This window comes from Pseudomonas sp. OTU5201 (assembly GCF_038440135.1).
Lineage (GTDB): Bacteria > Pseudomonadota > Gammaproteobacteria > Pseudomonadales > Pseudomonadaceae > Metapseudomonas > Metapseudomonas resinovorans.
The window spans coordinates 57369-101293 of sequence record NZ_JASATC010000020.1 but is presented as its reverse complement, the minus strand read 5'-3'; the positions used below and the strand labels follow the sequence as shown (position 1 = coordinate 101293).

Below are 43925 nucleotides of genomic sequence, written 5' to 3'. Positions count from 1 at the left end.
CAATGCAGCTGCCTACAACACGTCATGCAGACATAGCCAATGAATTCGCCAAGCGGGCCGAAGGTCCGCCCGAGGTGGTTCACTTCAGCTCGGTAAAGGCCAGCTTGATCCCCAGCCCCACAAGCACCGCACCCATCAACCGATCGAACCAGTGCCCCATGCGCGCGAACCCGGCGCGCACCCGGCGCTGGCTGAACAGCATCGCCACCAGGCTGAACCAGGCGGCGGTGGCAAAGGCCAGGTAGACGCCGTAGCCGGCCTGGATGGCCAGCGGCGTATGCGGATTGATGACCACGGTGAACAGCGACAGGAAGAACAGGGTCGCCTTGGGGTTCAGGCCATTGGTGACGAAGCCGGTGACGAAGGCGCCGCGCGGGCTGCGCTCGCCGGCCATGAGGGAGGCTTCCGCTGCCACCGGGTCTGCGGGTTTGGCGCGCAGGGCCTTGATGCCGATGTACAGCAGATAGGCGGCAGCCGCCCATTTCAACGCGTTGAAGAGCATGATCGACTGCGACACGATCAGGCCGATGCCCAGCAGCGAATAGGCCACATGCACAAAGATGCCCATGCCCACGCCCAAAGCCGTCCAGGTACCCGCGCGGCGACCGTGGGCCACGCTCTCGCGCACCACGATGGCGAAGTCCGGACCGGGGCTGGCCACAGCCAGCAGGTGAATCAGGGCGACGGTGAGGAATTCCGTCCAGTACATGCGACCTCCGAGGGATGTAACAAGCTTTGGTAGGCTGGCAACCTTACGCCTTCCAACGGACTCGCAAAAGGTACAACCCCGCATGAACAGCAGCCGCGCCGTATTCCTCGACCATGCTTCTCTCGATCTTGGCGACCTCGACCTGGCCCCGCTGCGGCTGGCCTTCGGCGAACTGCAACTGCACGCGCAATCCGCTGACGATGAGGTGGCCAAGCGCCTGCGCGGCGCCCAGGTGGCTATCAGCAACAAGGTGCGTATCGACGCCGCCAGCATGGCCGCCAACCCGGATCTCAAGCTGATCCTGGTAGCCGCCACCGGCACCAACAACATCGATCTGGAAGCCGCTCGCAACCATGGCATCACCGTCTGCAACTGCCAGGCCTACGGCACGCCGTCGGTGGCCCAGCACACCCTGGCGCTGCTGCTCGCACTCGCCACCAGCTTGCCGGACTACCAGGCCGCCGTGCGCGCCGGCCGCTGGCAGCAAGCCAGCCAGTTCTGCCTGCTGGACTTCCCCATCATGGAACTGGAGGGCAAGACCCTGGGCCTGCTCGGCCACGGTGAGCTGGGGGGTGCAGTGGCGCGCCTGGCCGAAGCCTTCGGCATGCGCGTGCTGCTCGGCCAACTCCCCGGGCGCCCTCAGCGCGCCGACCGCCTGCCGCTGCATGAGCTGTTGCCCCAGGTCGATGCCCTGACCCTGCACTGCCCGCTCAATGAACAGACCCGCGACATGATCGGTGCCGCCGAACTGGCCCTGATGAAGCCCGGCGCCTTGCTGGTGAACACCGCCCGTGGCGGCCTGGTGAACGAAGCGGCCCTGGCCAGCGCCCTGCGCAGCGGCCATCTGGGCGGTGCCGCCACCGACGTACTGACTCAGGAGCCGCCGCGCGACGGCAACCCGTTGCTGGCCGCCGACATCCCGCGCCTGATCGTCACGCCGCACAACGCGTGGGGCAGCCGCGAGGCCCGCCAGCGCATCGTGCAGCAACTCGCCGACAACGGCGTCGCCTGGCTGAAGGATTCGCCCGTCAGAGTCGTAAGCTAGTTCCTACAAGTTCCTGATAAAATTCGCTGCTTTTATCAGGATCTTTCTTCAGATGGACCCTCGCAGCGAAGTCCTGCTCAGGCAGGCGGAACTGTTCCAACGCCCGGTGCTGCTGGCCGGGCTGCCGGCGGACGACCTGCTCGGCACCTTGCCGCAGGCCAGCGGCTGGAGCTGGCACGCCGGTGAACAGGCAGCCTTGGAAGCCCGCTTCGCCGGGCGTAGCCAGTTCGGCACCACGCCGCCGGACGTGCCCTTTGCCGCGGCCGTGCTATTCCTGCCCAAATCCCGCGAGCTCACCGACTACCTGCTGGCTGCGCTCGCCGCGCGCCTGCCCGGTGGCGAACTGTTCCTCGTCGGCGAGAAGCGCGGCGGCATCGAACGCGCTGCCAAGCAATTGGCCGCCCTCGGCAAGCCGCGCAAGCTGGACAGCGCGCGCCACTGCCAGCTCTGGCAGATAAACATCGACCAGGCTCCCGCCGCCCCCGACCTGGAAGCCCTGGCCCAGCGCTATCGCCTGGACCTGACTGACGGCCCGCTGGAAGTAGTGAGCCTGCCTGGCGTGTTCAGCCATGGCCGGCTGGACCGCGGCAGCGCCCTGCTCCTGCAGCAACTGGAGGGATTGCCTGGCGGCCATCTGCTGGACTTCGGCTGCGGTGCCGGGGTGCTCGGCGCAGTACTCAAGCGCCGTTATCCACAGAGCCAGCTGACCCTGCTGGACGTGGATGCCTTTGCGGTCGCCAGCAGCCGCCTGACCCTGGCCGCCAATCGCCTGGAAGGCGACGTGATCGCTGCAGACGGTATCCATGGCGCGCCCGAAGGCCTGGCGGCGATCGTCAGCAATCCGCCCTTCCACCAGGGTGTGCATACCGATTACCAGGCCAGCGAAGACTTGCTGCGCGAGGCCAGGGATCACCTGCTGCCAGGGGGCGAATTGCGCATCGTGGCCAACAGCTTCCTCAAATACCCGCCGCTTATCGAGTACCATCTCGGCCCCTGCCAGACCCTCGCCGAAGGGGATGGCTTCCGCATTTACCGTTCCCGCCGGGTCTGACCTGGCGGGTACCACCTCAATACCCATGCTCAAGCGGCATAAAATAGCCGCCCTCTCCCCCGGTCCCGGCCGGGGGATCTGGAGATCTTTGTGACCGATTTGAACATTGCCAGCGCCACTCCACCCAAGGATGGGCTGCATCGCTCCCTCAAACCCCGCCACCTGAACATGATCGCCATCGGCGGCTCCATCGGTACCGGCCTGTTCGTCGCCTCCGGCGCCACGGTCGCAACTGCCGGACCAGGCGGCGCGCTGCTGGCCTACGCACTGATTGGCCTGATGGTCTACTTCCTGATGACCAGCCTGGGCGAGATGGCCGCGCACATCCCGGTTTCCGGATCGTTCAGCACTTATGGCAGCCGCTTCGTCGACGATGGCTTCGGTTTCGCCCTGGGCTGGAACTATTGGTACAACTGGGCGGTGACCATTGCCGCTGAACTGGTAGCGGCGCAGCTGATCATGAGTTTCTGGCTGCCGGACGTGCCCGGCATCTACTGGAGCGCCCTGTTCCTCGGCCTGATGTTCCTGCTCAACGTGATCTCGGTGAAGGGCTTCGGCGAAAGCGAGTTCTGGTTCGCCCTGATCAAGGTCGTGACAGTGGTGGTGTTCATCGGCATTGGCCTGGCCACCATCTTCGGCATCATGGGCGGCATCGAGTCTCCTGGCTTCAGCAACTTCACCCTGGGTGATGCCCCCTTCGTCGGCGGCCTGCAGGCCATGGTCGGCGTCGCGATGATCGCCGGCTTCTCATTCCAGGGCACCGAGTTGATCGGCATTGCCGCAGGCGAGTCGGAGAACCCGAAGAAGAATATCCCCATCGCCATCCGCCAGGTGTTCTGGCGAATCCTGATGTTCTACATCCTGGCCATCTTCGTGATCGGCATGCTGATCCCCTACACCGAGCCGAACCTGCTGAAGAACGACGCCAGCGATATCAGCGTTTCACCCTTCACCCTGCTGTTCGAGCGCGCCGGTTTCGCTGCTGCGGCGAGCGTGATGAACGCGGTGATCCTTACCGCCATCCTCTCGGCCGGCAACTCGGGCATGTACGCGTCCAGCCGCATGCTTTACAACCTGGCGCTGCAGGGCAAGGCACCGAGGCTCTTCTCTCGCCTGTCCGCCAGCGGCGTGCCGCGCAACGCCCTCTACGCCACCACCCTGGTCGGCGCGCTGTGCTTTTTCACCTCGATCGTCGGCGACAGCACCCTCTACACCTGGCTGCTGAACACCTCGGGCATGTGTGGCTTCATCGCCTGGCTGGGCATCGCCATCTCCCACTACCGCTTTCGCAAGGGCTACCTGTCCCAAGGCGGTCGCCTGGAAGACCTGCCCTACCGCGCCAAGCTGTTCCCCTTCGGCCCGCTGTTCGCCTTCATCCTGTGCCTGGCAATCACCCTCGGGCAGAACTACCAGGCGTTCTTCGGTGATCGCATCGACTGGGCGGGCCTTGCGGCCACCTACATCAGCCTGCCGCTGTTCCTCGCCATCTGGCTGGGTTACCGCCTGAAGAAGGGCAGCCGTCTGGTGAGCTACGCGAAGATGGACGTGCGCGGCGGCGACAACTGACCGACCGGAAATTCGCACTTGCCGGGGTGACCCGGCTTGTGCAAAATGCGCTCCGTCCTAGGGGAGTAGTCTCCCGCGAGCGCCCTGCTCGCATGGCATGCGTCAACACACTTGGTCCACAGACCATGGCGCATGCGACCGACCCTTTGTGGGTTCCGTAGGAAAAAGTCGCCGAGCGAAGTTCAGGCAAGGCGAAGGCTGGCGAGGAAGCGGAGTTTACGACTGTAAATGAGCATTCCGAGCCTGCCTTCAACGCAGCATGAGCGAGTGCAGGCCACTTTTTACACGGAACGCGGTTTGACAAGACCTATGACACGTGCAACCTGACCCGGGGTGGGCAGATTGCGTGTGTCATGGTGATTAGTCGACCCGCCCCCGTAGGAACCCTGATGCTGGAATCCCTCTTCGTCCCGACTCTGATCGTTGCCCTCGCCGAAATCGGTGACAAGACTCAGTTGCTCGCGCTTCTGCTCGCCGCCCGCTTCCGCAAGCCCTGGCCAATCATCTGGGGCATAGTCGCCGCCACCCTCGCCAACCATTTCGCTGCCGGTGCCGTTGGCTCCTGGGTTGCCAGCTTCTTCTCCGCCGCCACCCTGAGCTGGATTCTTGCCGCCTCTTTCGCCGCCGTCGCCCTCTGGACCCTGGTACCGGACAAGCTGGATGACGACGAAGAGTCCGGGCTGAAGAAGTACGGCCCGTTCGTCACCACCCTGATCGCCTTCTTCCTCGCCGAAATGGGCGACAAGACCCAGGTTGCCACTGTGATGCTGGCAGCGCAGTACCCGCATTTCGTGATGGTGGTCCTGGGCACTACCCTCGGCATGCTGATTGCCAACGTCCCGGTGGTGCTCGCCGGCAACTTCGCTGCTGATCGCCTGCCGCTGGCGCTGATCCGCCGCCTGGCCGCCGTCGCCTTCGCCGCCCTCGCCGTCTACGCCGTATACGAAGCGCTGAAACTCAGCGGAATAATCTGACGGGCCCCTGCACAGCCTTTCGTAATTGGATGGACTCGCCCTCGCCGAGGCGTCGAGCGCGCCACGGCGGCACCCTACGAGGTTGCCTTGAACCGACGGCGTTTCGGCCAATGGCTGGAACGAGCGTACTGGTAAAGTAGCGCGCTGGATCAAGGCGCAGGGGAGCACATCGTGTCACTGGACGATATGAAAAGGCTGGTTCGCCAACACATCGAGCTGTCGTGGAACAAGGGCCGGCTGGCGCTGGCCGAGCAGTTGCAGAGCAAGGACTTCCTCTACAAGAGCTCCTTCATTGGCCGGCCCCTCAACAGCAGTGCCTACAGCCAGATGGTGGCGAACATCCGCGATGCCATGCCCGACCTGGAAGTGGTGGTGGAGGAATGCATAGCCGAAGGCAACAAGGTGGTGACCTGGTGCACACTAATCGGCAGCATCCAGAAGCCCGCCCTCGGCTATCCACCCAGCGACAGGATTCTCAGCATCTCGGCCATGGCCTTCTGGACCCTCAACAGTCTGGGTGAAGTACAGGAGATCTGCACCATGTTCGACATGGAAAGCTTCCGCGCCCAGCTTGGCCTTTCGACCCAGCCCCTGGCTGAGAAAGCCCTGCCCTGATCAGAGATAGCCGTTGGCCCGGAACCAGCCGATGGTGCGTTCCAGGGTGACCTCCAGCGGCGTCTCGGCAACGAAGCCCAGTTCGTGGCGCGCCTTGCTGCCATCCAGGAACTGCCCGCCGGCCATCACCGCGATGGCCGTGTCATCCAGCTTCGGCAACTCGCCTGAGAGCCGGTAACGCATCCTGCCGAGCGCTGCCATGCCCTTGGCTAACGCCAGCGGCATCGGTTGCGGCGGCTGCACGCCAAGCAGGTTGGCGATGCGCTCAGTCAGTTCGGCCATCTCGATGTTCTGCCCAGCCAGCAGGTAGCGCTCGCCCACCCGCCCCTTCTCCAGCGCCAGCAGCAGGCCGCGCCCGGCGTCGGCGGCATCCACCACGTTGCGTCGCCCTGGTACGTAATGGGTCATCCAGCCTTGGGCCAGGGCGGTAACGATGCGTCCGGTACTGGGGCCCGCATCGAACTCACCGAGGCACATGCCAGGAATTCCGATGATCACCGGCAGGCCGCTACGGGCCTGTTCACGGGCCTGTTCATCCAGCGCCCACTTGCTCAGCAGATAAGCGTTCTTCCAGCGCGGCATGCCTTCATAGAACAACCCCTCGTGACCGGGCAGGCCTTCGGGATGGCGCGGCAGGGCAATGGCAGCGCCGGTATAGAGAATGCGCGGCACGTGGGCAGCGAGGCAGGCGGCGTAGAAGTGGTTGGTCTCGTCGAGGGCGCTGGCAACCTCTTCCTGCCAGCGGCGCGGCCGCTTCGGGTAGCCTGCGGCGCAGAAGATCACACCGTCCAGGCCACTGAGCGTGCGAGTGAGACCGGCATGATCGAGCAGTTCGGCGGCCCGGCACTCGGGCTCCAGGTAGGCCAGCCGTTCGATCCGTGACGACGGCCGGTGTATCAGCACCAGCTGGTGCCCCGCGGCCTTCACCGCCCGAGCCGTGTGATGGCCGAGCAGGCCGGTTGCTCCAAGTACGGCGATTTTCACTGCAGCTCCTCATCCGTTGGAGGTTCGCCACCCCGGAGAGTCCGAAGTGGCGGCAAGCAGTCTAGAACGCGGGTTGCCGGGATGCCAGCCGCTGGGCCAGCATCTTGCTCTCCTCAGCGTTGTCCCTTGGCCTGCTGGTACAGCGGCATCACTTTCGGAATGGACGCCTTCAGCGACGACATCCGCGAGCTGGAGGACGGGTGCGTGCTCATGAACTCCGGCGGCGCACCGCCACCGGCCTGCTCCATCTTCTGCCAGAGGGTGATCGCGGCGTTCGGGTCGTAGCCGGCACGGGCGGCCAGCTCGAGGCCGATCAGGTCCGCCTCGTTCTCGTTGGAACGGCTATTGGGCAGGGTCATCAGGTAGTCGACACCCGCATTGGCCATGCCCAGGCCGGCCTGACCGACGCCCAGCACCGAGCCGATCTGGTTGGCCATTTGCACGCCATAGGCCTTGGACATGGCTTCACGGCTGTGTTCGCGCAGGGCGTGGGCGATCTCGTGGCCCATCACCGCCGCCAGTTCGTCATCGGTGAGTTTGAGCTTATCGATCAAGCCGCTGTAAACAATGATCTTGCCACCCGGACCACAGTTGGCGTTGAGCTCGTTGCTGTCGATCACGTTGGCTTCCCACGCCCATTGCGCGGCGTCCGGGCGGAACGCGGGCGTCTGGGCGATCAGGCGCTTGGCAATCGCGTCGACACGACGGGCGTCGCTGCTGTTCTTGTCCAGCACACCCTTTTGCGAGGCTTCGCTCAGGGTCTGCTGGTACGACTGGGCGTACATCTGATTGAGTTCGGCACTCGACAGCATGCTGAACATGTACTGCTTGCGCTCGACGCCCACTGCTCCGCCGCTGGTGGTGTTGACGGCCTGGCATCCTGCCAGGAGCAGGGCCGCGGTCAGCCCGGACAGGTAAAACAGCTTGGCCATGATGGCTCTCCATCTCTTTTCGAGGTCGGTAATGCTACGGCCGGCCAGATAACCCGGCAACCGCGTCGCATGTAGACAAGCCGGCGACGCTTTTTTCTGCATGGGTGATTTAGGAAATTTCACAGTGCTGCCGATATACAGATGCAAGGTGAAGTCCTTTTTCCCGGAGCCCACATGAAGTTCAGGTCCATTCAATTCTCCATCGCAGCCTTGGCAGGAGCCAGTGTGCTGGCGGTGGTTGCCGCCCTGGTGCTCTACGCACTGCTTTCCGGTGCAAAAACCCAGGAACTGGTGCAGCAACGAACCCAGGCGCTGCTCGAACAGGTCATCAACGAGCGGCTGGTGGCCCTTGCCAGTTCCCAGGTCAGCCAGATCCAGCGCGAGATGGAATTGCCGCTGGGCATCGCCAAGAACATGGCCAACCTCAACAGCATGCTGGGGGAAACCGATGAGGCCGGCCATCCAAAGCTGAGCATCAGCCGCGAGCAGCTCAACAATCTGGTGCGCCAGACCACCGAGCGCAATCCCAAGCTGAACGGTAGCTACATCGGCTGGGAGCCCAATGCCATCGACGGCGCCGATGCCAACTACGCCGGACAGAAAGGCAACGGTTACGACGGTACAGGCCGCTTCCTGCCCTGGTGGTTCCGCAACGCAGACGGCAGCCTGGGCCAGGACGCCATTGGTTTCATGGAAAGCGAGAAGATGCTCAACACGGGCGTCCGCGAAGGCGAGTACTACCTCTGCCCGAAAGAACGCAAGAAAACCTGCGCGATCGATCCCGCGCCCTACAACGTGGGCGGAAAGATCATGATCCTTTCGTCATTTACCGCGCCGATCATGATCAAGGGCGAATTCCGCGGCATTAGTGGCGCCGACTTCTCCCTGAATTTCATCCAGGACCTGCTGACCAAGGCCGACCAGCAGCTTTATGACGGTGCCGGCGACATGGCCCTGATCGCCAACAACCACCGCCTGGTGGCCTACTCCAGGGACAGCGCCAAACTGGGTGAAGAAGCTGCCAAGGTGTTCGACACCAGCACCATGGACAGCCTGCGTGGGTTCTCCGGCAACCAGCCGTCCTACCGCATCGACCAGGCCAGCCAGCGCATCGAACTGATGGTGCCGTTCGGTATCGGCGACACCGACGCCCGCTGGGTGCTGCTCATCCAACTGCCCGTGCAGGCAGTGATGAAGGAACTGTCCCAGTTGCAGGGCGACCTCGCCGCCCAGCGCGACGCCGATATCTTCGGCATGACCCTGGTAGGCCTGCTGATCGCCGGTCTCGGTCTGCTGGTGATCTGGTTCGTCGGCTACGGCATCGCCCGTCCGCTCCGCCAGATGGTCGGCATGCTCGACGATATCGCCAAGGGCGACGGCGACCTGACCCAACGCCTGCACAACAATCGTGCCGACGAAATGGGTGCCATCGCCGGCGGCTTCAATACCTTCCTCGGCAAGCTGCAATCGATGATCAGCCAGGTGGTGACCTCGGTGCAGAAGGTCAGCGATTCGTCCGAGCACACCGCCGATATCGCCATCCGCACCAACCAGGGCGTGCAGAAGCAACTGGCGGAGATCGAGCTGGTGGCCACCGCCGTCCATGAGATGACCGCCACCGCCCAGGACGTGGCGCGCAACGCCACCCACGCGGCGGAAGCGGCCAGCCACGCCGACCAGGCAGCCAACCACGGCAAGCGCATCGTCCACAGCACCGCCGAAGCCATCTCCGCCCTGGCCACCGAAATCGGCCGCGCCGTGGGCGTGGTGCAGAACCTGGCCAAGGACAGCGAGAACATCAACGCCATCCTGGTCGCCATCCGCGGCATCGCCGAGCAGACCAACCTGCTGGCGCTGAACGCGGCCATCGAGGCAGCGCGCGCGGGTGAGCAGGGCCGCGGCTTCGCAGTGGTCGCCGATGAAGTGCGTAACCTGGCGCAAAAGACCCAGCAGGCCACCGAAGAAATCCAGACGATGATCCAGCAACTGCAGCACGGCACCCGCGAAGTGGTGAAGGTGATGCAGGACAGCCAGGAGAAGACCGACACCAGCGTGCAGCACGCCAACGAGGCCGCCCATGCGCTGGAATCGATCACCCAGGCGGTATCGGTGATCAACGACATGAACACCCAGATCGCCAGCGCGGCCGAGGAACAGAGCGCGGTCGCCGAAGACATCAACCGCAACGTGATCAACATCGGCCAAGTGGCCAACGAGGTCGCCGGCGGCGCCGACGAAGCCTCCCAGGCCAGCGCCGAACTGACCAAGCTAGCCGAGCAGCAAAGGCGGCTGATCAATCAGTTCAGGGTGTAAAACCAAAAGCCCCTCACGACGAGGGGCTTTTTCGTAGGGGAAAGGGCACCTCAGGCCGGCGTCAGGCACTCCGGCCCGTCCAGTTTCGGATCATTCACCAGGTTCGCCAGTGGGCGTTCGCGCAACTGCGGCCCCGGCCTGGCCAGCAGTTCGAGCAACTGCATTGGCGTCGAATCAGCGGCCAGCCAGAGCCGCTGGCCGTCCTCGTCCAGCACCAGCGGGCGACGCAGGTCGGCCACGGGCTGGGTGACCATCGCCAGGCTGAGGTATTCCATGCCATCGACCGGATAGGCCTCCCACAGCGCGGCGAAGTACATGATTCCGCCTTCGGCGCTGACCCAGTAGGGCCGCTTGCGCACACCGCGCCACTCGTAGAAACCATTGGCCAGGATCAGGCAGCGCCGCGAACGGAAGGCTTCGCGGAACATCGGCTGATCGGCCAGGGTTTCGACACGGGCATGGGCGGGGGTCTTCGACAGGTCAGTGAGCCAGGCCGGAGTCAGGCCCCAGCGGGCCATGTCGGCGCGGCGCTGGTCACCCAGTTCACGCAGCATCAATACCCGGCCACCGGGGGCCAGATTCCAGTGCGGTTGATGGTTGGCGGGAAATCCAGGAAGGGCCGCCAGTGCAGGCGTCCAGCGAAACAGGGCGAAACGTCCAGACATGGGGCAACCTGTTCAGGTCGGGGGTCAGCAGAGCAGTGTGCCGGGATAGCTGTCAGGCTCTTCGCCCGGCAGGGGTTGCGCGGCATTGTACGCGGCGATCAACCCGCTGGCGCGTTCGGCGTCGTCATCCTCGACCAGCAGGCCGAGCAAGCCGAACATCGGCAGTTCCCCGATGCCCCCGAGCAGATGGCTACCGGCCAGGTGGGCCTCCACGCCCTCACTGGAGAGCATGCCCAACAGCAGTTCGGCTTCGATCAGGTCCCGGGGCTCATAGATGCGCCGCATCAGTCATCCTCCCGGCGAACCTCCAGGCTCCAGTCCTGGCCGTCGGTCCAGAGCCGGAACAGGATGGGCCGGCAGCACACCGGACAATCTTCAATGTATTGCTGGTCGCCACCCGAGAGATCGAGCACAGTTTCGGCCGGCTCGCCGCAGTAAGGGCATTGGTAATCCTCTGTTTCCAGCATCCCGCCTCCCGTGTGACTTGCCTGTATAATCGCCGGTCTATTTGACGCCCCGTATTCAGACTGAATGAAAACTGCTGCGCTCGCGACGTTTTCACGCAGCCTGACATGTCGGGGCCTCCTCCCCTTTTACCCAGCCGATTCCAGAACAAGAGTGACCAATGGGCGAATTTGAAGCCATCCGACCCTATGACGATGCCGAGGTACCGGCAGTGCTCTCGCGCCTGTTCGCCGATGACGCCTTCCTCGGCACCCTCACCCGCTATCGTTTCCCGAAACTGGCGGGGCCGCTGGGCTGGCTCCTCAAGCCTGTTATAGCTCATCGGCTACGTCGGGAGTTCGCCAGCATCGATTCAGTGGCCGCGTTGCAGGACCGCATCGAGCCCTATGTGGACAACACCATCGAGCGCGCCACTGACGGCGTGACCTACTCGGGCGTGGAACGCCTCAAGCCAGGCACCGCCTACCTGTTCCTGGCCAACCACCGCGACATCGTCATGGACCCGGCCTTCGTCAACTACGCCGTGTACCACGCAGGCCTTCCGACGCCCCGCATCGCCATCGGCGACAACCTGCTGCAGAAGCCCTACGTCAGCGACCTGATGCGCCTGAACAAGAGCTTCATCGTGCACCGCAACCTGGCTGGACGCCGCGAGAAGCTGGCCGCCTTCCAACTGCTGTCGGCCTACATCAATCACTCGATCCGCCAGGATGGACAGTCGATCTGGATCGCCCAGGCCGAGGGCCGCGCCAAGGACGGTGATGACCGCACCGATTCGGCGATCCTCAAGATGTTCCACATGAGTCGCAAGGACGAGCCCTTCTCGAATGTGATTCGTGACCTGCACCTGATTCCGGTATCCATCAGCTACGAGTACGACCCCTGCGACCAGGCCAAGGCTCGTGAACTGCAAATCCGCGCCAGCACGGGCAGCTACGCCAAGGCCGCGGGTGAAGACGACACCAGCATTGCCCTGGGCATCACCGGCTACAAGGGCCGGGTGCACATTGCCTTCGGCAGCGAGATCGGCAGTGCCAGCGAAGACGCCAAGCAACTGGCCCAGGAAATCGACAAACAGATCCTCGGCGGATATCGCCTGTTCCCGGTGCACTACCTGGCTTACGCCCTGTGGGGCGACCGCGACCCGGAACTGCAGGTCCCGACGGCAGCGGAAGTGTTCAGTGGCGACGAACTGGCCCGCGCCGAGGCAGAGTGGCAGAAGCGCCTGGGCGCCTGCCCCGAGGAGCAACGCCCCTACCTGATCCAGCAGTACGCCACCCCGGTGCGCAATCAGTACCGGATCAAGGCAGGTCTACCGCTTTAACCAGGCTCCAGAACGCAAAACGGCGACCCTTGGGTCGCCGTTTTTGTTTTGCACTGCTGCACTCAGAGTTGCGTACTGGCCCAGGACACGCCCAGAGCTACTGCCAAGCTGAAATAGCCGAAACTGTAGAAGAAGCGATTGAGGCGCCGAGCAAACTCATCCTGCACGTCGGTGGCTTCCATCTCTTCCAGATCGCTCTCGGCGGCCAGACGGGCAATGGAACGCTGCTCGCGCAGACGGGTAGCCAGCAACACCCAGGCGCCGGCACATGCAAAGAACAAAGCCAGGCCATTTACAACCTGTGCGGGGTGAGCCAGGAACATGGCCCAAAGCGCCTGCAGCGACATCTTCAACTCCGCTTCAGGCGGTGCGACCGTGCACGCAACCTGCAAGACAAGGAAATGTCCGCCCTAGACCAGGCGGCTTCTCGGAAGGCTCGGATTTTACCGAAACCAGGCCCGGTGACGTGGTCGTTCCGACGAATGCCGCTGCAACCGCTCCCACAAATAACCCACGGAACTGCAGTTGCACGTAGAAAAAAGCCCGGCGCTTGGCCGGGCTCCATCGTGCAGGGTTTGCCTTACTGCGAAAGCACCTGACCGATAGTCGGGTCCTTGAAGGCACGGGTCAGGGCGTCGCTCAGCACATCGCTCACCAGCTTGGTGTTGGTCTGCTGGTTCGGTGCGGTACCGAAGCGCTGGTTCAGCGAAGCGCCGTATTTGCCGCTGTAGCGACGGGTGCTGTTCTGCACATCGACGCGGAAACTGGCACTGATGTTGGCCTCGGTGACATAGGTTTCCTTGGGCGACTGGTACTTCAGGTCGGCCAGGGTCAGGGTCAACTGCGGGGCGTTGTAAGCGTTCGGGGACGGGGTGAAGCCCAGAAGACGCACAGCGGCCTCGGCCTCAGCCTGCAGGCGCGGCAGGATGTCCTGGCTCTGCACGCTGATCGCGCTGGTGTCGGAATAGATGCCGCCACGGGTGCCAAGCACCGGGGACGGACGACCATCGGCGACGCGCACCACCACCGGCTGACCCTGGCCCATCGGGGTCAGCGGGCCGGTGAGTTTTGGTTGCGGGCTGAGTTGCTGCGGGCTGAGGGCACAGCCGACCAGGGTCAGGCTGAGGGCGGCCAGCAGGCCAAGCAACGGGCGTTTCAGCATGCTTTATCTCTCCAGGAGTGAAGGCAAAACGGCCGGCAGTATAACCAGCCAGCCAGGGTACTGACAGAGCGCCATTCCCGTGCAATGTCAGACCGCCATCCGTGCTTACGGTTCCTGTCATGCCCTTGTCACGCCCGCGTGGGATAAAGGTGCTGCCCTGATTGGAGTAGTCCCGATGATCCTCTTCTGGTCCCTGTTCGCCCGTCGCCCGCAACGCCGATGCTTCGCCCTGGTGGATACCGCCGGGATCTGCCGTGGCCTGCACCAGGGAATCGACTGCCCGGCCACCGGCAACTGGGTGGAAGTCCGCGAATCCAGCCTCGCCTGGCTCGACCAGCCCCTCCCCGCCAGCGCCTGCGTCGCACCGGTCGTCGGACAGCCTGCACGCCGCCGCGCGTTGGCAGCCTGACCGGCGGATGAAGAAAAGTCACAGCAAGCGCCCTATTCCCCCGATTTCATCGTTATAATCGCCCCCCGATTATAAGGTCGTCTCCTGATCGGGCCTCGCAACACCGCACCTCGCGCCAGCTTGGGCATCCGCACAGCCCCACAGAGAGCCGTCCACTTTTCGTGCTGCCACTCGTTGGTTCGCCGCATCCTTTCGCCCGAATTGCAAACGCTTTTTGCAGGGACGCATGCGTAGTATCGCGCGCGCAGACGGAAGCGGCCTGCCCGGGGGTAGGCGATCCTTTTGAGGTTCACGTCTCCAAAAGAGCGTGAGAAGACGGTTTTTCACTACTTCACGAGAGAGTGGCGAGCAAATGGCGCAAAACGATTACGAAGCAGTGGACGTGTTGCTGGTCGGGGCCGGCATCATGAGCGCTACGCTGGCAGTACTGCTTAAAGAGCTCGATCCCGGCATCAAGCTGGAGATTGCAGAACTCCGGGAGTCGGGGGCCATCGAGAGCTCCAACCCCTGGAACAACGCAGGTACCGGCCATGCAGGCCTCTGCGAGTTGAACTACACGCCCCAGGCGGCCGATGGCTCCATCGACATCAAGAAGGCCGTCAGCATCAACGCCCAGTTCGAGGTCTCCAAGCAGTTTTGGGCCTACATGAGCGGCAAGAGCGCATTCGGCTCGCCCAAAACCTTCATCAACGCCGTCCCGCACCTTTCTTTCGTGCGCGGCGACAAGGACACTGCCTTCCTCAAGAAGCGCTTCGAGCTGCTCCGCCAACATCACGCCTTCAGCGAGATGGAGTACACCGAAGACCGCGCCACCATGGCCAAATGGACGCCGCTGATGATGAAAGGCCGCGACGCGTCCGAGAAGATCGCCGCGACCCGCGCCATGAACGGCACCGACGTCAACTTCGGCGCGGTCACCAATCAGCTGCTGCAATACCTCACCAGCCTGTCGAATACCCGTGTCAGCTACTTCCAGAAGGTCACCGACCTCAACCGTACCGACAAGGGCTGGAAAGCCAGCATCAAGAACACCCAGACCGGCACCAGCCGCGAAGTGTCCGCACGCTTCGTGTTCCTTGGTGCCGGCGGCGGCGCACTGCCGCTGCTGCAGCTCTCCGGCATCCCCGAAGGCAAGGGCTTCGGCGGCTTCCCGGTAAGCGGCCAGTGGCTGCGCTGCGACAACCCGGAAGTGGTCAAGCAGCACCAGGCCAAGGTTTACAGCCAGGCCGAAGTCGGCGCCCCGCCGATGTCCGTGCCGCATTTGGACACCCGTGTGGTCGATGGCAAGAAGTCCTTGCTGTTCGGCCCTTACGCCGGCTTCACCACCAAGTTCCTCAAGCACGGTTCCTTCATGGACCTGCCGCTCTCGGTACGCCCGAGCAATCTCGGCCCGATGCTGGCCGTCGCTCGCGACAACTTCGACCTGACCCGCTACCTGGTCAAGGAAGTGATGCAATCCCAGGAACAGCGCCTGGATGCCCTGCGCAAGTTCTATCCGGACCTGAACCCGGCCGACTGGCGCCTGGAAGTGGCCGGCCAGCGCGTGCAGATCATCAAGAAGGACGCGAAGAACGGCGGCATCCTGCAATTCGGCACCGAGCTGGTCTCGGCCGAAGACGGCAGCATCGCAGCCCTGCTGGGTGCCTCTCCGGGTGCGTCCGTGACCGTGTCCATCATGCTCAACCTGATCGAGCGCTGCTTCGCCGAGCAGGCCCGTTCCGAGCAGTGGGTTGCCAAGCTGAAGGAAATCTTCCCGGCCCGCGAGAAGGCCCTGGAAAGCGACGCGGCCCTGTACCGCGAAGTCAGCACCCGCTCCGACGAGCGCTTGGGCCTGACCAGCGTCGACACCGCGACCCAGAGCATCGCCTGAGCCACGGCATCACGCTGATCGAAAAAAAACCGCCCTTCGGGGCGGTTTTTTTGTCTGCTGAAAGCCGTCTCGACGCGCCTGTCTTGTGCAAGCCGAGCATCAGCGCCAAAGAAAAAGCCCCCACTCGATGGCGGGGCTCATTCGCTAGCGCAAGGTATCAGCCACGCGCAGCCTTGATCACTTCAATATAGGGCTCAGCCTGGCGCTGGTCCTGAATCAGGGCGATGAAGTCGTTGCCCTGCTCATCCTTGGCATTGAGGTCGTAACCGGCTTCGACGAAGAAGCCGACGAAGCGCTCGAAGTCATCGATGCGCAGGCCACGGTAGGCCTTGATCAGCTTGTGCAGCGACGGCGGCGTGGAGTCAGCCGGCTCGACCGCGAGGAACAGCTTGATCGAGTCTTCGGAGATTTCTTCGCCAATCACCTGCTTCTTGTCTTTACGCATCGCTCACTTCTCTCGGGCCAGGTATCACGGGGCGGGCAGTTTACCTCCGCCCGGCCCCCACGCTCAACGCAGGCGTACCGCGCCGCTGTGCAGGTCGGCCCAGACATGGCCGTTGGGGTAGCTGAGGAACTGGCAATACACCGGCCCGTTGCGCAACAGATCAAGCACGGCCGTGTACTGCACCATCGGGTAATTCAGGCTGAGGATGCGGCTCTGGGGGTCATAGCTCGGCTTCTTCAAGCTCTTGCCCTCGACGTCGAACTGGATCACCACCTGGCGCAATTCGGCGCCCTTGCTCAGCGGCTTGCCCTTGAGGTGCACCACGGCGGGCGAGGTGATCGGAATCGGCTGCTGGTTGGACTGGCGCTGGCTACCCAACACGACCGAGTACTCGGTGATCTGGATCAACTGCTGCTGATCAGGCTGTTCCTGGCGCAGCGAAAGATCATCCGGCGGCAGGAACTGAGCGTGCATGGGCGGGGTTTCAGCCGCACCAGCAGGCAGGCTGAGGATCAGCGCGAGAGCAGCACCGAGGCGCAGGGGCGAGGACATCGAAAGCTCCAACAGCAAGGGAGCGCAGCACTCTAGCACGGGCCCGGGGCGCCCTGGCATACGACTCAGGTCAAACCTCAACTGGCATTCCAGACCCTATACTCGGCGAGTTCCAGCGAAGGAGCCACCATGTCCACATACCTCCCCCCACTATTTGCTGCCCTGCGCCAGTCCCTGTGCGAGGGGTACTCGCTGGCTAGCCTGCGTGGCGACCTGGCCGCTGGCGTGACCGTCGGCATCATCGCCATTCCCTTGGCCATGGCGCTGGCCATTGCAGTCGGCGTAGCCCCGCAGCACGGCCTCTACACGGTGCTGATGGCCGCGCCGTTGATCGCCCTCACTGGCGGCTCGCGCTTCAATATCTCAGGCCCCACCGCAGCCTTCGTGGTGATCCTGCTGCCCATCACCCAGCAGTTCGGGCTGGGCGGTCTGCTGCTCTGTACCCTGATGGCCGGGCTGATCCTCATCGCCATGGGCCTGGCGCGCCTGGGCCGGCTGATCCAGTTCATCCCCTATCCGGTGACCCTGGGCTTCACTGCCGGCATCGGCATCGTCATCGCTACCCTGCAGATCAAGGACCTTCTGGGCCTGCAGCTGGCGCAGACGCCGCAGAACTATGTGGACCAGTTACGCCTGCTGGGCGAAGCGCTGCCGACCACTCACCTCGGCGACACCCTGGTGGCCATCGCCTGCTTCGCAGTACTGGTGTTCTGGCCGCGCCTGGTGCCCAAAGTGCCGGGTCATCTCGTGGCCCTGGCCATGGGAGCCCTGCTCGGCCTGCTGCTGGAGGCCATGAACCTGCCTGTCGCCACCCTCGGCGAGCGCTTCAGCTACGTGGTGGACGGCGTCAGCCACCCCGGCATTCCGCCCTTCCTCCCGACGTTAGCCTGGCCCTGGCAACTGCCCGGACCGGATGGCCAGCCCCTTGGCCTGTCCTTCGAGCTGATTCGCCAGTTGCTGGCGCCGGCCTTCGCCATCGCCATGCTCGGCGCCATCGAATCGCTGCTCTGTGCCGTCGTGGCCGACGGCATGGCCGGCACGCGCCACGATCCCAATGCCGAACTGGTCGGCCAGGGCCTGGGCAATCTGGTCGCACCACTGTTCGGCGGTATCACTGCCACCGCTGCCATCGCCCGCAGCGCCGCGAACGTCCGTGCCGGAGCGCGTTCGCCCATCGCCGCCATCATTCACGCCGGCGTGGTCCTGCTGGCGATGCTGCTGCTCGCGCCGCTGTTCAGCTACCTGCCCATGGCCGCGCTGGCCGCACTGCTGCTAATGGTGGCCTGGAACATGAGCGAGGCACGGCATGTGGCGCATACCCTGCGCATCGCACCGCGCAATGACGTGTTGGTGCTGCTGACCTGCCTGATACTGACGGTATTGTTCGATATGGTGCTGGCGGTAGGTGTTGGCCTGTTGCTGGCCGCGGGCCTGTTCATCAAGCGCATGAGTGACCTCACCGACACGGCCCCGCTACCACGTCACTTCCACGAAGCTCTGCACGAGTTGCCCGAACAGGTGCTGGCCTACGCTATTCGCGGGCCGCTGTTCTTCGGTGCAGCCGAGAAAGCCCTGAGCGTGCTTCGCCGTTTCAACCCCGAGGTGAAGGTGGTGATCGTCGAAATGGGGGCGGTTCCCATGCTGGACATGACGGCGCTGGCCGCCCTGGAGAACCTGCTGCACGACTACAGCCGCCAAGGCGTAGGACTGGTGCTGGTGGGCACCTCACCTCGAGTGCGACTGAAACTCCGCCGCGCTGGCGTCCACCGGGAGAGCGGACGCCTGGCCTATGTGCAGTCGCTGGAACAAGCGCGGGCCAAGGCGCTGCAATGGCTGGACAGCGATGCGCCTCAAACGAACAGCGAGCGCATCCAGGCCAGGTAATCGGCCGCACCTGGCTCACCCTCGCGAGGTGCCCAGGCCGGGTGCTCGCCTTCGCCAACCGGACGGTAAGGACCGGCCTTGCACTCGAACAGCAGGCTGTCCGGCTCCAGCACCACCAGGGCATGGAACACGCCTGGCGGCAGGTCGACGCCAATGCAATCACCGCCGGCGACCAGCTCGCGCTTGTCGGTCACCTTGCCGCCTTCATCGAAAATCAGCAGGCCCAGACGGCCCTTGAGCACCAGCAAACTTTCCGCCTTGTCGGCGGACAGGTGCCGGTGCGGCGGGATATAGGTTTCGGGTTGCAGCCCCACCGCCATGCGATGGCAGGACTCTTCCATGGCATGGAAGTTATGGTGCTGGCGCTTGCGCGGGCTCGCCGCAGCTTTCTCGGCCAATTCGGCGAACAGGCCCTGATCGAGGAAACGTGGCGCGCCCATGGCTCAGAGTCCCTTGACCGCGAAGATACCCGCGGCGTTGCGCCAGTAGCCCTTGTAGTCCATGCCGTAGCCGAAGATGTAGCGGTCTTCGCAGGGCAGGCCCACGTAATCGGCCTTCAAGTCCGGGCGGGCCTTGCGGTCGTGGGTCTTGTCGATCAGCACGGCGGTATGCACGTTGGCGGCACCGGCGTGTTTGCAGAAGTCGATGATGGCGGCCAGGGTGTGCCCCTCGTCGAGGATGTCGTCAATGATCAGCACATCGCGGTCGATGAAGGAGATTTCCGGCTTGGCCTTCCAGAACAGCTCGCCGCCGCTGGTTTCGTTGCGGTAGCGGGTGGCGTGCAGGTAGGACAGCTCCAGCGGGAAGTTCAGCTTGGGCAGCAGCTTGCCGGCGAAGATCAGACCGCCGTTCATCACGCAGAAGACCACCGGATTGCGCTCGGCCAGCTCACCGTTGATGGCTTCGCCGACCTGGGCGATGGCCGCCTCGACCTGGGTTTCGGTGTACAGGCAGTCGGCTTCGGCCATTACCTGGCGGATGTGTGCGAGATCGGCGGACATGGCAATTCCTCTGGGTTCGGCGGGGAACATGCACGGTTCCCGGTGAAAACTTGAACGGGGCGTCAAGATAAAAGTCGGCAAAGGTACCCATCCGCCTGCCCCGGAGCAAGCCCCGACGGACGAGTGTCGACCATACTGCAGCAGGCTGCTGCCGCGTGTGACAGTTCCTTGCCTGACCGCGACATCAGCGGCCGGGACCCACCAGTCAGTGCAGCACAGCCCGTGATCAATGGATTAAGCTAACGCAATTTTTTTGCCAGCCCGCCGGAGAACCCTCCCATGCCCATCCGTGAGATCCGCCACCCGCTGATCCGCCACAAGCTCGGCCTGATGCGCCGCGCCGACATCAGCACCAAGAACTTCCGCGAACTGGCACAGGAAGTCGGCGCCCTGCTGACTTACGAAGCGACCAATGACCTGCCCTTGGAAAACTACGAAATCCAGGGCTGGGCCGGCACTGTGCAGGTCGAGAAGATCGCCGGCAAGAAGATCACCGTGGTGCCCATCCTGCGCGCCGGCATCGGCATGCTCGACGGCGTGCTGAGCCTGATCCCAGGCGCCAAGGTCAGCGCCGTCGGCGTGGCCCGCAACGAGGAAACCCTGGAAGCCCACACCTACCTGGAGAAGCTTGCGCCGGAGATCGACGAGCGCCTGGCGCTGATCATCGACCCGATGCTGGCCACCGGCGGCTCCATGGTCGCGACCATCGACCTGCTCAAACGCGCCGGCTGCAAGGAAATCCGTGCCATGGTGCTGGTCGCCGCACCCGAAGGCATCAAGGTCGTCAACGATGCCCACCCGGACGTCATGATCTTCACCGCCTCCATCGATCAGAAGCTCAACGAGCACGGCTACATCATCCCGGGCCTCGGCGATGCCGGCGACAAGATCTTCGGCACCAAGCAGAAGGAAAACTGATCGATGAGTGACGAATTCAAGGACCCGCTCTGGCGTCAGGTCATCTCCGGCGCACAGATGCTTTTCGTGGCCTTCGGCGCCTTGGTGTTGATGCCGTTGATCACCGGACTGGACCCGAACGTAGCGCTCTTCACCGCCGGCCTTGGCACCCTGCTGTTCCAGTTGGTCACCGGACGCCAGGTGCCTGTATTCCTGGCCTCCAGCTTCGCCTTCATCACCCCCATCATCCTCGCCAAGGGCCAGTTCGGCCTGGCCGCGACCATGGGCGGCGTGGTGGCGGCGGGCTTCGTCTACACCTTCCTTGGTCTTGCCGTGAAGATCAAAGGCACCGGTTTCATCGACCGCCTCCTGCCGCCGGTGGTGATCGGCCCAGTGGTGATCTCCATCGGCCTGGCCATGGCCCCCATCGCCGCCAACATGGCCATGGGCAAGGGCGGTGACGGCGCCGAGCTGATTCCCTACGCCACCGCCATGTGGATTTCCATGCCGGCGCTGCTGACCACCCTGATCGTCGCCGTCTTCGGCAAGGGCATCTTCCGCCTGGTGCCCATCATCTCCGGTGTGCTGGTTGGTTTCGCCCTGTCCTTCTGGTTCGGCGTGGTCGACACCGCCAGGATCGCTGCCGCGCCGTGGCTGGAACTGCCGAACTTCACCGCCCCCGAGTTCAACCTGCAAGCCATCCTGTTCATCGTCCCGGTGGCCCTGGCCCCGGCAATCGAGCACATCGGCGGGGTGATCGCAGTGGGCAGCGTGACCGGCCGCAACTACCTGAAGAAGCCCGGCCTGCACCGCACCCTGCTGGGCGACGGCCTCGCCACCTCGGCCGCCGGCCTGTTCGGCGGCCCGCCGAACACCACCTACGCGGAAGTGACCGGCGCAGTGATGCTGACGAAGAACTACAACCCGAAGATCATGACCTGGGCAGCGGTCTTCGCCGTCGGCCTGGCCTTCATCGGCAAGTTCGGCGCCATTCTGCAGAGCATCCCGGTACCGGTCATGGGCGGCATCCTCTGCCTGCTGTTCGGTTCCATCGCCGCGGTTGGCCTGAACACCATGATCCGCCACCAGGTGGACCTGGCCGAGGCGCGCAACCTGGTGATCGTCTCCGTGACCCTGGTATTCGGCATCGGCGGCATGCTGGTGGGCACCGGCACCGGCCAGGACGACTTCGGCCTGAAAGGCATCGCCCTCTGCGCCATCGTCGCCATCGCCCTCAACCTGATACTTCCGGGCCACCAGACCTGGAAGCATCAGAGCCCGGACGATGCGCCGCACATCTGAGGCAGCGCCATGAAACAGCCCCGCGATGCGGGGCTTTTTTTGCCTGCTTGTCCCGCAGGTTGTGGCTGAGCTACGCAAAGCCCAACGATATCCACCACACCGGTTGGGCTTCGTTGCACTCAGCCACAACCTATGTGGAAGGTTGTGCCTCGCGAAGCATCGTCTCGTCCTGCGAATCCACGCCCCACTGCTGCAGGCGCTTCAAGCTTTCGCGGTACGGCTTCAAGCCGGCCCCCAGCAGCACCACCGAACTGGCCACCGCAAGGGTCGTGACGATCAGCAACGAGTAACGCAGGGCCTTGTCGTCGGCGAAGACGTAGTCGGTCACCAGGGCGACAGCCGTGGGGCCGAACCCCAGGCCGATCAGGGTGATCACGAAAAGGTAGATCGCCGAAGCCTGACCCCGCATGGCGTTGGGCATGATCTCCTGGATCGCCGCCGGCGCCACGCCGAAGGGCATGCTCAGGCAGAACACCGTGGGCGCCATCAGCACCGTGACCCAGAAGGCATCGTCCATCAGCGGGAAGAGCGCCACGAGCGGCAGCGCCCCCACGGCGGCGAACAGGCCGACACGCATGTTGGCGTCGGCCCGACCATGCTTGGCCATCCAGTCCGCCAGCCGTCCACCGAAGACGATGCCGAGACAGCCGAATACTGCCACCAGGCTGCCGTAGATCACGCCCACCTGGCCGGCGTCCCAGCCGTGGGTGCGAATGTAGAAGGTGGGAATCCAGGCGGCGCTGCCATAACCGGCGAAGGCCAGGCCGGCGAAGCCGAAGTTGTGGCAAATCACGGTGCGCCGGTTGCTGCGCAGGTAGCGACCGACTTCCGCAAGGGGCACCACCACGCCGGCGCCAACGCCGCGCCGCTGGGGTTCACGCACGGCCAGCATTAACAAGGTGAAAAGTACGCCTGCCGCGCCGAGGGCCAGGAAAATCAACTGCCAGGGCCGCACCTCGCCCACGAGCGGCAAGTGCACGTCGCCCTGTGCGGAAGCGAACTTGATCACCAGCCCACCGAGCAGGAAGGCCAGCCCGGAGCCGAGATAGACGCCCATGGAATAGACGCTGATGGCGGTGGCACGACGCTCCTTGGGAAAACTGTCAGCGATCAGCGAATAGGCCGCCGGCGATAACGCCGCCTCGCCCACGCCAACGCCGATGCGGCAGAGCAGAAACTGCCAGTAGAGCTTGGCCATGCCGCAAGCTGCGGTGGCGGCGCTCCAGAACAGCACGCCGACCGCGATCAGCCCGCGACGGCTGCGGCTATCGGCCAGACGCCCAAGGGGGATGCCACAAACGGTATAGAAAAGTGCGAAGGACAAGCCCATCAGCAAGCTCATCTGCGTGTCGCTGATGGCCAGGTCGCGGCGGATGGGCTCCACCAGCAGGTTGAGGATTTGCCTGTCGATGAAGGACAACACATACGCCACCATCAGGATGGCGACAGTGGTCCACGCGCTCAGGCTCGAGGGGTAGCCGTTGTTCTTGTTCTGCACTGGGCTCTCCTCGGCGCCGCCGGTGCGGCGCACGACGGTTGAAGAAGAACCCAGCTTAGGTGGCCATGGACAGCCTGAATACCGCAGATCACACGATATAGGCAGAGTGAATGCGCACCATGCACTCCGGCTGATAACTTCAGAGCGGCCTTACGGCCGTCTCGCAGAGCCGGGCTAGCGCCGACACCCACTGCGGATGACTATTCATGCACGGCACCAGCACCAGCTCTCGACCACCGGCTTCCTGGAACTGCTCGCTGCCGCGCTGGCCGATTTCCTCCAGCGTTTCGATGCAGTCGGCCACGAAGGCTGGGCACATCACCAGCAGCTTCTTCACGCCCTGCTTCGCCAGCTCGTCGAGGCGGGCCTCGGTATAGGGCTCGATCCACTTGTCCCGGCCCAGGCGGGATTGAAAGGACACCGACCACTGTCCGGGCTTCAAGCCGGCGCGCTCGGCGAAGGCTTCAGCGGTGCGCTGGCACTGGCTGCGGTAGCAGACCGCCAGGACCTGGTCGCTGACGCCACGGCTGTCCGGGGCACGCAAGTCGTGCTGCGGGTCGATGCCTTTCACCAGCTTGCGGATATGCCGCTCGGGCAACCCGTGGAAGCTCAGCAGCAGGTGGTCGAACTCCTGCTCCAGGTAAGGCTTGGCGCTGGCCACCAGGGCGTCCAGGTAGTCCGGCTCGGCAAAGAAGGGAGGCAGCACCGACACCTCCAGCTTCAGGCCCTGCTCGCGGATCACCCGACGTGCCTCTTCGATGGCAGTTGTGGTGGTGCTGTCGGCGAACTGCGGATAGAGCGGTGCCAGGGTGACGCGTTTAACGCCCTGCCCTGCCAATTTGCACAGCGCGCGTTCGATCGAGGGTTCGCCGTAGCGCATGGCGAGCTCCACCGGACCATGGGGCCAGTGCGGGCCGATGGCCTCCTGCAGCTCACGGCTGAGAACAATCAGCGGCGAGCCATCCGGCCACCAGATGGACGAATAGGCGTGGGCCGACTGCGCCGGGCGCTTGATCAGGATCAGCGAAACCAGTAGGCGCCGCAGCGGCCAGGGCAGGTCAACCACGTAAGGGTCCATGAGGAACTGGTCGAGGTAGCTCCGTACGTCCTCCACCGTGGTGGAAGCCGGAGATCCCAGGTTGACCAGCAGCAACGCATGATCAGTCATCAAACATCCTTAGGCTTCAGCAGGTCGCCGAGTGCCATGTCAAGATCGGTGAATGCAAAGGTGAAACCTGCCGCCCGCAACCGGGCCGGCACCGCGCGCTGCCCGCCCAGCAGCAAGCCGGACAGTTCGCCCAGCAGCAGACGCAGGACGAACGCCGGCGCCGGCATGAAAGCCGGTCGCCCCAACGCACGCCCGAGGCTGCGGGCGAAGTCGCGGTTGCGTACCGGCTGCGGCGAGCACGCATTATAGGGACCGCGCGCATCGTCCTGCCGCAAGAGAAAATCGATCAGGGCGATTTGATCATCCAGATGTACCCAGGGCATCCATTGCCGGCCATTGCCCAAGGGACCACCCAGCCCCAACTTGAACGGCGGCACCAGACGCTTGAGGAAACCACCGTCACGCGCCAGCACCAAACCGGTGCGCACCAGCACCACACGGATGCCAAGTGCGTCGGCGCGTTGCGCGGTCTCTTCCCAGGCCACGCAGAGCTGGCTGGCGAAGTCGTCGGTTACAGGCGGTGAATCCTCGGTCAGCTCCCGCTCTCCACCATCGCCGTACCAGCCTACCGCCGAGCCGCTGAGCAGCACCCGCGGCATCTGGGCGCGCTTTTCCAACCACTCAAGCAGCTGCTCGGTGAGGGTGATGCGGCTGCCCCAAAGCTGTGCCTTGCGCTTGTTGCTCCAGGGGCGATCAGCGATGGGTTCGCCGGCCAGGTTGACGATGGCGTCCAGAGGCTCGTCGCCATAGTCGGAAAACTGACTGATGCCACGCACCGCACGGCCGCACAGGCTGGCGACGCCTTGCGGTCGGCGGCTCAGGACTGTGAGCTGATGCCCCTCAGCCAGCCATCGTTGGCAGAGCGCCCGGCCGATCAGACCAGTACCGCCGGTCAGCAATATGTGCATGGCATCCTCCTCGCATGGCGCTAAGTGCGGATATCGCCCTAGTCTGGTTTATGACGTTTCGACGTGCCCCGGATTGGGCCACGCACCGTCAGAAATACAGGCATCCGCGATTGGAACCGACCAACCTGTACAACGCTTGAATATTGTACAGGTCTTGTCTAAAGCGTAGCCTGTAGCCATAGGTAACGAGGTAGACCATGAGTGCACCTATCGCCATCATCGGTACCGGTATATCCGGCCTCTCCGCCGCCCAGGCGCTCCATGCGGCTGGGCAGGACGTGGAACTCTTCGACAAGAGCCACGGCAGTGGCGGGCGCATGGCCAGCAAGCGCAGCGATTCCGGCTCGGTTGACCTTGGCGCGCAGTACTTCACCGCCCGCGACCGCCGCTTCGCCGAAGTGGTGCAGCAATGGCGCGACCGAGGCTGGGTCGCCGAGTGGTCACCGAGCCTCTACAACTACAGCGAAGGCCGTCTGCTGCCCTCCCCCGACGAGCAGATCCGCTGGGTCGGCACACCACGCATGAGCGCCATCACCCGCGCCCTGCTCGGCGCCCTGCCGGTGAACTTCGCCTGTCGCATCACCGAGGTCTTCCGTGGCGAACGCCACTGGGGCCTGCAGGATGCCGAAGGCCTCAGCCACGGCCCCTTCAGCCATGTGATCGTCGCCACGCCAGCACCTCAGGCTGCTGCATTGCTGGCCGCCGCCCCCAAACTGGCCGGCGCCGCCGCAAGCGTTGCCATGGAGCCGACCTGGGCCGTGGCGATGGGTTTCAACGAACCACTGGACACCCGCGTAGAAGGCTGTTTCCTGCAAGACAGTCCGCTAGAGTGGCTCGCTCGCAACCGCTCCAAGCCAGGTCGCGAAGCCAGTCTGGACACCTGGGTCCTGCACGCCACCAGTGCCTGGAGCAAGCAACACCTGGACATGCCCAAGGAAGCGGTGATCGAGCACCTCCATGGCGCATTCGCCGAGATGATCGGCTGTGCCGTACCAGCCCCGAATTTCAGCCTGGCCCATCGCTGGCTCTATGCCCGGCCAAGCCAGGCGCACCAGTGGGGTGCCCTCGCCGACGCCGACCTGGGACTGTACGCCTGCGGTGACTGGTGCCTGTCCGGCCGCGTGGAAGGCGCCTGGCTCAGCGGCCAGGAAGCCGCACGTCGACTGCTCGAACACCTGTGACCGCGCCGCGGTTGAACCCGCGAAAACTGCTGCTCTCGAAATGGACGGCCATAGAGCCGTCCGACCGCGAAAAACACTTTCTGGTCAGCCGTCTCATCGTCGATGACGTCGGCGTGATATGTGCTGTGGAACTCGAAGCAGTGCACAGCCACCGCAGCCAGCGCCTGCCCTGGCGCGCCCTGGCCGACACCCGCCGCTGGCAGATCGGCTGGCACTGACCCCGCCCCCAAAACTTGTACAAGGCATTTGACTTGTACAATTTTGTTTCTATTATTCCTTAAAAGCTATACATAAATCAGGACTTGTATAACTCATGTCCAGGAATCTCCCCATGCCCTTCGATTTTCCCCAGCGCCCCAAACTGGGCATCAGCGCCTGCCTCCTCGGCAACCCCGTGCGCTTCAATGGCGGGCACAAGGAATCGCGGTTATGCAGCCGCAGCCTGGCAGAGCATTTCGATTTCGTGCCCCTGTGCCCGGAAGTGGCCATTGGCCTCGGCATTCCCCGCGAACCCATCCGTCTGGTGGGCGACGCCGTTGCCCCGCGCGCAGTGAACAGCCGCGAACCTCAACGCGACCACACCGAAGCGCTGGCAGAGTTCGGCGAAATCATGGCAACGCAGCTCGACGACATCAGCGGCTACATCTTCATGCAGAAATCCCCGTCCTGCGGGTTGGAACGGGTCAAGGTCTACCAGGCCAACGGCCATACGAGCGAAGGGGGCGGCCGCGGAATCTTCGCCAGCGCCTTCTGTGCCCGCCGTCCGGACCTGCCAGTGGAAGAAGACGGTCGCCTCAATGACCCGGTCCTGCGGGAAAACTTCCTCACGCGTGTCTACGCGTACGCCCAATGGCAGGCGCTGCGTCGCGAGGGCCTGAGTCACAAGTCGATCATCGCTTTCCACTCTCGCTACAAGTACCAACTCATGGCGAACGACCCGGTGCAGTACAAGGTCCTTGGTCGCCTGCTCGGCGGCATCGGCGCACAGCCCGCGGATGAGATCGGCCCGCGTTACTTCTCGGCCCTGATGGTCGCCCTGAGGAAATGCGCCACCCGCGGAACCCACAGCAATGTGCTGCAGCACCTCAGCGGCTACCTGAAGCCTCACCTCAGCCGCCCCGAAAAGGCCGAACTCCAGCGCCTGATCGAGCAGTACCGCAGCGGCGTGGTCCCACTGGTTGTGCCTATCACCCTGCTCAAGCACCACTTCAACGGTCACCCAGACCGATACATCGCCCAGCAGGTCTACCTGCAGCCGCACCCGGAAGAACTCAGTCTGCGCAACGCCCTCTAGCCATGGACATCACCCGCGACAACCCAACGGGCAACGACTACCAAGCTGCCCTCGCCCGCGGCCTGCTACCGATCCGTGAAGTGGCGCGCCAGACTGGCGTCAACCCGGTAACCCTACGCGCCTGGGAACGCCGCTACGGATTGATCGTGCCGCTTCGCACCAGCAAGGGCCACCGCCTGTATACCCGGGAGGAAGTGGCGCGCATCCACCTGATCCTCACCTGGCTGGACCGGGGCGTCGCGGTGGGTCAGGTCAAGGGGTTGCTCAAGGGCCAAGACGCACCGGCATCTCTCGATACCTCCTCCGACTCACCCTGGGAAGAGCAGCGCCGGCACCTGTTGGAGGCCATCGGCAACCTCGCCGAGCGCCAGCTGGATGAGTGCTTCAACGCAGCCATGGCGCTGTATCCGCCCCAGACGCTCTACCGCCAGTTGCTACAGCCCCTGCTACAAGACCTGGAGCAGCGCTGGCGCACCCAGTTCGGAGGTCAGGTGGAGCGCGTGTTCCTCTACTCCTGGCTGCGCACCAAGCTCGGCACACGCCTCTACCACAACAACCGCCAGTACAGCGCCGCGCCGATCCTCCTGGTCAACGCCTCCGACCTGCCCATGGAGCCAGGCCTCTGGCTGACGGCCTGGCTCGTCAGCAGCGCCGACTGCGCGGTGGAAGTCTTCGACTGGCCGGTGCCCGCCGCCGAACTAACACTGGCCATGGCGCAGATCCAACCCCGCGCCCTGCTGTTCTACTCCAGCCAGCCGCTCGCTGCCGGCCAGTTGCCCCGACTGCTCGAAGGCCACCCCTGTCCATGCCTGCTGGGCGGTCCCGCCGCGGCCATCCACCAGGCTGAACTCGCCCCCGGCGCCACCCTGGCCGAAGGCCCGCTGGACGCCCTGCAAGCCCTTGCCAACCTGGGCCTGCTACTCAACCGATAAAGGAACGCGCCATGCGCCAACTCATGTGGTTCCGCACCGACCTGCGCGTGCAGGACAACAGTGCCTTGCACGTCGCCATGGCGGCCGGCCCCACCCTCGCCTTGTACATCGTCAGCCCCGGCCAGTGGCAGGCGCATGACGACGCACCGGCCAAGGTGGACTTCTGGCTGCGCAACCTCGCCACACTCGCCCGCGCGCTGGGCCGGGTGAACGTGCCGCTGCTGATTCGCCGCGCCGAAACCTGGGCCGACGCCCCGTCCGTGGTGCATGACCTCTGCCGCGAGTTCGATATCAGCTCCGTCCAGGTGAACGAGGAGTACGGCATCAACGAAACCCACCGCGACCGCCAGGTGGCCGAGCGGCTGGCCGCAGACGGCATTGTCCTGCGCAGCCATCTCGACCAACTGTTCTTCCGCCCCGGCAGTGTGTTGACTCAATCTGGGAGCTACTTCCAGGTCTACAGCCAATTCCGCAAGGTCTGCTATCAGCGCCTGCACATCGCCATGCCGAGTTGCCTGCCACCGCCCAGGGCGCAGGACAAGCTGGGCATCCCCAGTGACACGCCACCGGCCATGGTGGACGGCTTCCCCACGCCGCCGGAAAGCCTGCGCCAGCTCTGGCCCGCCGGCGAAGAGGCTGCCCTCGAACGCCTGGACGCCTTTGCACTGGAGGAGCTCTGGTGCTACGAGAAACGCCGCGACTTCCCCGCCCAGCCAGGCACCAGCCAGCTCTCGCCATACCTCGCGGCGGGTGTGCTATCGCCCCGCCAATGCCTGCACGCGGCACTGCGCAACAATCAGGGCGAATTCGACAGTGGCAATGCCGGCACCGTCTGCTGGATCAATGAACTGCTCTGGCGCGAGTTCTACAAGCACATCCTGGTCGGCTACCCACGCATCTCCCGGCATCGCCCCTTCCGCCAGGAAACCGAAGCCCTTGTCTGGCGCCACGCGCCAGATGAACTGGAAGCCTGGCAACAGGGCCGCACTGGCTTTCCCATCGTTGACGCTGCCATGCGCCAGCTACTCGCCAGCGGATGGATGCACAACCGTCTGCGCATGGTGGTGGCCATGTTCCTCACCAAAAACCTGATGATCGACTGGCGCGAAGGCGAGCGCTGGTTCATGCGCCACCTGATCGACGGTGACCTGGCGGCGAATAACGGCGGATGGCAATGGAGCGCGTCCACCGGTACCGATGCAGCCCCCTACTTCCGCATCTTCAACCCCATCAGCCAGTCGCAGAAGTTCGACCCGGACGGTCGCTTCCTGCGCCAATGGCTGCCTGAACTCGCCCACCTGGACAAGCGGGATATCCACAACCCGGCAAGCCTCGGCGGCCTGTTCGGCGCGCCGGGCTATCCCCCACCGCTGGTGGATCTCTCCGCAAGCCGTGAACGTGCCTTGGCGGCGTTCAGGAATCTTTCGGAACGGGTCGTGTGACGAAGACTCAGGCCTGCGGGCCACGCGGGCAATTGTTGGGCCTCCGGGAACTCACCCAACGCCGGCGGGGCCGCGCTTGCAGGTTGGGTGAAACCACGCGCGCGCAACTTGGCGGATCAACGCAAAGCCAACAAAAAACGGACACTTGGTCCGTTTTTTTGTGCTGCAGATTCGCCTCAGAAGGACAGGCGATAGTGCAGGGTATAAGTCTCTACGCCATCGTTCGGCTGCTTGATACCGGCGTTGGAATAGTGCATGGCACGTACGCCGACTTCCTGGTTGGCGAAGCGCAACCCCAGGCCCAGGCGGTCTTCGAACTGGAAGGACGAGCCCAGGTCATTGTCTTCCAGATCGGTGTTTTCGAACACGGCAACGCCGATACCGGCTTCGATGTAGGGCTTCACAGTCTCACCGACGAATTCATAGACGAACACCGGCGAGAAGGACAGGCTGTGGTTGCTAGAGGTCTCGTCACCTTCCCAGTAGGTGTAGGCGGCGTCCCAGTAACCGGTCAGGCGACCCACGTCGCTCTGGAACCAGCTGCTGGAGAAATCGAACTGGGTCCCCAAGCGATACACCATCGTGGACTCGCCAGTCTGGCCTATATCCAAAGAAACATCCGCCGCCTGAGCGGAAGCAATGTGACCGATAGACATGGCTGCTGCGGCGGCCCAGCAGAAAAGCTTCTTCATGAAAACAGTCCTTTTTCTGAAGTGCTGAAAGAACGTGTTAATACCTAGTTGCGATTATAGATAGCTTTTTAAGCGGGGAAAGAAATCTGGCGGACTTTTCGGTCAGTTAGGGAACTTGTCCACGCGGGCGGACTCGCCCCAGAGCACCGGCAGGATTTCCTGCATCATCGCCGGGTCGCCACTCGACCAGAAACGACATTGCTTCGCCTCCCCGTCCGCCAGCAGACCACGTGCATCCAGCAGACGTTGGAGCTGTCGGGCAACTGCCGCACCGGTATCGATCAGGCTGACGGAGTCCGGCACCATCTGGCGCAACAACGGACGCAGAAACGGGTAGTGGGTGCAACCGAGGATCAACGTATCGCACCTCTCGGCCAACAGCGGCTCGACATAGCCAGACAACAGGGCACGCGTCTCCGGGCCCATGAGGTCGCCGGCTTCGATGCGCTCCACCAGTCCCGGACAGGGTTGGGTAATCACCCGCACGTCCCCCGCGAAGCGATCCAGCAGCGCAGCGAACTTGGCGCTCTTCAGCGTGCCCGTGGTCGCCAGTACGCCCACGACACCACTGCGCGTGGCCGCCGCTGCCGGCTTTACTGCGGGCTCCATGCCGACAATGGGCAGCTGTGGGTAACGCTCGCGCAGATCGGCTACGGCCGCCACGGTCGCGGTGTTGCAGGCCAGCACCAGCGCCTTGGCGCCCTGCCCAAGCAGGAACTCGGCGATGTGATGGCTGCGTACGCGGATGAAGTCGGCGCTCTTTTCACCGTAGGGGACATGGCCACTGTCGGCCACGTACAGCAGCGATTCGCGGGGCAACAGTGTGCGGATTTCCCGCAGGACGGAGAGGCCGCCAACGCCCGAGTCGAAGACGCCGATCGTGGCCGCCTCAGGCATGCCGGACACCGCAGACTTCGCAGGCGGGGTCGCGCTTGACCCGCAGTTCGCGGAAGCGACTGCCCAGGGCATCCACCAGCAACAAGCGGCCGACCATGGGCTCACCGAATCCGGCCAGCAGCTTCAGCGCTTCCAATGCCTGCAGGCTGCCCACCAGGCCAACCAGTGGACCGACCACGCCGGCTTCGCTGCAAGTCAGCTCGGCTTCACTGCCATGACCGTAGAGGCAGTGGTAGCAAGGGCTGTCGTCGCGACGCGGGTCGAAGACCGAAAGCTGGCCCTCGAGACGAATTGCAGCGCCAGACACCAGCGGTTTGCCGGCTGCCACGCAAGCGGCGTTGACGGCTTCGCGAGTACCGAAATTGTCGGTGCAGTCCAGTACCAGATCCACCGCAGCGACAGCGGCGGCCAGGGAATCCTCATCCAGCGCACGGGAGTGCGGCACCAGGTGCACGTCCGGATTCAACGCAGCAAGGCGGGCCAGGGCCGAATCGACCTTGCGTTGCCCGACGCTGTTGCTGTCGTGGACGATCTGTCGCTGCAGGTTGGTCAGGTCGACGGTGTCGAAGTCTGCCAGGTGCAGCTCACCTACTCCGGCTGCGGCCAGGTAGAGGGCGACCGGAGAACCCAGGCCTCCGAGGCCGACGATCAGGGCACTGCTCTGCTTCAGCCGCAGTTGGCCGTCGACGTCGATCTGCGGCAGGAGGATCTGCCGGCTGTAGCGAAGGAGTTCCTGATCGCTCAGCATGGCCATTGTCCGAGGGAGATGCGTTCGTGGTCACCCAGGTCGCGGCGGCTTTCCACGTGCTGAAAGCCCTGGCGGGCCAACAGGTCACGCACGGCCGGAGCCTGGTCGTAACCATGTTCCAGCAGCAACCAGCCACCAGGCAGCAGGTGCTTGGGTGCGTCCCGGATGATCAGGCGGATGTCGTCCAGACCATCGGCGCCGGCGACCAGGGCACTGGTCGGTTCGAAACGCACGTCCCCCTTAGCCAGGTGCGGGTCCTGGGAGGGTATGTAAGGCGGATTGCTGACGATCAGCGCGAAGCGTTGCTCGCCCAGTGCGGAGAACCAATGGCTCTCGACGAAGCGGGCATTGTTCAGTTTGAGCCGCGCGCGGTTGCGCTCGGCCAGCGCCACGGCTGCGGATATGCGATCGACACCGGTTACCTCCCAGCCCAGGCGCTCGCATGCCAGGGCCAAGGCAATAGCTCCGGTGCCAGTACCCAGGTCAAGCACCTTGGAGGTACTTGCCGGCAGCAGGGCCAGCGCCGTTTCCACCAGCAGTTCGGTATCCGGACGCGGGATCAAGGTATCGGGTGCTACCTCCAGGTCCAGGCTCCAGAAGCCTTGGTGGCCGAGGATGTAAGCCACCGGCTCACCCATGCGGCGGCGCTGCAAGTAGCTGGCGAAACGTTCAGCCACTTCGCTGGAGACCACGCGTTCTGGCCAGGTGTGCAGGAAGCTGCGCGGCTTACTGAGGGCGGCAGCCAGCAGCAGTTCGGCATCCAGGCGCGGGGTGGGGGAGTCAGGCAACTGAGCTTGCCCGAGGAGGCTGGCGATGATGGTCACGTCAGTCTCCCAGAGCCGCGAGCTGGTCGGCCTGGTATTCGGCAAGCAATGGCTCGATCACCGCATCCACTCCCCCGGCCATGACGTCGTCCAGGGCGTAGAGAGTGAGGTTGACGCGATGGTCGGTAACCCGGCCCTGCGGGTAGTTGTACGTACGGATGCGCTCGGAACGGTCGCCCGAGCCCACCAGCAAACGACGAGTGTCGGACATTTCCTTTTGAGCGGCGGCTTCCTGCTGGTCATTCAGCTTGGCTGCGAGCCACGCCATGGCCTTGGCGCGGTTCTTGTGCTGGGAACGCTCTTCCTGGCACTCGACGACGATGCCCGATGGGATGTGGGTGATCCGCACCGCCGAATCGGTCTTGTTGACGTGCTGACCACCGGCGCCCGAGGAGCGGTAGGTGTCGACGCGCAGATCGGCGGGATTGATCTCGATGGCGGCCTGCTCGTCGGGTTCCGGCAGCACGGCGACAGTGCAAGCGGAGGTATGGATGCGCCCCTGTGACTCGGTTTCCGGCACCCGTTGCACACGGTGCGCTCCGGACTCGAACTTGAGCTTGGCGTAAACATTGTCCCCCTCGACACGGGCAATCACTTCCTTGTAGCCACCATGCTCACCCTCGTTCTCGGAGAGAATCTCGACCCGCCAACCCTGGCGCTCGGCATAGCGGGAATACATGCGGAAGAGGTCGCCGGAGAAGATCGCCGCCTCGTCGCCGCCGGTACCGGCGCGGATTTCCAGGAACACGTTGCGACCGTCGTTGGGGTCCTTGGGCAGCAGCATGCGCTGCAGGCGGTCTTGCAGCTCAACCAACTGTTCGCGGGCGAGAGCGACTTCCTCCTCGGCCATCTCACGCAGGTCCGGATCATTGTCCTTGAGCAGCGCCTGGGCGCCTTCGAGATCACTCTGGACCTTGCGGAACTCGCGAAACGCCAGAATCACCGGCTCGACCTCGGCAAACTCCTTGGAGTAAGCACGGAATTTCCCTTGGTCACTGATGACTTCGGCATCGCCGAGCAGGGCGGTGAGCTCCTCGTAGCGGTCCTGGAGGAGGTCGAGCTTGTTCAGCAGGGAAGCTTTCATTGCGAACGTTTATCCGAGCCCTCGTCGAGGGCGAAGAGTTCCTGGGCCACGGCCAGCGCGTCGAAGCGACCGTCGGCAGAGAGTTTCTTCAGCTGCACGCTGGGGGCGTGCAGCAGCTTGTTGGTCAGGCCACGGGCCAGCAGGGCCAGCACTTCTTCGGCCGAAGTGCCGTTCTGCAGCATGCGCTGCGCCTTGGTCACTTCCTCGTCACGCAGACGTTCGGCCTGCTGGCGATAGGCTCGCAATACGTCAACTGCGGCCAGCTCACGTAGGCGCTGCATGAAGTCTTCGACGCCAGCACCCACCAGCTCCTCGGCAGCCTGGGCTGCACCCTGGCGGCTCTTCAGGTTTTCCGCGACTACGTCGTGCAGGTCGTCCACGGTATAGAGGTAGACGTCGTCCAGTTCACCCACTTCGGGCTCGATGTCACGCGGGACAGCGATGTCGACCATGAAGATCGGTTTGTGTCGACGTTGCTTCAGCGCACGCTCCACCGCGCCCTTGCCAAGAATTGGCAACTGGCTTGCTGTGGAGCTGATGACGATATCGCTGTTGACCAGTTCCTGGGGCATGTCAGCCAGCAGCACGGCATGAGCGCCGAACTCTTCAGCCAGGATGCTGGCACGCTCCAGGGTGCGGTTGGCGACCACGATGCGCTTCACGCCCTGCTCGTGCAGGTGGCGGGCGACCAGGGTAATGGTCTCGCCGGCGCCGATCAGCAGCGCCTGGCTGCGGTGCAGGTCGGAGAAGATCTGCTTGGCCAGGCTGACGGCAGCGAAGGCCACGGAAACCGGGTTCTCGCCAATGGCGGTGTCGGTACGCACCGTCTTGGCGGTGCTGAAAGTCGCCTGGAACAAGCGGCCGAGCAGCGGACCGACCGTACCGGCCTCACGGGCAACGGCGTAGGCGGACTTCATCTGGCCGAGGATCTGCGGCTCTCCGAGGACCATGGAGTCCAACCCGGAGGCAACGCGCATCATGTGGCGGACGGCGGCATCGTCCTGGTGCACATAGGCACAGGCGCGCAGCTCTTCCAGGCTGAGGTTGTGGTAACCGGCCAGCCAGGCGAGGACCTCATCGGTGCTGGGGTGGTCCTGCTCCAGGTAAAGCTCACTGCGGTTGCAGGTGGAGAGGATCGCCGCCTCGCGGCTGGGCGTTATGCGACACAGCTGCTGCAGGGCCTCAACCAGCTGCTCGGGGGTGAAAGCCACGCGTTCGCGGACATCCACCGAGGCGGTCTTGTGGTTGATACCAAGAGCAATGAAGGCCATGCAGGGTCGCTAACTGAAACAGGAGGGCGCGCAATTGTCCTACTTCACCCGAACAACGACAACCACCGCCGATAATTGTCTGCCCGACCAGGTTTGCCCCCCGCGGGTTGCCGCCCCGCCCCATGTGCTAGCCTGACGGCTTGTGTCATGATGAGACACTCGCTGGTTAGTCGCCTTCCTTCCTATGAATAGATCCCTCGCGTTGCTGACCGCCCTGCTGTTTCTCGGCGGCTGTCAGAGCTTGACCCACAAGTCCCCGGACGGCACCCCGCCGGTCGAGGAAGGCAGCCAGGCCTCCGCGCCCGCCAAGCCCGAGGTCTATGGTTCGTTCAACCGCGAAACCCTCTACGCCCTGCTCGCCGCCGAACTGGCTGGCCAGCGCAACCGATTCGACATCGCCCTCGGCAACTATGTCCAGCAGGCCAACGCCACACAGGACCCGGCTGTAGCCGAGCGCGCCTTCCGCATCGCCGAGTACCTCGGCGCAGACCAAGCCGCACTGGACACCTCGCTGATCTGGGCCAAGAACGCTCCCGACAACCTTGATGCCCAGCGCGCCGCAGCCGTGCAACTGGCGCGCTCCGGCCGTTATGACGAAGCCATGACCTATATGGAGAACGTGCTCCAGGGTCAGGGCGACACCCATTTCGACTTTCTCGCGCTCTCTGCCGCGGAAACCGACGCCGATACCCGCGCAGGCCTGTTGCAAAGCTTTGACCGCCTGCTGACCAAGTACCCGGACAACAGCCAGCTGGTATTTGGCAAGGCCGTGCTGCTGCAACAGGATGGCCGCACCGAAGAAGCACTCGATCTGCTCGAAGGGGTGCCCTCCGACGACAAGGAAATTGCCCCGATCCTGCTGCGCGCTCGCCTGCTGCAAAGCCTCAAGCGTGGCGACGAGGCCCTTCCGCTGCTGCAGAAGGCCATCAAGCAGCACCCGGACGACAAGCGCCTGCGACTGACTTACGCCCGCATGCTGGTAGAGCAAGGTCGCCTGGACGAAGCCAAATCCGAGTTCTCCGGCCTGGTCCAGCAATTCCCTGATGACGACGACCTGCGCTACTCCCTGGCGCTGGTTTGCCTGGAAGGCGAAGCCTGGAACGAGGCCCAGGTCTACCTGGAAGAACTGGTGGAGCGCGGCAGCCACGTCGATTCAGCGCACTTCAACCTTGGCCAGGTCTATGAAAAGCGTGGCGACAAAGACAGCGCGCTGCTTGAGTATTCGCTGGTCGGTCCCGGCAATGACTACCTGCCGGCGCAAATGCGCCAGGTGGAAATCCTTCTGGAAAGCGGCAAGCCCGACGAAGCGGAAGCGCGCCTGGCCAAGGCCCGTGACGCCCAGCCGGACTACGCCATCCAGCTTTACCTGATCGAAGCCGAAAGCCTGGCTGAGCGCCAGCAGCCCGAGCGTGCCTGGAAGGTCATCCAGCAGGGCCTGCAGCAGTATCCCGATGACCTCAATCTGCTCTATACCCGTGCCATGCTGGCCGAGAAGCGCAACGACCTGACCCAATTGGAGAAGGACCTGCGCTTCATCATCGAGCGCGAGCCGGAAAACGCCATGGCGCTGAACGCCCTTGGCTACACCCTGGCCGACCGTACCACGCGTTACGACGAGGCCAAGAAGCTGGTGGAACAAGCCCACAAGCTCAACCCGGATGACCCGGCCATCCTGGACAGCCTCGGCTGGGTGAATTACCGCATGGGCAACTTGCCTGAAGCCGAACGGCTGCTGCGCCTGGCTCTCGAGGAGTTCCCCGACCACGAAGTCGCCGCGCACCTGGGTGAAGTGCTCTGGGCCCAGGGCAAACAGGTCGAAGCCCGCAAGATCTGGGCTGATGCCCTGCAAAAGCAGCCTGACAGCGCCATTCTCCGTGACACCTTGCAACGCCTGACTGGCTCCGGAGCCCTCTGATCCATGTGTTTACGTAACCTCCTGGCAGCTGGCGCGCTTCTCCTGCTCACCGGCTGCGCTGCCCTGACTCCCCATGAAACCCTCGAAGGCCAAGGCAACCAGGCCTCCTGGAATGCGCACAAAGCCCAGGTCAGCACCCTCGACGGCTGGCAGATCAGCGGCAAAGTAGGCATCCGCGCCCCCAAGGACTCGGGAAGCGGCACCCTGTTCTGGCTGCAGCGCCAGGACTATTACGACATTCGCCTTTCCGGCCCGCTGGGCCGTGGTGCAGCGCGCCTGACTGGCCGCCCGGGCAAGATCGAATTGGAAGTAGCCAATCAGGGCCGTTACCAGGCCGAAACCCCCGAAGCGCTCCTGGAAGAACAGCTCGGCTGGCGCCTACCGGTGTCCCACTTGCTCTGGTGGGTGCGCGGCTTGCCAGCCCCCGACACTCGCAGCCGCCTGACCCTCGACGGAGCCAGTCGCCTGGCCCAACTGGAACAGGACGGCTGGCAAGTGCACTACCTGAGCTATGTCGAGCAGAACGGCTATGCCCTGCCCGAGCGCATCAAGCTCAGCGGCGAGAACCTCGACGTCACCCTGGTGATCAAGGACTGGCAACCACGCCAGCTCGGCCAGTGAAATGCAGGACGCGCAACTCATCCTGCCTGCTCCAGCCAAGCTCAACCTGATGCTGCACATCCTCGGCCGTCGCGCCGATGGCTATCACGAGCTACAGACACTCTTCCAGTTTCTCGACCATGGCGACGAACTGGGTTTCTCGCTGCGCCAGGACGGTGAAATCCACCTGCGCACCGAAGTGCCCGGCGTTCCCCATGAGAGCAACTTGATCGTCCGCGCTGCTCGCAAACTGAAGGCCGAATCGGGCTGCTGCCTCGGAGCCGACATCTGGCTGGACAAGCGCCTACCCATGGGAGGAGGGATCGGGGGCGGAAGCTCCGACGCCGCCACGGCCCTCCTCGCCCTGGACCGCCTGTGGCACCTGGGCTGGAGCGAAGATCGCCTGGCCACCCTTGGACTCTCCCTGGGCGCCGACGTACCGGTCTTCGTGCGTGGCCGCGCCGCCTTCGCGGAAGGTATCGGCGAGCAACTGACTCCAGTGGAACTGCCGGAGCCCTGGTTCCTCGTAGCGGTGCCGCAAGTCTTTGTCAGCACAGCAGAAGTTTTCTCCGATCCTGAGTTGACACGGAATTCTCCGCCCATTAAAGTTCGCAGCCTTCTTGAGGGGGGCGGTCGGAATGACTGTCAGCCGGTGGTCGAGAAGCGTTACCCAGATGTACGTAACGCGCTGATCTTGTTGAATAATTTCACATCAGCTAGATTGACCGGCACTGGAGCTTGTGTGTTTGGGAGCTTCCCAAGCAAGAGCGATGCTGATAAAGTCTCGCGCCAACTTCCGGCCACTCTGCCGAGCTTTGTTGCTCAGGGACGTAACATCTCGATGTTGCACCGCAAGCTTCAAGGTCTGGCTTGAGAAGGAATGCAAGGCATTCGGTTGTACGATACAGGGGCGTCGCCAAGCGGTAAGGCAGCAGGTTTTGATCCTGCCATGCGTTGGTTCGAATCCAGCCGCCCCTGCCATTAACCCCACAGGGTTTACGTACACACAACGAAAGCACTGCGCAGCAAGTTAAAATTCTAGGGGCGTCGCCAAGCGGTAAGGCAGCAGGTTTTGATCCTGCCATGCGTTGGTTCGAATCCAGCCGCCCCTGCCATACACTTAAAAAGCTGTTCAAAAGCTACGGCCTTTGAACGGCTTTTTGATTCATCAGGTCTACCCTCAGCCGGCAGGTACTGCGCGTGTCCAAGATGATGGTCTTCACGGGGAATGCCAACCCCGATCTGGCGCGTCGCGTCGTACGTCAACTGCATATTCCCCTCGGTGATGCCTCCGTAGGCAAGTTCTCCGACGGCGAAATCAGTGCTGAAATCAATGAAAATGTCCGCGGCAAGGACGTCTTCCTGATCCAGCCGACTTGCGCACCGACCAACGATAACCTGATGGAACTGGTGGTGATGGCTGACGCCTTCCGCCGTTCCTCGGCCTCCCGCATCACTGCGGTCATCCCCTACTTCGGCTATGCCCGCCAGGATCGCCGTCCGCGTTCCGCCCGCGTGGCCATCAGCGCCAAGGTAGTGGCTGACATGCTGACCGTAGTCGGCATCGACCGTGTACTTACCGTCGACCTGCACGCCGACCAGATCCAGGGCTTCTTCGACATTCCGGTGGACAACATCTACGGCTCTCCGGTCCTGGTCGATGACATCGAAGACCAGCGCTTCGAAAACCTGATGATCGTTTCCCCGGACATCGGCGGCGTGGTTCGCGCACGTGCCGTAGCCAAATCCCTGGGCGTTGACCTTGCCATCATCGACAAGCGTCGTCCCAAGGCCAACCAGTCCGAAGTCATGCACATCATCGGCGATGTCGAAGGCCGCACCTGCGTGCTGGTCGACGACATGGTCGACACCGCTGGCACCCTGGGCCACGCAGCCAAGGCCCTGAAGGACCACGGCGCAGCCAAGGTCTACGCCTACTGCACCCACCCGGTGCTGTCCGGCCGTGCCATCGAGAACATCGAAAACTCCGTGCTGGACGAGCTGGTGGTGACCAACACCATCCCGCTGTCCGCCGCGGCACAAGCCTGCTCGCGTATCCGTCAGCTGGATATCGCGCCGGTTGTGGCTGAAGCGGTCCGCCGCATCAGTAATGAGGAATCGATCAGCGCGATGTTCCGCTAAGGACATCCCTGACGAAAGCACCCCGCCTCGGCGGGGCTATTTGCCCAACCGCCCGGATGCTGGTCGCAAGCATTACGGGCGTTTTGGCTATTTTGGAGAAGTGTAATGACTGATTTTGCCCTGAATGCCGAAGCGCGTTCTGACCTGGGGAAAGGTGCGAGCCGCCGCCTGCGTCGTAATGCCAACCTGGTTCCCGCTGTAATTTACGGCGGCGAGAAAGCCCCGCAATCCGTAAGCCTGCTCGCCAAAGACCTGGCCAAGCTGCTGGAAAACGATGCTGCTTTCAGCCACGTGATCGCCCTGAACGTTTCCGGCGCGACCGAAACCGTTCTGATCAAAGCCCTGCAGCGCCACCCGGCCAAAGGCTTCGTACTGCACGCTGACTTCCAGCGCGTAGTTGCCGGCCAGAAACTGACCGCCCACATTCCCCTGCACTTCATCAACGAAGCTACCTCCGTTGGCGTGAAGCAAGGCGGCGGCGAAGTTTCCCACACCATCTCCGAAGTCGAAGTCTCCTGCCTGCCGAAAGACCTGCCGGAGTTCATCGAAGTTGACCTGGCCAAGGTCGAAGTAGGTCAGACCGTTCACCTGTCCGACCTGACCCTGCCGAAAGGTGTCGAGCTGGTGGCCCTGGCCCACGGCAACGACCTGGCAGTTGCCAACATCCATGCTTCCCGCGTGGTGAAGGAAGAAGGCGAAGCCGAGTAATTTCTTACTCTGCGTCAGCCTGATAAAGGGCCCCTGTAGTGACTGCCATTCAACTGATCGTCGGCCTGGGTAATCCAGGCCCCGAATACGACCAGACCCGGCATAACGCAGGGGCCCTTTTCGTTGAGCGCCTTGCGATGCGCGAACGCGTCAATCTGAGCCTCGACAAGAAGTACTTCGGCCTGGTCGGAAAATTCTCCCACCAAGGTCGCGACGTTCGTCTGCTGATCCCCACCACCTACATGAACCGCAGCGGCCAGTCCGTGGCGGCCCTGGCTGGGTTCTTCCGCATTCCGCCCGAGGCCATCCTGGTGGCCCACGACGAACTCGACATGCCCCCCGGCGTTGCCAAGCTCAAGACTGGTGGCGGCCACGGCGGCCACAACGGGTTGCGCGACATCATCGCCCAACTCGGCAACCAGAATTCGTTCCATCGCCTGCGGCTTGGCATCGGCCATCCGGGGCACAGCAGCCTGGTTTCCGGCTTCGTTCTCAGTCGCGCCCCGCGCAGCGAACAGGAACTGCTCGAAACCAGTATCGATTTCGCCCTCGACGTGATGCCAGAACTGCTCGCCGGTGACCTCACCCGCGCCATGCAGAAACTGCACAGTCGCAAGGCCTGAACCCACTCCGCGCAGAGGCATATATCATGGGATTCAATTGCGGCATCGTCGGCCTGCCCAACGTCGGCAAGTCCACCCTGTTCAACGCCCTGACCAAGTCCGGTATTGCAGCGGAGAACTTCCCCTTCTGCACCATCGAGCCGAACAGCGGCATCGTGCCGATGCCCGACCTGCGCCTCAACGCCCTGGCCGAGATCGTCAAGCCCGAGCGCGTGATCCCCACCACGATGGAATTCGTCGACATCGCCGGCCTGGTAGCCGGTGCCTCCAAAGGTGAAGGCCTGGGTAACAAGTTCCTCGCCAACATTCGCGAGACCGACGCCATCGCCCACGTGGTGCGCTGCTTCGAAGATGAGAACGTCATCCACGTTTCCAACAGCGTCGACCCCAAACGCGACATCGAGATCATCGACCTCGAACTGATCTTTGCCGACCTCGACAGCTGCGAAAAGCAACTGCAGAAAGTCGCCCGCAACGCCAAGGGCGGTGACAAGGACGCTCTGGCACAGAAAGCCCTGCTGGAAAAACTCATCCCCCACTTCAGCGAAGGCAAGCCGGCGCGCTCCCTGCTGAAGAACCTGGGTGACGAGGAGAAGCGTCTCGTTCGCGGCTTCCACCTGCTCACCAGCAAACCGGTCATGTACATCGCCAACGTTGCCGAAGACGGTTTCGATAACAACCCGCACCTTGACGTGGTGAGAGCCATTGCCGAGGAAGAAGGCGCCATCGTGGTTCCGGTTTGCAACAAGATCGAAGCCGAAATCGCCGAACTCGACGACGGCGAAGAAAAGGACATGTTCCTCGAAGCCCTCGGCCTCGAAGAGCCCGGCCTGAACCGCGTGATCCGCGCCGGCTACGACCTGCTCAACCTGCAGACCTACTTCACCGCAGGCGTGAAGGAAGTCCGCGCCTGGACCGTCCGCATCGGCGCCACCGCCCCGCAGGCTGCTGCCGTTATCCACACCGACTTCGAAAAAGGCTTCATCCGCGCCGAAGTAGTCGCCTACGACGACTTCATCCAGTACAAGGGTGAAACCGGTGCCAAGGAAGCCGGCAAATGGCGCCTGGAAGGCAAGGAATACATCGTCAAAGACGGCGACGTGATGCACTTCCGCTTTAACGTCTAAGTCGCAATATGGACCCCGCCGGATCCAGATGGACACCCAGCCCCTTGAAGATAGCTACTTCAGGGGGGGGCTTTTCCAGCAAGATCCACCAAGCCTCTTAGCGATCCATCCCCTTACCGGGTACGCCGCCGGGTACAGCGCAACCCTATCCAACTCAAAAACTGGGTATACACTCACCGATACCCAGTGCCGCACCGCGAAACCCAAGGAAAAGCCCTACGAACTCACGGATGGAAATGGCGTCTACCTGGAACTGAAACCCAATGGCGTTAAGGCCTGGCGCTATCGGTTGGGTGCCGGCATCATTTAAACAAAAGGCCTCGCAGCGATGCGAGGCCTTTTGTTTTTGGGCTCACCTGTCTTTCGGTAAGCACAATCGCCCGTTCACTCCATTGCCGCACACTGCCCTAGCGTGCCGATCTAACCTTCAAATCGAGGCGCAGTGCCCGGCGACTGGAGCGACGCAAATGATGAATTCTGAAGATTCACCCGAGCTCCTGGAGCTGGGCCTGCAGCCCACCCAACCGAACGAAAACGCCCGCCCCAAAGCGGCTCCAGCCAAGTTCCAGATCGATACCCGTGGGCGTGTCGACCGGCGCCAGTCCGCCGACCGGCGTCAGATGATCCGCTTCGAGGAAGACCGGCGCAAAGGCGATCGCCGTGCCAGCATCAATCCCTGGGACAATGGGATCAACCTCTGAATCGC

Annotated in this window: 46 protein-coding genes, 2 tRNA genes, 2 pseudogenes and 1 riboswitch; of the genes and pseudogenes, 29 read left to right on the top strand and 21 right to left on the bottom strand. The window is 63.5% G+C overall.

The genetic code is table 11. The features are described from left to right. Window positions 1-79 precede the first annotated feature (79 nt). Window positions 80-709, bottom strand: coding sequence for a LysE family translocator (locus AAHM40_RS14515; protein WP_342245275.1), 630 nt, complete (start codon window positions 707-709; stop codon window positions 80-82). An 82-nt stretch (window positions 710-791) separates the two neighbouring features. Here AAHM40_RS14515 and AAHM40_RS14510 point away from each other — a divergent pair, with 82 nt between their 5' ends. The 5 genes from AAHM40_RS14510 (at window position 792) to AAHM40_RS14490 (ending at window position 5960) form a co-directional block, all read left to right on the top strand. Then, on the top strand, window positions 792-1754 hold the full coding sequence (locus AAHM40_RS14510; RefSeq protein ID WP_342245274.1) for a 2-hydroxyacid dehydrogenase: 963 nt from the start codon (window positions 792-794) through the stop codon (window positions 1752-1754). A 52-nt stretch (window positions 1755-1806) separates the two neighbouring features. Then, the gene (locus tag AAHM40_RS14505) at window positions 1807-2805 is read left to right on the top strand and encodes a class I SAM-dependent methyltransferase (protein WP_342245273.1); all 999 of its coding nucleotides are present in this window, start codon (window positions 1807-1809) and stop codon (window positions 2803-2805) included. 90 nt (window positions 2806-2895) lie between these two features. After that, window positions 2896-4371: an amino acid permease gene (locus AAHM40_RS14500; RefSeq protein WP_446731574.1), complete on the top strand. Its 1476-nt coding sequence runs from the start codon at window positions 2896-2898 to the stop codon at window positions 4369-4371. A gap of 48 nt (window positions 4372-4419) precedes the next feature. Further along, window positions 4420-4527, top strand: a riboswitch (yybP-ykoY riboswitch). Between the two features lie 236 nt (window positions 4528-4763). Then, on the top strand, window positions 4764-5345 hold the full coding sequence (locus AAHM40_RS14495) for a TMEM165/GDT1 family protein (RefSeq protein WP_342245278.1): 582 nt from the start codon (window positions 4764-4766) through the stop codon (window positions 5343-5345). Window positions 5346-5516: 171 nt separating this feature from the next. Further along, entirely contained in the window at window positions 5517-5960 is a 444-nt protein-coding gene (locus AAHM40_RS14490; RefSeq protein WP_342245272.1) for a ketosteroid isomerase-related protein, read from the top strand. Here AAHM40_RS14490 and AAHM40_RS14485 read toward each other — a convergent pair whose 3' ends face one another. Further along, window positions 5961-6944, bottom strand: coding sequence for an NAD-dependent epimerase/dehydratase family protein (locus AAHM40_RS14485; protein WP_342245271.1), 984 nt, complete (start codon window positions 6942-6944; stop codon window positions 5961-5963). A gap of 113 nt (window positions 6945-7057) precedes the next feature. Next, complete coding sequence (locus tag AAHM40_RS14480) at window positions 7058-7876, bottom strand: M48 family metallopeptidase (protein ID WP_342245270.1); 819 nt, start codon at window positions 7874-7876, stop codon at window positions 7058-7060. A 141-nt stretch (window positions 7877-8017) separates the two neighbouring features. On the opposite strand from AAHM40_RS14480, the pseudogene AAHM40_RS27285 reads away from it, so the two are divergent. Together AAHM40_RS27285 and AAHM40_RS27280 are read left to right on the top strand one after the other, a co-directional pair. Beyond that, window positions 8018-9331, top strand: a pseudogene (locus AAHM40_RS27285) (HAMP domain-containing protein); the annotation flags it as partial. A 15-nt stretch (window positions 9332-9346) separates the two neighbouring features. Next, window positions 9347-10189, top strand: a complete 843-nt coding sequence (locus tag AAHM40_RS27280) for a methyl-accepting chemotaxis protein (RefSeq protein WP_371926399.1) — start codon at window positions 9347-9349, stop codon at window positions 10187-10189. A gap of 50 nt (window positions 10190-10239) precedes the next feature. Here the strand turns inward: AAHM40_RS27280 and AAHM40_RS14470 are convergent, their stop codons facing one another. Genes AAHM40_RS14470 through AAHM40_RS14460 form a run of 3 tightly spaced genes read right to left on the bottom strand, consistent with a single transcriptional unit; the run spans window position 10240 to window position 11321 of the window. Beyond that, the gene (locus AAHM40_RS14470) at window positions 10240-10854 is read right to left on the bottom strand and encodes an SOS response-associated peptidase (RefSeq protein WP_342245268.1); all 615 of its coding nucleotides are present in this window, start codon (window positions 10852-10854) and stop codon (window positions 10240-10242) included. 24 nt (window positions 10855-10878) lie between these two features. Beyond that, on the bottom strand, window positions 10879-11139 hold the full coding sequence (locus AAHM40_RS14465; protein ID WP_028629948.1) for a putative signal transducing protein: 261 nt from the start codon (window positions 11137-11139) through the stop codon (window positions 10879-10881). Beyond that, window positions 11139-11321 carry a CPXCG motif-containing cysteine-rich protein gene (locus AAHM40_RS14460; RefSeq protein ID WP_342245267.1) on the bottom strand — a complete coding sequence of 61 codons (183 nt, stop codon included), beginning with the start codon at window positions 11319-11321 and terminating at the stop codon, window positions 11139-11141. The genes AAHM40_RS14465 and AAHM40_RS14460 overlap by 1 nt, the downstream gene beginning before the upstream one ends. A gap of 158 nt (window positions 11322-11479) precedes the next feature. Between AAHM40_RS14460 and AAHM40_RS14455 the strand changes: the two genes are divergently transcribed. Then, window positions 11480-12643 (top strand): 1-acyl-sn-glycerol-3-phosphate acyltransferase, encoded by a 1164-nt coding sequence (locus tag AAHM40_RS14455; protein WP_342245266.1) that lies wholly within the window; start codon window positions 11480-11482, stop codon window positions 12641-12643. A gap of 62 nt (window positions 12644-12705) precedes the next feature. Here the strand turns inward: AAHM40_RS14455 and AAHM40_RS14450 are convergent, their stop codons facing one another. Beyond that, window positions 12706-12990, bottom strand: a complete 285-nt coding sequence (locus AAHM40_RS14450; protein ID WP_342245265.1) for a hypothetical protein — start codon at window positions 12988-12990, stop codon at window positions 12706-12708. A 233-nt stretch (window positions 12991-13223) separates the two neighbouring features. Continuing rightward, a complete protein-coding gene (locus tag AAHM40_RS14445; RefSeq protein ID WP_028629944.1) occupies window positions 13224-13805 on the bottom strand; it encodes a YajG family lipoprotein in 582 nt (193 codons plus the stop codon). A gap of 175 nt (window positions 13806-13980) precedes the next feature. Between AAHM40_RS14445 and AAHM40_RS14440 the strand changes: the two genes are divergently transcribed. Next, complete coding sequence (locus AAHM40_RS14440) at window positions 13981-14214, top strand: hypothetical protein (protein WP_342245264.1); 234 nt, start codon at window positions 13981-13983, stop codon at window positions 14212-14214. Between the two features lie 307 nt (window positions 14215-14521). Continuing rightward, complete coding sequence (mqo, locus tag AAHM40_RS14435; protein ID WP_342245263.1) at window positions 14522-16084, top strand: malate dehydrogenase (quinone); 1563 nt, start codon at window positions 14522-14524, stop codon at window positions 16082-16084. Between the two features lie 157 nt (window positions 16085-16241). On the opposite strand, the gene AAHM40_RS14430 is transcribed toward mqo, so the two are convergent. Continuing rightward, window positions 16242-16529, bottom strand: coding sequence for a PA4642 family protein (locus AAHM40_RS14430; protein ID WP_028629941.1), 288 nt, complete (start codon window positions 16527-16529; stop codon window positions 16242-16244). 63 nt (window positions 16530-16592) lie between these two features. Continuing rightward, complete coding sequence (locus tag AAHM40_RS14425) at window positions 16593-17081, bottom strand: hypothetical protein (protein WP_342245262.1); 489 nt, start codon at window positions 17079-17081, stop codon at window positions 16593-16595. Between the two features lie 129 nt (window positions 17082-17210). On the opposite strand from AAHM40_RS14425, the gene dauA reads away from it, so the two are divergent. Then, window positions 17211-18965 carry a C4-dicarboxylic acid transporter DauA gene (gene dauA / locus AAHM40_RS14420; RefSeq protein ID WP_342245261.1) on the top strand — a complete coding sequence of 585 codons (1755 nt, stop codon included), beginning with the start codon at window positions 17211-17213 and terminating at the stop codon, window positions 18963-18965. Here the strand turns inward: dauA and AAHM40_RS14415 are convergent. Continuing rightward, a complete protein-coding gene (locus AAHM40_RS14415; protein WP_342245260.1) occupies window positions 18932-19405 on the bottom strand; it encodes a WbuC family cupin fold metalloprotein in 474 nt (157 codons plus the stop codon). The two genes, dauA and AAHM40_RS14415, sit on opposite strands and share 34 nt — an antisense overlap. A 3-nt stretch (window positions 19406-19408) precedes the next feature. After that, on the bottom strand, window positions 19409-19966 hold the full coding sequence (locus AAHM40_RS14410) for a hypoxanthine-guanine phosphoribosyltransferase (RefSeq protein WP_342245259.1): 558 nt from the start codon (window positions 19964-19966) through the stop codon (window positions 19409-19411). Window positions 19967-20245: 279 nt separating this feature from the next. Here AAHM40_RS14410 and upp point away from each other — a divergent pair, with 279 nt between their 5' ends. Both upp and AAHM40_RS14400 read left to right on the top strand, forming a co-directional pair. Then, window positions 20246-20884 (top strand): uracil phosphoribosyltransferase, encoded by a 639-nt coding sequence (gene upp / locus AAHM40_RS14405; protein ID WP_028629936.1) that lies wholly within the window; start codon window positions 20246-20248, stop codon window positions 20882-20884. A 3-nt stretch (window positions 20885-20887) separates the two neighbouring features. Next, a complete protein-coding gene (locus tag AAHM40_RS14400) occupies window positions 20888-22165 on the top strand; it encodes a uracil-xanthine permease family protein (protein WP_342245258.1) in 1278 nt (425 codons plus the stop codon). A 130-nt stretch (window positions 22166-22295) separates the two neighbouring features. Here the strand turns inward: AAHM40_RS14400 and AAHM40_RS14395 are convergent, their stop codons facing one another. From AAHM40_RS14395 to AAHM40_RS14385, 3 genes are all read right to left on the bottom strand, one after another. Further along, window positions 22296-23663 (bottom strand): spinster family MFS transporter, encoded by a 1368-nt coding sequence (locus AAHM40_RS14395; protein WP_342245257.1) that lies wholly within the window; start codon window positions 23661-23663, stop codon window positions 22296-22298. 139 nt (window positions 23664-23802) lie between these two features. Continuing rightward, window positions 23803-24831 carry a ferrochelatase gene (gene hemH, locus AAHM40_RS14390; protein WP_342245256.1) on the bottom strand — a complete coding sequence of 343 codons (1029 nt, stop codon included), beginning with the start codon at window positions 24829-24831 and terminating at the stop codon, window positions 23803-23805. Beyond that, window positions 24831-25739 (bottom strand): TIGR01777 family oxidoreductase, encoded by a 909-nt coding sequence (locus tag AAHM40_RS14385; RefSeq protein ID WP_342245255.1) that lies wholly within the window; start codon window positions 25737-25739, stop codon window positions 24831-24833. The genes hemH and AAHM40_RS14385 overlap by 1 nt, the downstream gene beginning before the upstream one ends. A 197-nt stretch (window positions 25740-25936) precedes the next feature. Between AAHM40_RS14385 and AAHM40_RS14380 the strand changes: the two genes are divergently transcribed. From AAHM40_RS14380 to phrB, 5 genes are all read left to right on the top strand, one after another. Further along, window positions 25937-26920 (top strand): NAD(P)/FAD-dependent oxidoreductase, encoded by a 984-nt coding sequence (locus AAHM40_RS14380; protein ID WP_342245254.1) that lies wholly within the window; start codon window positions 25937-25939, stop codon window positions 26918-26920. 11 nt (window positions 26921-26931) lie between these two features. Further along, window positions 26932-27138, top strand: a complete 207-nt coding sequence (locus AAHM40_RS14375; protein ID WP_342245253.1) for a TIGR02450 family Trp-rich protein — start codon at window positions 26932-26934, stop codon at window positions 27136-27138. A gap of 113 nt (window positions 27139-27251) precedes the next feature. Then, complete coding sequence (locus AAHM40_RS14370) at window positions 27252-28214, top strand: YbgA family protein (RefSeq protein WP_342245252.1); 963 nt, start codon at window positions 27252-27254, stop codon at window positions 28212-28214. A 2-nt stretch (window positions 28215-28216) separates the two neighbouring features. Beyond that, a complete protein-coding gene (locus AAHM40_RS14365) occupies window positions 28217-29146 on the top strand; it encodes a MerR family transcriptional regulator (protein ID WP_342245251.1) in 930 nt (309 codons plus the stop codon). Window positions 29147-29157: 11 nt separating this feature from the next. Then, window positions 29158-30588 (top strand): deoxyribodipyrimidine photo-lyase, encoded by a 1431-nt coding sequence (phrB, locus tag AAHM40_RS14360; RefSeq protein ID WP_342245250.1) that lies wholly within the window; start codon window positions 29158-29160, stop codon window positions 30586-30588. Window positions 30589-30764: 176 nt separating this feature from the next. Here the strand turns inward: phrB and AAHM40_RS14355 are convergent, their stop codons facing one another. The 6 genes from AAHM40_RS14355 to hemA all read right to left on the bottom strand — a co-directional run bounded on the left by AAHM40_RS14355 (window position 30765) and on the right by hemA (window position 36104). Beyond that, the gene (locus AAHM40_RS14355; protein ID WP_342245249.1) at window positions 30765-31280 is read right to left on the bottom strand and encodes an acyloxyacyl hydrolase; all 516 of its coding nucleotides are present in this window, start codon (window positions 31278-31280) and stop codon (window positions 30765-30767) included. 102 nt (window positions 31281-31382) lie between these two features. Next, window positions 31383-32177, bottom strand: coding sequence for a glutamate racemase (gene murI / locus AAHM40_RS14350; protein ID WP_342245248.1), 795 nt, complete (start codon window positions 32175-32177; stop codon window positions 31383-31385). Then, window positions 32170-32925, bottom strand: coding sequence for a molybdopterin-synthase adenylyltransferase MoeB (locus tag AAHM40_RS14345; protein ID WP_342245247.1), 756 nt, complete (start codon window positions 32923-32925; stop codon window positions 32170-32172). Before AAHM40_RS14345 ends, murI begins: the two co-directional genes overlap by 8 nt. Beyond that, window positions 32919-33749 carry a peptide chain release factor N(5)-glutamine methyltransferase gene (prmC, locus tag AAHM40_RS14340; protein ID WP_342245246.1) on the bottom strand — a complete coding sequence of 277 codons (831 nt, stop codon included), beginning with the start codon at window positions 33747-33749 and terminating at the stop codon, window positions 32919-32921. Before prmC ends, AAHM40_RS14345 begins: the two co-directional genes overlap by 7 nt. 1 nt (window position 33750) lies before the next feature. Beyond that, the gene (gene prfA, locus AAHM40_RS14335) at window positions 33751-34833 is read right to left on the bottom strand and encodes a peptide chain release factor 1 (RefSeq protein WP_342245245.1); all 1083 of its coding nucleotides are present in this window, start codon (window positions 34831-34833) and stop codon (window positions 33751-33753) included. Continuing rightward, window positions 34830-36104, bottom strand: coding sequence for a glutamyl-tRNA reductase (gene hemA, locus AAHM40_RS14330; RefSeq protein ID WP_342245244.1), 1275 nt, complete (start codon window positions 36102-36104; stop codon window positions 34830-34832). The genes prfA and hemA overlap by 4 nt, the downstream gene beginning before the upstream one ends. Before the next feature lie 184 nt (window positions 36105-36288). On the opposite strand from hemA, the gene AAHM40_RS14325 reads away from it, so the two are divergent. The 11 genes and pseudogenes from AAHM40_RS14325 to AAHM40_RS14275 all read left to right on the top strand — a co-directional run bounded on the left by AAHM40_RS14325 (window position 36289) and on the right by AAHM40_RS14275 (window position 43920). Beyond that, window positions 36289-38019: a tetratricopeptide repeat protein gene (locus AAHM40_RS14325; protein ID WP_342245243.1), complete on the top strand. Its 1731-nt coding sequence runs from the start codon at window positions 36289-36291 to the stop codon at window positions 38017-38019. A 3-nt stretch (window positions 38020-38022) separates the two neighbouring features. Continuing rightward, the gene (gene lolB / locus AAHM40_RS14320; protein WP_342245242.1) at window positions 38023-38640 is read left to right on the top strand and encodes a lipoprotein insertase outer membrane protein LolB; all 618 of its coding nucleotides are present in this window, start codon (window positions 38023-38025) and stop codon (window positions 38638-38640) included. A 1-nt stretch (window position 38641) separates the two neighbouring features. Further along, the gene (ispE, locus tag AAHM40_RS14315) at window positions 38642-39493 is read left to right on the top strand and encodes a 4-(cytidine 5'-diphospho)-2-C-methyl-D-erythritol kinase (protein ID WP_342245241.1); all 852 of its coding nucleotides are present in this window, start codon (window positions 38642-38644) and stop codon (window positions 39491-39493) included. A gap of 32 nt (window positions 39494-39525) precedes the next feature. Then, window positions 39526-39600 (top strand) — tRNA-Gln (locus AAHM40_RS14310). A 59-nt stretch (window positions 39601-39659) separates the two neighbouring features. Continuing rightward, window positions 39660-39734: transfer RNA gene (locus tag AAHM40_RS14305), tRNA-Gln, on the top strand. 85 nt (window positions 39735-39819) lie between these two features. Then, window positions 39820-40761: a ribose-phosphate pyrophosphokinase gene (locus AAHM40_RS14300; protein WP_028629917.1), complete on the top strand. Its 942-nt coding sequence runs from the start codon at window positions 39820-39822 to the stop codon at window positions 40759-40761. A 105-nt stretch (window positions 40762-40866) separates the two neighbouring features. Next, a complete protein-coding gene (locus AAHM40_RS14295) occupies window positions 40867-41469 on the top strand; it encodes a 50S ribosomal protein L25/general stress protein Ctc (protein WP_342245240.1) in 603 nt (200 codons plus the stop codon). Between the two features lie 38 nt (window positions 41470-41507). Continuing rightward, on the top strand, window positions 41508-42092 hold the full coding sequence (gene pth / locus AAHM40_RS14290; protein WP_342245239.1) for an aminoacyl-tRNA hydrolase: 585 nt from the start codon (window positions 41508-41510) through the stop codon (window positions 42090-42092). A gap of 26 nt (window positions 42093-42118) precedes the next feature. Continuing rightward, the gene (gene ychF, locus AAHM40_RS14285) at window positions 42119-43219 is read left to right on the top strand and encodes a redox-regulated ATPase YchF (RefSeq protein ID WP_342245238.1); all 1101 of its coding nucleotides are present in this window, start codon (window positions 42119-42121) and stop codon (window positions 43217-43219) included. A 172-nt stretch (window positions 43220-43391) separates the two neighbouring features. Then, window positions 43392-43508, top strand: a pseudogene (locus tag AAHM40_RS14280) (Arm DNA-binding domain-containing protein); the annotation flags it as partial. Between the two features lie 178 nt (window positions 43509-43686). Next, window positions 43687-43920, top strand: coding sequence for a hypothetical protein (locus AAHM40_RS14275; protein ID WP_342245237.1), 234 nt, complete (start codon window positions 43687-43689; stop codon window positions 43918-43920). Window positions 43921-43925: the final 5 nt, after the last annotated feature.

Excerpts from the sequence above, each read along its gene's own strand:
- AAHM40_RS14515 (WP_342245275.1), bottom strand. The coding sequence starts at position 709 with ATGTACTGGACGGAATTCCTCACCGTCGCCCTGATTCACCTGCTGGCT.
- AAHM40_RS14510 (WP_342245274.1), top strand. The coding sequence starts at position 792 with ATGAACAGCAGCCGCGCCGTATTCCTCGACCATGCTTCTCTCGATCTT.
- AAHM40_RS14505 (WP_342245273.1), top strand. The coding sequence starts at position 1,807 with ATGGACCCTCGCAGCGAAGTCCTGCTCAGGCAGGCGGAACTGTTCCAA.
- AAHM40_RS14480 (WP_342245270.1), bottom strand. The coding sequence starts at position 7,876 with ATGGCCAAGCTGTTTTACCTGTCCGGGCTGACCGCGGCCCTGCTCCTG.
- AAHM40_RS27280 (WP_371926399.1), top strand. The coding sequence starts at position 9,347 with ATGATCAGCCAGGTGGTGACCTCGGTGCAGAAGGTCAGCGATTCGTCC.
- AAHM40_RS14470 (WP_342245268.1), bottom strand. The coding sequence starts at position 10,854 with ATGTCTGGACGTTTCGCCCTGTTTCGCTGGACGCCTGCACTGGCGGCC.
- AAHM40_RS14465 (WP_028629948.1), bottom strand. The coding sequence starts at position 11,139 with ATGCGGCGCATCTATGAGCCCCGGGACCTGATCGAAGCCGAACTGCTG.
- AAHM40_RS14460 (WP_342245267.1), bottom strand. The coding sequence starts at position 11,321 with ATGCTGGAAACAGAGGATTACCAATGCCCTTACTGCGGCGAGCCGGCC.
- AAHM40_RS14455 (WP_342245266.1), top strand. The coding sequence starts at position 11,480 with ATGGGCGAATTTGAAGCCATCCGACCCTATGACGATGCCGAGGTACCG.
- AAHM40_RS14450 (WP_342245265.1), bottom strand. The coding sequence starts at position 12,990 with ATGTCGCTGCAGGCGCTTTGGGCCATGTTCCTGGCTCACCCCGCACAG.
- AAHM40_RS14445 (WP_028629944.1), bottom strand. The coding sequence starts at position 13,805 with ATGCTGAAACGCCCGTTGCTTGGCCTGCTGGCCGCCCTCAGCCTGACC.
- AAHM40_RS14440 (WP_342245264.1), top strand. The coding sequence starts at position 13,981 with ATGATCCTCTTCTGGTCCCTGTTCGCCCGTCGCCCGCAACGCCGATGC.
- AAHM40_RS14430 (WP_028629941.1), bottom strand. The coding sequence starts at position 16,529 with ATGCGTAAAGACAAGAAGCAGGTGATTGGCGAAGAAATCTCCGAAGAC.
- AAHM40_RS14425 (WP_342245262.1), bottom strand. The coding sequence starts at position 17,081 with ATGTCCTCGCCCCTGCGCCTCGGTGCTGCTCTCGCGCTGATCCTCAGC.
- dauA (WP_342245261.1), top strand. The coding sequence starts at position 17,211 with ATGTCCACATACCTCCCCCCACTATTTGCTGCCCTGCGCCAGTCCCTG.
- AAHM40_RS14415 (WP_342245260.1), bottom strand. The coding sequence starts at position 19,405 with ATGGGCGCGCCACGTTTCCTCGATCAGGGCCTGTTCGCCGAATTGGCC.
- AAHM40_RS14410 (WP_342245259.1), bottom strand. The coding sequence starts at position 19,966 with ATGTCCGCCGATCTCGCACACATCCGCCAGGTAATGGCCGAAGCCGAC.
- upp (WP_028629936.1), top strand. The coding sequence starts at position 20,246 with ATGCCCATCCGTGAGATCCGCCACCCGCTGATCCGCCACAAGCTCGGC.
- AAHM40_RS14400 (WP_342245258.1), top strand. The coding sequence starts at position 20,888 with ATGAGTGACGAATTCAAGGACCCGCTCTGGCGTCAGGTCATCTCCGGC.
- hemH (WP_342245256.1), bottom strand. The coding sequence starts at position 24,831 with ATGACTGATCATGCGTTGCTGCTGGTCAACCTGGGATCTCCGGCTTCC.
- AAHM40_RS14385 (WP_342245255.1), bottom strand. The coding sequence starts at position 25,739 with ATGCACATATTGCTGACCGGCGGTACTGGTCTGATCGGCCGGGCGCTC.
- AAHM40_RS14380 (WP_342245254.1), top strand. The coding sequence starts at position 25,937 with ATGAGTGCACCTATCGCCATCATCGGTACCGGTATATCCGGCCTCTCC.
- AAHM40_RS14370 (WP_342245252.1), top strand. The coding sequence starts at position 27,252 with ATGCCCTTCGATTTTCCCCAGCGCCCCAAACTGGGCATCAGCGCCTGC.
- AAHM40_RS14365 (WP_342245251.1), top strand. The coding sequence starts at position 28,217 with ATGGACATCACCCGCGACAACCCAACGGGCAACGACTACCAAGCTGCC.
- phrB (WP_342245250.1), top strand. The coding sequence starts at position 29,158 with ATGCGCCAACTCATGTGGTTCCGCACCGACCTGCGCGTGCAGGACAAC.
- AAHM40_RS14355 (WP_342245249.1), bottom strand. The coding sequence starts at position 31,280 with ATGAAGAAGCTTTTCTGCTGGGCCGCCGCAGCAGCCATGTCTATCGGT.
- murI (WP_342245248.1), bottom strand. The coding sequence starts at position 32,177 with ATGCCTGAGGCGGCCACGATCGGCGTCTTCGACTCGGGCGTTGGCGGC.
- AAHM40_RS14345 (WP_342245247.1), bottom strand. The coding sequence starts at position 32,925 with ATGCTGAGCGATCAGGAACTCCTTCGCTACAGCCGGCAGATCCTCCTG.
- prfA (WP_342245245.1), bottom strand. The coding sequence starts at position 34,833 with ATGAAAGCTTCCCTGCTGAACAAGCTCGACCTCCTCCAGGACCGCTAC.
- hemA (WP_342245244.1), bottom strand. The coding sequence starts at position 36,104 with ATGGCCTTCATTGCTCTTGGTATCAACCACAAGACCGCCTCGGTGGAT.
- AAHM40_RS14325 (WP_342245243.1), top strand. The coding sequence starts at position 36,289 with ATGAATAGATCCCTCGCGTTGCTGACCGCCCTGCTGTTTCTCGGCGGC.
- lolB (WP_342245242.1), top strand. The coding sequence starts at position 38,023 with ATGTGTTTACGTAACCTCCTGGCAGCTGGCGCGCTTCTCCTGCTCACC.
- ispE (WP_342245241.1), top strand. The coding sequence starts at position 38,642 with ATGCAGGACGCGCAACTCATCCTGCCTGCTCCAGCCAAGCTCAACCTG.
- AAHM40_RS14295 (WP_342245240.1), top strand. The coding sequence starts at position 40,867 with ATGACTGATTTTGCCCTGAATGCCGAAGCGCGTTCTGACCTGGGGAAA.
- ychF (WP_342245238.1), top strand. The coding sequence starts at position 42,119 with ATGGGATTCAATTGCGGCATCGTCGGCCTGCCCAACGTCGGCAAGTCC.
- AAHM40_RS14275 (WP_342245237.1), top strand. The coding sequence starts at position 43,687 with ATGATGAATTCTGAAGATTCACCCGAGCTCCTGGAGCTGGGCCTGCAG.